A 41010-nucleotide genomic window follows, 5' to 3' on the forward strand; every position below is an offset into this window, starting at 1 on the left:
GGACCGCGGCGCCCCGTCGGTGAAAGTGGGTTTACGGCAGCCCCGCCCCGGCGTCAATCGGAAAATCGAGAAAAGCGCGCCGGGAGCCGCCAGCGCGCCTCGGAATGCGCCGGAAGGGCATTCCGAGGGCGAAGTGCCCTTGGCTCAGCCGCGCGTGCCCCAGCGCGCGCCCATCTGGCTCGGGCGGGCCGCGTCGGGACCGAGGGAGGGACCGCTGGCACGGGCCGGGCGGTGCGTCGACTTGGTGGATTCGCTCTCCGGCGCCAGCATGTCCGGCACGCCGGCCTCGGCCTCCGTGCCGCGTCCCTGCGCGAACTGACCCGCCTTGCGGAAGCGCCAGAGGTACCCGGGCACGACCGCCTCGACGGCGGTGGGCTGAATCCCGAGCGCCTCGATGCTGCGCCCCTCCGCCTTCGCCGCCTCGGAGACGACGTTGTCGCTCTGCAGCAGGGTGACCTGATCGCGGGTGAGCTTGAGATTGGCCGGTAGCAGCCCGAGGGTGAGCATGTCGGCGAACTCGATCACCCGCGCCTGGATGCGGGCGGCGGGCTCGGGCAGATCGAGCACGGCGCGGCGGCGCATGGTCACTTCGAGCATGTAGCGCACGAAGTATTCGAGCGTATTCACCTCCGGCCCGCCGAGTTCGTAGACGCGGCCGCCCGGCACCGCCCCATCCACGGCACGGGCCACGGCCTCGGCGACATCGCCGACGAAAACGGGCTGGAACCGGCTCTGCGCGCCCGCGAGCGGCAAGACGGGCAGGAAGGTGGCCAGCGCGGCGAAGCGGTTGAAGAAGCCGTCCCCGGGACCGAACACGAGCGAGGGCCGGAAGATCACCGCGTCGGGGCAAGCCTTCAGCACCTCCGCCTCGCCCAGCGCCTTGGATCGGGCGTAGATGGAGGGCGATTTGGCGTCGGCGCCGATCGCCGAGACGTGGATCAGCTTCGCGCCCACCGCCGCGGCGGCGCGGGCGATCTCGCCGGCGCCCTCGGTCTGGAGCTTCGAGAAACGCTGTTTGCCCGATTCCTGCAGGATGCCGACGAGGTTGATGACGATGTCGGAATGCTCGACGGCCCGGCGGATCGAGTCGGGGAAGCGGAGATTGGCCTGAACGGCCACGATCTGGCCGACCTTGCCGAGCGGCTGCAGGAACAGCGCGAGGTCGGGCCGGCGCACGGCGACGCGGATCCGGTAGCCGCGCTTGGCGAGCGCCCGCACCACATGGCGCCCGAGAAAGCCCGAGCCGCCGAACACCGTGACGAGCTGGGTTTCCGGACGGGTCGGAGGCGTGGATGCGGTGACGAGGCTGCTCATGGCCGATCGAGGCCCCTTTCTCGGGTGACACGTCGAGACCGGCGGCACGGGGCCGCAGGGCCGACAAGCCACGGAGCGCAGCCGTCGGCAGGACGCTCCTTAGACCAGTTTGAAGTCGAGGGCAGCCGGTCGGGCCAAGGAATTTGCGTGGAGAAAGCGCCGGAGCGGCCCGACGCGTCCTCGGGCCTCTCGTCAGCCACGGCCGAAGCGGCCCTCGCGCAGGAAGTGCAGGGTCTCGTCCTGGAGGCGGCGGCTCCACATCATGATCGGATGGGCGACCGGCAGCACGATGTGATCCGCCATCCCCGCGAGCCGTGTCCGCGCGACCGTGACGCGCCCGTCATTCAGCCCCGGCAGCAGCAGCGAGGCCAGCGGATAGAGGCTGCGGCTGCCGGCGATGATGCCGAGGGGATAATCGATTGGGCCGAAGAGCCGCCGGCCCGCCTCGTCGCGCGCCGTGACGAGTTCCGCGCCGGCCGGGCCGAAGACACGGCGGTAGAGGGCGAGCCGGTGCAGCGCGTCGGCGACCTCGCTGCCCTCGTTCGGCGGCCCCAGCATCACCACCCGCCCGAGATTTTCAGGCCGGTGGCCGGTGAGGAGCACGCGGGCGACGAGGCCGCCCATCGAGTGGGTGACGATGTGGAGGCGCGCCACGCCCGCGCCAAAGGCCGAGACGGCGGGCGCCAGCGCGCAGGCGATCTCGGCGAGCCCCAGGCGCCGGGCGGGATAATCGAGGTTGAGGGTGGCGTATCCGGCCGCGCTCAGCCTTCGCTCCAGCGGCCGCAGCGAAGTGGCCCTGCGGGCGATGCCGTGCAGGAGAAGGACCCCCTCGGTCGCGCTCACGGTCGTCCGGCTCCCGCAACGGTCTCGTGAAAGGTCTGGTGAAAGGCTTCTTGGAACGTCTCATGGAGGAGCGCGGCGAGGCGTTCGACCGCCGGCTCGCCGCGGCCGCTCCGGCGCAGCCGAAGGGAGAGGGCCGGGAGGGGCGGCAGGCCCGTCTCGCCCGGATCGAGGGACCGGAGCGTCCCCGGCAGGCCGTGGGCCGTGCGCAGGGTGAGGCCGAGGCCGGCGGCTACCGCGGCCCACAGGCCGGCGAGCCCCTGGCTGGTGAAGCTGATGCGTCAGGGGATGCCGGCCGCATCGAGAGCGTCGCTCGCGGCGTGGCGGAAGCGGCAGGGCGCTCCGAACAGGGCGAGGGGCAGCGGCCGGCTCGCGGCGAGCGAGAGATCCGACTTTGGACCGACCCAGACCATGGGCAGGTCCGCGACCAGGGTTCCCTCCCCCGCCTCGCCGGCATCGTCCCAGACCAGCACGAGATCGAGGCGTCCGGCATCGACCTCGGCGCGCAGGACCGCGTCGCGCTCCACATGCGCCTCGACGCGCACCGCCGGATGCAGCCGGGCGAAGCGCGCGAGCACCGCCGGGAGCCCGGCTTCGGAAACGTCCTGCGGCAGGCCGAGGCGGACCCATCCCGTGAGTGCCGGCGCGGCGACCGCGCTGACCGCCGCGTCGTTGAGATCGAGCATCCGGCGGGCGTAGCCCAGCAGCATCTCGCCCGGCTCGGTCAGCGCGAGGCCCCGGCCGTTCCGGCGCAGCAGCGGGCAGCCGACCTGATCCTCCAGCTTGCGCAGCTGCAGGCTGATCGCCGAGGGCGAGCGGCCCAGCCGCGCGGCGGCCTTGGCGAAGCTGCCGAGATCGATCCCGGTCACGAAGGTGCGCAGCACGTCCATGTCGAGATTCACCGGGAGCGCGGCCATCGTTGAGTTTTCCAAAACCGTTGCTTCAGAACTACGCGATTTTCGCAACGATGCTGCGCGACTAACCCTGTCGGCGTCAACGGCGGATCGGTCGCCGGACACGGGAGGAGAACCCCCAATGCCCTTCGTCACCCTCAAGGTCGCCGGCCCTGCCCTCGCGCCCGGCCTCGTCGCGGAGCTTCAGCAATCGATCACCGCGCTGATGGCGGAGGTGCTCGGCAAGCGGGCCGATTTCACCGCGTTCCTGATCGAGCCCTCGGCTCCCGGACACTGGGCCGTGGCGGGCGCGGCGGTCGAGGCGGCGGCCCATCTCAAGGCGAAGGTGACGCAGGGCACCAACACGGCGGAGGAGAAGGCGCGGTTCGTGGCCGAGGCGCATGCCTTGCTGGTGCGCCTGCTGCCCGGGCCGCTGCCGCTGGCGACCTACGTCGTCGTGCACGAGGTGGCGGCGGAGGCCTGGGGCTACGGGGGCCTTACCCAGGCGCAGCGGGCGCGGGACGCCGCCGGGGGTAGAACGGCGACGGCGTGAGAGATTCTCGGCATACCCTCCGGCACACGTCCCTGGCATCCTGACACGGCCGGGCGGCGGACAGGCGGGGGCGGAACGGGCGAATGGCGGCGGGTTCCTTGTTCCTGCTCTACGCCGCCCTCTACGGCGGGTACGGTGCGCTCTCGCCGTTCCTGCCGCCCTTCCTCGAAGCCCGCGGGCTCGACGCGAGCGAGATCGGAACCCTGCTCGCCGCGGCGATGCTGGTGCGCCTCGCCGCCGGGCCGATCCTCGGACGGCTCGCCGACCGGCGCGGAGCCGTGCGCGGCTTCCTCGCGGCGGGACTGGCCCTTGCGGCGGGGCTGACCCTGGCCTTTCTCGCCGGGTCCGGCTTTCCCGTTCTGCTGACGATCGCGCTCGGGCAGGCGGTGGCGACGGCCCCGCTGGCGCCGCTCGCCGACGCGGTGGCGCTGGCCGGAGGCCGCGACGGAGCCGCCTATGGCCGCATCCGCGGCGCCGGATCGGCCGCCTTCATCGCCACCACGGTTCTGACCGGCTTCCTGGTCGGACCGTTCGGCCACGGTATCGGGCTTCTGCTTTGCGCCGGCCTGTTCGGCGCGGCAGCGCTGGTGACGCTGCAGCTTCCGGCGGCCTCCGGGCCACGATCTCTGCGCGGCGAGAGCGGGCAGGAGGGGCCGGACGAGGGCGGATTTCGCCTCCTCGTCGCGGATCCCCGCTTCCGGCGCCTCGTGCTCGCCGCTGCCCTGGTGATCGGCGCGCACGCCATGCACGATGCCTTCGCGGTCATCGTCTGGCAGGGCGCGGGGATTGGGCCGCGGGCGGCCGGATTGCTCTGGGCCGAGGCGGTCGCCGCCGAGGTCGTCGTCTTCCTCTGGTTCGGACCGCGTCTCGTAGCACGGATGGGGCCGCCCCGGGCGCTGGCACTCGCCGCCCTGGCGGGCGCCCTGCGTTGGGCCGTTCAGGCGCAGACCGCGTGGCTGCCGGCACTGGCCGTCATCCAGCTTCTGCACGGGATCACCTTCGCGCTTCTGCACCTCGCCTGCCTGCGCCTGATCGTGGAGGCCGTACCGGAAGCGCGCCGCGCCACGGCTTTGACACTCTACGGCACCTTCGGCCTCGGGCTCGCCTCCGCGCTGATGACGCTGATCGCCGGGCCCCTCTATGGCGCCCTCGGCATGAAGGGGTTCTGGGTCATGGCCGCCGTCAGCCTGTCGGCGTTGCCGGTTGCGCGCGCGCTCGCGAGAATCCGATAAGGAGAGCCGCCCGCATTCGCCTTCGCGGCGCGGGACATATATAGAACATTCAAGGCAGCCACGATGATTCCATGCCCGCCGTCGCCGACATCCTGATCCCTCTCGCCCTCGACACCGCCTACAGCTACGCGGTGCCGGCCGGTCTCGTGCTGGCCGAGGGCGACATCGTGCAGGTGCCGCTGGGGCCGCGCGAGACCATCGGCGTGGTTTGGGGCCTGGACGAGCGGGCCTCGGGCGGGAACCTGCGCCCGGTCACGGGCAAGGTCGAGGCGCCCCCGCTCTCGGATGCCCTGCGCAAGCTGGTCGATTGGCTCGCCCGCTACACCCTGGCGCCGAAGGGCTCGGCGCTCGCCATGGCCCTGCGGCTGCCCGACGAGACGGCCCGCAACGAGGCGCCGCGGGTCGGCGTGCGCGCCGCGGGCAAGCCCCCGGCCCGGCCCACGGTCGCCCGCGGCAAGGTGATGGCGGTGGCCGCCGACGGGGCGCTGCGCGGCAAGAGCGCGCTCGCCAAGGAGGCCGGCGTGTCGCTCAGCGTCGTCGATGGGCTGATCGACGACGGCGCGCTGGAGACGGTGGCGCTGATGCCCGAGCCCGTCGCCCTGCCGCCCGACCCGGATCATCCGCGGGTGCCGCTGTCGGAATCGCAGGATGCGGCGGTGCAGGCTCTGATCGCCCCCTCCCCCGCCGGCAGTCCCACCGGTGAGACGGTGCTGCTCGAAGGCGTGACCGGGTCCGGCAAGACGGAGGTCTATTTCGAGGCGGTCGCCGAATGCGTGCGGCAGGGGCGGCAGGCGCTCGTGCTGATGCCGGAGATCGCGCTGACGGCGCAGTTCCTCGACCGCTTCGCCGGACGCTTCGGCGTGCGGCCGGCGACTTGGCATTCCGGCATCGGGGGAAAGCGCCGCGAACGGCTGCGGGCAGGCGTCGCCGCGGGCGAGGTCTCGGTAGTGGTCGGCGCCCGCTCGGCCCTGTTCCTGCCGTTCCGGAATCTGGGCCTGATCGTGGTCGATGAGGAGCACGAATCCGCCTACAAGCAGGAGGACGGGGTGCATTACCACGCCCGCGACATGGCGGTGGTGCGCGGCAAGATCGAGGGCTGCCCAGTCGTGCTCGCCTCGGCCACGCCCTCGATCGAATCGCGGGTCAACGCCCAGAGCGGACGCTACCGCCACGTCTCCCTGCCCGGTCGCTTCGGCGGGCGGCCGCTGCCCGACATCGCCGCGATCGACATGCGCCTCGACAAGCCGGAGCGCGGACGCTTCCTGTCGCCGCCGATGGTGAATGCGGTCAAGAGCACGCTGGCCGCGGGCGAGCAGGCACTGCTGTTCCTCAACCGCCGGGGCTACGCGCCGCTTACCCTGTGCCGGGCCTGCGGCCACCGCTACCAGTGCCGCAACTGCTCGACTTGGCTGGTGGAACATCGCTTCCGCCGGGCGCTCGTCTGCCACCAATGCGGCTATGCCGAGCGCAAGCCCGAGGCTTGCACCGAGTGCGGCGCCTTCGACCATCTCACCCCCTGCGGACCCGGGGTCGAGCGGATCGCCGAGGAGGTCACGGAGCTGTTTCCCGAGCAGCGCGTCGTCGTGCTGTCGAGCGACTTTCCCGGCGGGGCCGAGCGCCTGCGGCAAGAGTTGGAGACCGTCGCGGCGGGCGATTGCGACATCGTCATCGGCACGCAGCTCGTCGCCAAGGGCCACAACTTCCCGCACCTGACCCTCGTCGGCGTGCTCGACGCCGATATCGGCCTCACCTCCGGCGATCCCCGGGCGGCCGAGCGCACCTTCCAGCTGCTCCAGCAGGTGACGGGCCGCGCCGGACGTGGCGAGCGGCCGGGCCGTGCTCTGGTGCAGACCTATCAGCCCGAGCACCCCGTCATCGCCGCCCTGCTCTCGGGGGATGCCGAGCGCTTCTACGAGGAGGAGATCTGGGCCCGCGAGGTGGCGGGACTGCCGCCGTTCGGGCGGCTCGCGGCGCTGATCGTCTCAGGCGAGGAGCGGGAGAAGGCCGAGGCGCACGGTCAGGCGCTGGCGCGGGTCGCCGAGCCGCCGGCCGGCGTCTCCGTGCTGGGGCCGGCCGAGGCGCCGCTCGCCCTGGTGCGCGGGCGCTGGCGCTTCCGGCTCCTGGTGAAGACCGAACGCGGCATCGACGTGCAGAGCTACCTGCGCGACTGGCTGGCGCGGGGGCCGAAGCCGCGGGGGAATCTCAAGGTCGCAATCGACGTGGACCCGCAGAGTTTCCTATAGTCACGCCACCCGCCGTCCGCCGGCGCGGGGCGTGTTCCACGGCCGGCGTCATCCAAAGGAGCGTCGAGCTGTGCTGAGCTACGAGAAGAAGCCCGATTCCGCGATCGCCGAGATCGTGGTCGATGGGAAGATCTCCGACGAGGAGATGAACACGGTCATGACCGCGATGAAGGCCGACCTCGACAAGGGCGGCCGGCTCAAGCTCCTGGAGGACATCCGCAGTTTCGAGGGCATGGAGCCGGCGGCCTTTTTCAAGGACCCCCGCTTCGGGATCTCGATGATGAAGGGCGTGAGCCACGTGGCGCTGGTCACCGACGCGACCTGGCTGCGGGCGGTGGCCGAGACGTTCGGCTTCGTCTCGCCGGTGCAGATCAAGGTGTTCGAGCGCGCGCGCATCGCCGAGGCGCGGGCCTGGCTCGAAGCGGGCGTCTGATCCCGCCGCGATTTGAGCCGACGAAAAAGGGCGGGTCCCGCCGGGCCCGCCCTTTTCTATCCTGGAGCGTGCGACGTCCTATTCGGCGGAGGCCGTGCGGACGGTGCTGCGGCGGGCCGTCCAATGGCCGGTGCAGAGACCGCCCGAAACCCGCCAAGTGCCGGAGCCCGAGCGGGCCTGGAGCCGGCCCGAGGCCGTGCCGCTGGCCGCCGACGTGGCGACATTGAGACCCACGCCGCCGTCGGTTCCGACGCGACCGGTGACAGTGGTGCCGACGGAGGCCGCGTTCGTGATCGGACGGACCTGCCCGTCCCGAACCACCAGGGTATGACTGTACTGCGCGTCGCAGAGCCCGCTCTCGGTCACGAGTTGAACCGACCACGTCCCGTCGAAGTCTCCCGCCACGGCCGGCGAGGCGAGCGCGGCGGCCAGAGCGGCGGCGAGGGCGAGTTTGGGCATGCGTCATCCAGCTCAGCGACGAGGACAAGGTGGAGGAAGCGCCGTCGCCCGCGCTCCGTACCGTCGTTCTGTGAGATGTCCGCACCATACCCGAACAAGAGGCGAGAATATGACGGCCGCCGATGGCAGGGCTTCCGACAAATCACGACTGTTCGAGGAACAATTTACGCGTAGGGCCTGAAGAAGTTCCGCGAGATGTGACTTTTCAGCACGGAACTGTTGCAAGCGCAGCCTTAAGCCAGGCTGAACGGCACAGCTTATCTAACTGGAAGCAGCCGGGGCCACGCGCTGGTCGAGCGTGAGATTGTCTTCAACGGGAAACGAGCGGGCGGCACCGCGACGGCCGGATCGATCACGGCGGCCGGCAGGGCGAGCGTTTCTGCGGAGCCTCGCATCAAGGCCGACGGCTGGTCGGCGGCGTGCGGCGTCTCGACGAGCGATTGCCTCAAGGGAGAAAGAGAGGTCGACCCCGCGTTCAGGCGGAGGGTTCGGCGAGCCGTGCCCGGTGGCGGTCGAGGGCGTCGAGCAGGACCGGCATGAAGGCGGAGGAGCCGTCGAGCCCGGCCACGCCGCGGTCGAGCCGGCCCAGGGCCTGCACTTGCGCGTCGAGCCCCTGGAACGGCGCGAGATAGGCCCAGATCGCCTCGTCGGCCTCACCGACATTGGCCGGCTGCTCCGATGCCAGCAGGGCCGAGAAGATGTCGAGGGTCGTCTCCAGGTTCGCCACGTCGCGTCCTTCCGGGTGCGAGGGATGATGCGGGCGGCGCCGGACGAGCCGGCACCGCCCGTGGAATCAGTGCGTGCGCGGCGCGTCGCTTCTGCCGGCCTCGTCGCGGCGGTGGTGACGATCTTGCTCGCCACCGCCGCCGGAGACCTTGGAATGGGAGCCGTTGGTCGCCGCGTTCGGCGCCGGACCCCGGCCCTCGGTCGGGTCGGGCCGGTCGGGCCGCTGGTGGCTGCTGCCGGGACCGCCATGATGGCGGTCGGCGGCGGGCGTCTTGCTGGAGGTGCTCATCGATCCTGCTGATGTCCCTGATGCGTGGTGTTGACCTTCGAATTGCCGGCCTGCCCGGTCTTGTCGGGATCGTTCGGGGTGGCCTTGGTCGTGTCCTTGGGCGCGGACTCGGCACTGCCGGGTCCCTTGTCGGAGCGATTGGCCGGCGGCACCGGCGGTGGCTTGGTCGACATGGGATCTCTCCTCGGTTCGGGGGATCGGATCAGCGGTGGCGATGACCGCCGATGAGGCTCGCCGCGGCGGCGAGCCCGACGCCGGCGACGACCGCCGCCGTCGTCAGGGGATGGAGCGCGCTGCGGGTGTAGAAGCTGCGGCGCATCACGGTGCCCGGATGGTCCCCGGCGGTGCGGCCGCCCTCGCCGGGGCGGTCGAGCGAGCCGGCGGGATGCCGGGCGGGCTCGTCGCGCATCTGCTGGCCGGTCATGGTCGTGCCGACGCGATCGAAGACGCGGGGCGCCACGGCCTGTGCCGCGCTCATGATGCGCCCGCCGCCGCCGATATAGATGTCGCGGCGGGGATGTTCGGCCGCATGGACGATCGCTTCGGCGACCTCCTCCGTACGGTAGACCGGCGGGGGCAGCTTGGGCTCGCGGTCGGTGTAGTTTCGGGCATGCGCCGGGAAGGGCGTGTCGATCGCCGCCGGCTTGATGAGCGTGACCGCGACCGGGGCGCCCTCTTCCTTCAGCTCGATCCGCAGGGAATCGGTGAAGCCTTTGATGGCGTGCTTGCTCGCGCTGTACATGCCCTGCAGCGGGAAGGGGACGTCCGAGGCGACGCTGCCCAGGTTGATCAGGGTGCCCCCGGATGCCTTCAGGTGCGGAAGCGCGGCGATCGAACCGTAGACCACGCCCCAGAAGTTGACATCGAACAGGCGGCGGTGGTCGGCATCCTCGACCTCTTCCAGCCGGCCGATGATCGAGAGTCCGGCATCGTTGACCCAGGTGTCGATGCGGCCGTGGCGCTCGACCGCCGCGCGCGCGAGCGTCTCGACCTGGGAGCGGTCCGAGACGTCGGTGGCGACGTGGAACGCCTCGCCCCCGTCCCGCTCGATCTCGCGGCAGATCGCAGCCAGGGCTTCCCCGTTGCGGGAGGCGAGCACCACCCGGGCGCCGCGCCGGGCGGCGAGGCGCGCCGTGGCGAGGCCGATCCCGCTCGAGGCTCCGGTGATGACGATGACCTGCCGGTCGAGCGGCTTCTTGCGGGCGCTCGGCATGCTCTTCTCCTCGGATGACGGGCGCAGGAAGGAACCGGCGGACGGTGGGGCGCGGTCCGCCGGCGCGGCTCGGGTCTCACAGGGGGAACCCGGCCGTTCACGGCGAAGTTTCCGCCGCCTCAGGACGGCCAGGCGTCGAGGATCTCGGCGGTCGGGGCCGTCTCGATCTGTTCACCGAAGCGGCTCTGATAGAGGAACATCATCGCGTCGTAGGTCTGGTCGGCGGAGGAGCAGACCGCATCGCAGGCCACGATCACGCGGTAGCCGCGATCGACCGCCCCGAGGATGCTGGCCAGCACGCAGACATCCGTCTCGCCCCCGGTGACGACGAGGGTGTCGATCGCCTCCGCCCTCAGGACCTGCTCCAGTTCGGGCTCCATCCAGGGGGAGTAGACGCGCTTGTCGACGACGCGGGCCGGAGGCACGAACCGGCTCAGGCTCGGCAGCAGGTCCACCATCTCGTGCCCGAGGGCCTTCAGCGTCATGCTGGGCCAGTGCTCGTAGTAGCGCCGCCACGCGCCCACGGCTTCGTCCGGCGAGGCGGGGCAGACGAACCGGGTGAACACGGTCCGCTGCGGGTGCGCCGCCGTGATCCGCTCCAGATTCGGCAGGATCCGGGCGAGCCAGGGCGTGTGCCAGTCGGTCTCCTCGGCAAACATCCGCTGCGCGTCGACGCAGAGATGAGCGGCCTTTGAGCCCAATCCGCCGAACTTCAAACCGTCTCTGCCCGCCATGGCCCGCTCCGATCTCCTCTCCCGCGCGTCCGTTCTCAGTTCGGGTGAAAGACCACCTTCACGCAGCCATCCTTCTTGTCGCGGAACGTCTTGTAGAGATCGGGCCCGTCCGCGAGATCCGCGGAGCGGTGGGTGATCAGCGAGGCGGTGTCGAACCGGCCCTCTTGGATCAGCTTGGTCAGCGGTTCGAGGTAGCGCTTCACATGGGTCTGGCCGCTCTTCAGGGTCAGGCCCTTCTGCACGATCGAGCCCATGTTCACGGGGATCGGACCGCCATAGACGCCGGGCACCGAGACGATGCCGCAGGGCCGCACCGCCTTGATCGCCTCGGTCAGGGCATAGGGCCGCTCGGTCGAGGTCAGCTTCTCTTGGAGCGTCGAGATCACGCTGGAGAAGCCGTGGCCGGCGCTGGCCTCCATGCCGACGCAGTCGATCACCCCATCCGCACCCTCGCCGCGGCTGATCTCCTTGATGCGCTCGAACACGTCCTCCTTGGCGAAGTCGATGATGTCGGTCGCGCCGTACTTGGTCGCCAGGGCAAGACGCTCCGGCACCGTGTCGATGGCGATGATGCGCTCGGCGCCCATGATCTTGGCCGACTGGATCGCGAACAGGCCGACGGGCCCCGCGCCCCAGACGGCGATGATCTCGCCGCCCTGGATCTCGCAATGCTCGGCGCCCTGCCAGCCCGTCGGCAGGATGTCGGTGAGGAACAGGACCTGCTCGTCCTCCATGCCGTCGGGCACCTTCATCGGGGCCACGTCGGCCATCGGCACGCGCACGTACTCGGCTTGCCCCCCGGCGTATCCGCCGGTGATGTGCGAATAGCCGAACAGGCCGGCGGTGGTGTAGCCGAACTGCGCGGCGGCCATCTCGGCATTGCGGTTCGAGCGCTGGCAGACCGACCAGTTGCCGAGCCGGCACTGGCGGCACTCGCCGCAATTGATGTTGAAGGGCACGACGATGCGGTCGCCCTTCTTGAACTTGGTGAAGCCCGGCGCGGTCTCGACCACCTCGCCCATGAACTCGTGGCCGAGCACGTCGCCCGACTGCATGGTCGGCATCTGACCGTCCATGAGGTGGAGATCCGAGCCGCAGATGGCGCAGGACGTCACCTTGATGATGACGTCGCGCGAATCCTCGATCTGCGGATCGGGCACCGTGTCGCAGCGGATGTCGCCCTTGCCGTGCCAGCACAGTGCTTTCATCAGACGTCCTTGGAAGCTCGGAAGGCGGTGCTCATGGCAGCATCGCCGGAGGGCAACCCCGGCTGCGTACGGCCAAGTTCCCGCCTCGCGCCGCGTCCGGGTGCCCGACGCGCAGGCCGGCCTCAGAGCTTGATGCCGATCCTCTGGTTGAGGCGGGTGACGACCCAGACCGTGCCGATCGCCACGCACACGCCCCAGCCGACCTCCACCACCCGCGAGCCCGCCATGAGCTCCACCGACCCGACATGGGGCACGAGCAGGATGATGGTGGCGGTGATGCCGGCCAGCCGGCAGGCGCTGGCGACGTTGAAGAGCCAGCAGGCCAGCGTCGCCAGCACCACGGCGGCGGCGTAGGTCGGCAGCGACGGGCCGAGGCCGAGATAGGCGCCGAGCCCGACGACCCCGCCGATCGTGGCGCCGGTGAACTGATCGCGGGCGGTGGAGCGGGTCGCGCCGAACTCGGTCTGCGCGACGGCGACCGCGGTGATCGCCGCCCAGAATCCCTCGCGCAGGCCGAGCAGCTGCGTCGGCAGGTAGGCGATGATGGCCGCCGCCGCCGACATCACGCCGTGGGCGAGCCCGCCCGAGAAGCGGCGCCGCAGCGGCAGGCGCTTGCGCAGCCGCGTGACCTGATCGCCCAGCCAGCGAATGCGGCTGGTGTCGCGATCGGCCTGGCGCGTCTCCTCGCGCGTCGCTGCGGCGGCCTCGGCCCGCACGGCGTCCTCGACCGCCTCCTCCGCACGCCGCTCGCCCTGCGCCCCCACCGAATCCCGTTCGGCTCGCATTCGCTCTTCCTTCGTCCCTGCCCTCGCCCGCGGACCGATGCTCGGTTGCAGGCGCCCGCATCAACGCGCGTCGCGGCTGCAAATCGCGCGCGGGCCGCAGGAAAATTCGGCCGAACCGCTCCGGCGCACCGGGGTTGTCCGGGCACGCCCCCACAATCCCCGACACGCGAAGCGCCGGAACCCGAGCCGATGGAATCCTTTCCGAAGCCCCCCTTCCTCGACCAGCCCCAGCCGATGCCCGGCCGCACTGCCGCGATGGACCCAAGGCCGGACCACGGCGAGACGAGCTACCGGGGATGCGGGCGTCTGGAGGGCAAGAAGGCCATCGTGACGGGCGGCGATTCCGGATCGGCCGGGCCGTGGCCCTCGCCTTCGCCCGCGAGGGCGCGGACGTGCTGATCTCCTATCTCGACGAGGAGGAGGACGCCGCCGAGACGCGCCGCCTGATCGAGGAGGCCGGCCGCAAGGCGGTGCTGGTGCCGGGCGATATCGGTGACGCCGCCCATTGCCGACAGATCGTCGAGCGGGCGGTCGAGGCGTTCGGGCGCGTCGACGTGCTCGTCAACAACGCCGCGCATCAGGCGACCTTCGGCGCTCCGGAGGAGATCTCGGACGAGGAGTGGGAGACGACGTTTCGCGTGAACATCCACGCGATGTTCTACCTGACCAAGGCCGTGCTCCCGCACATGCGCGAGGGCTCGTCCATCATCAACACGACCTCGGTCAACGCCGACGCGCCGAGCCCGCAGCTGCTGGCCTACGCCACCACCAAGGGCGCCATCCAGAACTACACCGGCGGCCTCGCGCAGATGCTGGCCGAGCGGGGCATCCGCGTGAACTGCGTCGCCCCGGGTCCGATCTGGACGCCGCTGATCCCCTCGACCATGCCGGCCGAGAAGGTGAAGCAGTTCGGCTCCCAGGTGCCGATGAAGCGACCGGGCCAGCCCAAGGAACTCGCGCCGATCTACGTCATGCTCGCCTCCGACGAGTCGAGCTACGTCTCCGGCGCCACCGTGGCGGTGACCGGCGGCAAGCCGATCATCTGATGTTTCGCCGAACCCGAACGGATGCCTCCGCTCTGCGGAGGCCGGACGCTTTGACCGGGAGCCGATCGTGAGAAACCTGCACGGCGCCGTCGTCGTCATCGCCGGCGCCTCGAGCGGCATCGGCCGCGCCGCCGCCCTCGCCTTCGCCCGCGCGGGCGCCCACGTCGTCGCCGCCGCCCGGCGCCGCGAGCCGCTGGAGCGGCTCGCGCAGGAATGCGCGCGGCTCGGCCCCGCGGCCCTGGCCGTTCCGACGGACGTGACCGATCCGCAGGCGGTCGAGGCCCTGGCGCGGGTGGCGGAGGAGCGCTTCGGGCGCATCGACGCCTGGATCAACAATGCCGGCACCGGCGTGTTCGGCCCGTTCCAGGACGCGCCGCTCGATCTGCATCGCCGCACGATCGAGGTGAACCTGCTCGGCACGATCCACGGCGCCTACGCCGTCCTGCCCCGCTTCCTCGAGCGGGAGCGCGGCGTCCTCGTCAACATGGTCTCGCTCGGCGGCTGGGCGCCGGCGCCGTTCGCGGCGGCCTACACGGCGAGCAAGTTCGGCCTGCGCGGCTTCACGGCGAGTCTGCGCCAGGAACTGCGGCGCTTTCCCCATATCCATGTCTGCGCGGTGTTTCCGGCGATGGTCGACACCCCGGGCTTCGTGCACGGCGCCAACGTTTCGGGCCGCACCCTCGACCCCGGCCCGATGCTCTACGCCCCCGAGGAGGTGGCCGAGACCTTGGTCCACGTGGTGCGCCATCCCCGCGACGAGATCGCGGTGGGCTGGCCGGCCCGCGCGGCGCAGGCCGCCTACGCCTTGATGCCGGGTCCGACGGAGCACCTGATGGGCATGGCCCTCCACAGGGCGCTCGACCGGGCGAGTCCCGCTCCCATCACGCACGGGGCGCTGCGCGCACCGGTCGCGGAGGGCACCGCGGCGCGCGGCGGCTGGCTCGCGCGCAAGGGCTTGCCCCCGGCCTCCACCTTGAGCGGGATCGGCCTTGCCGTTGCAGGTGCGGGGGTCGCGCTCGCGCTGAGCCACCGCCTCGGCCGAAGGCATCGGTCGCCGGAACGGTGAACGGAGACGGCGCGAAGAAAACCCCCGGTTAAGCCTAAGCCCCTATCACCGGCCCATCGAGCCTGGTGATGAAAGGAGCGCCGATGACCAGGGACCAACTCGCGACCGAACTGAAGCGCATGGCCTCCTCGCAGGTCAGCGACATCGAGCGCGCGGTCAAGGCGGGCCACAAGACCATCGCCCTGAACGAACTGGCCGACCTCGACCGTCAGCTCAAGGCGCTGGCCGCAGCGCTCAAGGCCAAGCCCGTCATCCGCGCCTGAGCGGGTGACGAAACCGGACGGCGCCGCCGCGCCGCCTGCAACGGCCCCCGCCCCAGGGCGGAGGCCGCCGCAGACCGGACCGACTCAGCGGTCCCGGCTCAAGAGGAGCAGCCAGCCGACCCCAAGCATCGCCACGGTCAGGCCGATGATGACGAAGACCGGCGTGCCGAGATCGATGAGGCGCGGGGCAAGCTGCGTGGCGAAGGCCGCCACCACGAGGCCGACCGCGACCCGCGCGGCACCCCGCTCGATGCCGCGCACCAGCTTGTCCATCCCCTTCAGCTCGATCTCGACGGTGACGCGCCCCTGCTTCAGGCGCACCAGCATGAGATGGATCAGGGTCGGCAGCTCGGAGGCCGCCCCGTAGAGGCCGGTCCCGAGCGACTCGGCCTTGCGCATCAGCCCGCGCAGGGAGAATTGCGAGCGCATGCTCGCCCGCACGGTGGGCCCGGCGGCGGCGAACAGGTCGAAGCCCGGATCGAGTTGGCGCATCACGCCGTCGGCGGTCACCAGCCCCTTGAACAGGATCGCGAGGTCGGTCGGCATCGCGAGGTCGTTCTCGCGGGCCATGGTCATGAAGTCGGTGAGCACGAGCCCGAGATTGAGCGGGATCGAGGAATGGGCCTGGACGAAGTTCTGGGCGGATTGCTCCAGCTTGCTCAGATCTGGGTTCGAGGTGCCGGTCCAGTCCAGCAGCGTGGCCATCAGGCCGTCGACATCCTGCTTGAGCATGGAGCCGATCAGCACGAGGAGCTGCTGGCGCCGCTTCTGCGACAGGCGCCCGACGATGCCGAAATCGATGAAGCCGATCCGGTTGCCGGGCAGGATCAGCAGGTTTCCCGGGTGCGGGTCGGCGTGGAACACGCCCTCGATCAGGGCCATGCGCAGGAAGGCGTCGCAGCCCTTCTGCGCCAGCGCCTTCTTGTCCGCCCCCATCGTGCGCAGGGCGGCGGCGTCGTTGGGCGAGATGCCGTGGATGAATTCCTGAACGAGCACCCGCTCGGAACACCACTCCCAGAAGATCTTCGGGATGACGATGTCGTCGCGGCCCGCGAAGATCTCGGCGATCATCTCGCAGTTGCGGGCCTCGTTGAGCAGGTCGAGCTCGCCGTTGAGGCCGTTGGCGAGGTGGCGCATCTGCTCCTGAGGCTGGTAGCGGGCCATCTCGGGCCACTCCGCCTCGACGATGCGGGCCCCGTGCGCCATCAGCCGAAGGTCAGCCTCGATGACCTTGCGCAGGCCCGGCCGCAGCACCTTGACCACGACCTCCTCGCCGGAATGCAGGCGGGCGCGGTAGACCTGGGCGATCGAGGCGGACGCGATCGGGTTGAGATCGAACTCGGCGAAGACCTCCTCCGGCGGCGCGCCGAGATCGGCCTCGAGCTGCGGCCCGATCAGGGCCCACGGCACCGGCTTCACTTGGCTGTGCAGCTTCTCCAGCTCGTCGGTCCAGACCGGCGAGAGCAGGTCCGGGCGGCTCGCCAGGATCTGGCCGAACTTGATGAAGGTCGGTCCCAGCGTCTCGATGGCGCGGCGCAGGCGCTCGGGCTGGGACAGGCGCGCGACATCGACCCGCGGCGTGCGGCGGGGGATGAGCGGGATGTTGTGCAGGCCGAGCCGGTCGACGACCTTGGTCAGGCCGAACCCGATCAGGACCGAGGCGATCTCCGAGAGGCGCTGACGGTCGCGTGCGGCGACGAAGGCGGTTTTGAGCATGGCGGTCTTGCCTGTCGCGCGAAGCGTCGGCCGCGGCAAGACCGAAGAGGCCCTCGCCCGGGTCTTTCGCAATGATCAGGGCATGGGGCTTTTTTAGGATGCGGTCCGCATCCCGGCCGATCAGGGGACCGCCGCCTCGGCGCGAACGTCGACGACGAGGCCCGTCGGCTCGGAGGTGCTCGCGGGAACCGTGCGTAGGATTCCCGGAACGTCCGCCCCCTCGACACCGAAGCGGGCCCAGGCCGCGTGGCAGCGGCGATGATCCGCATCGGCCAGGAAGTAGCGCTCCTGCTCGTCCAGCAAGGTCTCGTAGACGGCGGCGCGGACGCCGTGCACCTCGCCGACATAGAGCTGGTAGATCCGGCTCCAGAAGGTCTCGTCGAGTTCCCACTCGCACTGGCCCGCCGCCTTCATCATCGCGAGCTTGCGCAGGCTCTGCCGCTCGGCATGCGGCATGACGAGGAAGCCGTAGCGCGCCTTCAAGGCCCGGCCCCCGACGGCGTAGCCCTCCTCGCTGGACAGCGCCCAACCGAGATAGCCGCCCACACCTCCCGCGAGCAGAACGGCCGTCAGAAGAAGCGCGCGAAAGGCCGTCATGGCTTGCCCCCGGGTTGAGGCGCCTATCGTCATGCCAAGATGGGCCGCATCAAGGTCGAGCCGCGCGGGGCAGCCCTGCGGACTCTTCGGAGCCGGGACGCGAGCGGCACCGGATGGCGACGGTGTCCCCGGCTCGGGCCCCTCTCCCGGCCGTCGTCGCAGCGGATGTGTTCCAGGTCCATCGCGCCGACCCGCACCCGAACGACGCCCGGCTGTCGGTTCGTCCCGGGATCATCCGTCGCTCTTCGCAGCTGCAGAGCGATGCCTGCCCTCCCCGCAACGTCATCTGCCGGCCCTGAGCGCGAACGCTCGAAGCCTCCAACCTCGATCGTCACATCACGGGCGGGAACCCAACATCGGCTGAGAACTGTGAGCACACCTGTTTTGGTGGCATGACAAATGCAGAGCATTCAGCAAACAGAGCCGTGCAGGTCATCAGTTCCTTCACCCCGCTGGCATTGATGTCGTGCCGGTCGTCGGCGTCTTGCCTCCCGACTCATCGTTGGTGTTCGAGCGTGCCCAACATCGCCTCAGAATTTCCGTCCATCCCGCGAAGTAGTCCGGCCGGGAGACAAGGTCCGCTCGTCGTGATCGCGGAGGACGAGACGGCCATCCGGACGACGACCTGCGCCGCACTGGCTCGCGAGGGATTTCGTGTCATCGCCGCACCGACCTGCGACGAGGCCCTCACCTGTCTTCGCAGCAGACCTGACGTGCAGGTCTTGATCACGGATGTGATTACGCCGGGCCATGTCGATGGATACGAACTCGCACGCATCGTCAGCATGGAATTTCCGCATGTTGCCATTCTCATCACCTCCGCACAGAGCCAGCCGCGCTACGGGGACATCGTTCTCGGAGCGTGGTTTCTCGCAAAACCCGTTGACCTGAAGGTTCTGGGGCGTGTCGTCAGGGAATGCCTGGAGGCGTCCAGCCGGAAACGGATCGATTTTCACGACCGGCTTTCAGCAACCGGCGGAGAAGAAGGATATCGTGCGCCTGAATGAGCCCTCGCGTGAGCGTTCGACAACGTCTGTCCGTACCATCGATGGGGCGAACAGAGCCCAGGTTTGAAGCGCCGTCCGTCTGCCTTGAGGTCGTATTCCAGCCCGCGTTTCGCCCGAGCCGGGCCTGCCCCCTGAGGGTCCCGGCCGGTGCGGTGCCCCAAACCGAAGGAACCCTGATCACGTGCGCGAATCGTCCTCTCTCATCCGCCCCGTGATCCTCTGTGGTGGCGCGGGCACGCGGCTTTGGCCGGCCTCGCGCGAGAGCATGCCCAAGCAGTTCGCCCGCCTCGTCGATCCGGACCAATCCACCTTCCAGGCCACCGCGCGCCGCGTCGCCGACCCCGGCCTGTTCGCCCGGCCCACCGTGATCGCGGCAGCCGAGTCGCGCTTCATCGTTGCCGAACAGCTCGTGCAGGCGGGGCTCTCCGCCGACATCATCCTCGAACCGCAGGGGCGCGACTCGGCCGCTGCCGTAGCGGTCGCAGCCCTCCACGGTGCCCGCACCGATCCGCAGGCGCTCGTGCTGATCATGGCGGCCGACCACGTCATCGGCGACGCCGACGCCTTCCGCCGGGCGGTCGCAGCCGCCGCCGAGGGCGCGCGCGCCGGCTACACCATGACGCTCGGCATTGAGCCGACCCGGCCCGCCACCGATTACGGCTACATCCGCCGCGGCGCTCCGCTACCCACGGGCGAGGGCGGTGATCGAGCCGGCTGCGCGGTCGAGCGCTTCGTCGAGAAGCCGGACGCGGCCGGGGCCGAGCGGCTGATCGCCGAAGGAGCGCTGTGGAATTCCGGCTACTTCCTGTTTCGCGCCGACGTGATGATCGCCGAACTCGAAGCCTTCGCCCCGGACGTGCTCGCGGGCGCTCGAGCGGCGCTCCAGGCGGCGGCGACCGATCTCGACTTCGTGCGCCTCGACGCCGAGGCCTTCGGGCAAATCCCGAAGATCTCGATCGACTACGCGGTGATGGAGCGCACGACCCGCGCGGGTGTGCTGGCGGTCTCCTTCGCGTGGTCGGATGTCGGCACCTGGGATGCGGTCTGGCAGGTGCTGGAGCGCGATGCGCGGGGCAACGCCGTGCGCGGCCGGGTCGAGCTCGTGGAGACCACGGGCAGCCTCGTCCACAGCGAGGGCGAGGGGCTCACCACCGTGGTCGGGCTCGATGACGTGGTCGTGGTCGCCACCCCCGACGCGGTGCTCGTCGCCTCCAAGTCCCAGTCCGGCAAGGTCAAGGATCTCGTGAGCGTCCTGCGGGCGAAGGCGCATCCAGAGGCGGATGCCCATCGCCGGATGTACCGGCCCTGGGGCTGGTACCAGCGCATCGACATCGGCGAGCGCTTCCAGGTGAAGCGGATCATGGTGACGCCGGGCGGGCGGCTCTCGCTGCAGAAGCACTTCCACCGGGCCGAGCACTGGGTGGTGGTCAAGGGCACGGCCGAGGTGACGGTCGATGCGCGGGTGGTGCTGGTGCACGAGAACGAGGCGGTCTACCTGCCGATCGGCTCGATGCACCGGCTGACGAACCCCGGCAAGATCCCGCTCGAACTGATCGAGGTGCAGGTCGGCTCCTACACGGGCGAGGACGACATCATCCGCGTCGAGGACGTCTACGGACGCTGAGACCCGCCCCGGAGCGCCGATCGACTCCGCATGCCGCCCCCTCCCCGGCCGCGCCTGAAAAGCGGGCGATGACCGGTCGCGAACCGGGCGGCGCCTCCTGCTTTGCCCGCGGCCTCCGAGGCTGGCGCGACCTCGGTCTCTTCCGACCTGAAACCGGGCGTCGCATCACGCCCGCAAGCGGCGCATTTTGCAACGCAACACAGCCGGAAACACCAAGTATCGGTGGCATCCCGATCGACGCCTGAGCTGAAACAGGCAGCACATCGACTCGAATCGCGCCGAGTTCCGCTGCGCCGAAAACGATTCGGCAGGTTTCAGGCACCGCCCCCGGTTTCACCGACCACCGGCTCACCTCCGGAATTCGACGGACTTCGCTTCGGTGAACGCCGACGAACCTCCGAACACAGGATGGCAATCCGATTATTGGCTTGCCGCATGCCTACAAAAAACTCGTCAGGCTGAAAACTTGAGCAGCACTTGCTCGCGACCGGACTTGTCATGCTGCGCCGCAAAAGGCAAGCATAGTCCAGCGTGGTTAACGGTTTCTTTCGGGGATCTCGCCAATAAGGAGGCCTAGGTGTCGGATCAAAACCTGTTCCTGATCGGCCCGCGTTTGAAGAGGGCCTCCCTCCTCCCATCGGCCCTGCGCCCCCTGGGCGCGCGCCGAGCCGTCGATCGTGTGGTCAAGCGCGGGTTCGATCTGAGCACCGCCCTGATCGCGCTCGCCCTCCTGCTGCCCCTGCTCGTCCTCGTCGCCCTGGCGATCTGGGTGGCCGATGGCGGCTCGCCCTTCTACAGCCATCGGCGCCTCGGCCGCGCCCAGAAGACTTTCGGCTGCTTGAAGTTCCGCACGATGCGCATCGACAGCCAGGAGGCGCTGGCCCGCCACCTCGCGGAGAATCCGGCCGCCCTCGCCGAGTGGACGCTGACGCGCAAGCTCAAGGACGACCCGCGCATCACGCCGATCGGTCAGGTTCTGCGCAAGTCCAGCCTCGACGAGCTGCCGCAGCTCATCAATATCGTGCGGGGCGAGATGAGCATCGTCGGGCCGCGGCCGATCGTCGATGCGGAAATCGAAAAGTACGGCGATGCCGCCTCCGACTATTTCGCCGTGCGCCCGGGTCTCACCGGTGCCTGGCAGGTCAGCGGGCGCTCGGACACAACCTACGCGGAGCGCGTGCGTCTCGACCGCCAATACGTCGCGTCGCAGAGCTTTACCGGCGATATCCTGATTATCCTGCGCACGATCCCGGCCGTCTTCATGGTCAAGGGCTCCTACTAGTCTCGGGCGCGGGCGAAATCGGAATCCTGATATCGAGGCCGCCGGCCCCTTGAGCGGCGCCCGCGCGATCGGTCCCGTCAGGTCGCGCGGAGCGGGCCGGGTCACCTGCGGGCGCGACCATCCACGTCCTCGGCCTCTTGCCGAGCGGCCGAACGAGGGAGGCTGGCCCGCCGACGAGGGCTCTACCGCCCGCGAGCATCCCTTCCCGTAAAGCCCGGCCCCGGAGGCGCGTCATGCGTGTTGCGATCATCCATTACTGGCTCGTGGGCATGCGGGGCGGCGAGAAGGTCATCGAAGCGCTCGGGCGGATGTATCCCGAGGCCGACATCTTCACCCATGTGGTCGTGCCGGAGGCCCTGTCGGAGGATTTGCGCCGCCACACGATCCGCACCTCGTTCATCGCCAAGCTTCCGCGGGCGGCGCGGATGTACAAATCCTACCTGCCGCTGATGCCGCTGGCGCTGGAGCAGCTCGATCTCAGCGGATACGACCTGATCATCAGCAGCGAGTCGGGTCCGGCCAAGGGCATCATCCCGCCGGAGGGCGCAGTCCACCTCTGCTACTGCCATTCCCCGATGCGGTACATCTGGAACATGTACCACGAGTACCGGCGCAGTGCCGGACCGGTCGCGCGGGCCGCGATGCCGCTGCTGACCCATTATCTGCGGATCTGGGACGAGAGTTCGGCCGCGCGGGTGGACCGTTTCGTCGCCAATTCGAGCACGGTGGCCGGCCGCATCCGCCGGTACTACCGCCGGGACGCCGAGATCGTGCATCCGCCGGTCGATGTCGCCGCCTTCGCACCGGTCGGGCTGGAGGAGCTGGGCGACTACTATCTGATGGTCGGCGAACTCGTCCGCTACAAGCGGCCGGACATCGCCGTGCGTGCCTTCAACGCCTCGAAGCGGCGCCTCGTGGTAATCGGCGGCGGCGAGATGCTGGACGAGCTGCGTGCGCTCGCCGGTCCCACGGTGCAGATCCTCGGCTCACAACCCTTCGCCGTCCTGCGTCACCACTACGCCCGGGCCCTCGGCCTCATCTTCCCCGGCGAGGAGGATTTCGGGATCGTGCCGGTGGAGGCCATGGCGAGCGGCCGCCCGGTGATCGCCTACGGCCGCGGCGGCGCTACCGAGACGGTGGTGGACGGGCGCACCGGCGTCTTCTTCGACGAGCAGAGCGAGGATGCGCTGATCGACGCCGTCGCGCGTCTGGAGGGCCTCGCCCTCGACCCGGCCGAGATCGCCCTGCACGCGCGCCAGTTCAATCCCGCTCGGTTCGAGCGGCAGATGCGCCAAGCCGTCGCCGAGGCCTGGATGGACGCCTACGGCAAGCAGCCGCCCGATGCGGCGCCGGAGGCCGGCGCGCTCATTCCCCTGAGCCGCCGACGGCCCGCCTATGCGTGAACCTCGCACCCGCGGCGGGACGTGGCGGCGATGAGGAGCCCCCGCCTCCGCAGCGGCGCCGCGCCCCCGGCCCGCACGATCTGGGGCGGCGAGCGCCCCGAGTCCGAGGCCTCGGCCGGCATCGCCGCGACGCTGAGGCTGCTTCGGCGGAAGGCACCGTTCCTCGTGCTGTGGATCGGGGCCTTCGTCGTCCTCGGCGCCGTCTACGTGAAGCTGCTGCGGCCGGACTTCGTCGCCACGACGCAGGTTCTCCTGCAACCGCGCGTCATCATCAACGACGGCCCCGAGGACGTCCGGCACTTCCACCAATTCATGATCGACGGCGAGCAGTGCGAAACCGAGCTGCGCGTGCTGCGCTCGGAGCAATTGCTCTACCGCGTCTTCAAGATGCTGAACCTCGCCGAGGCGCCCGAGATCCGCAGCGGACCGGACGGGCTCTGGGCCTATGTCGGCGCCAAGATCCACCAGTTCGAGCGCCTCATCGGACCCGCCGACGACGGTGTCCCGGACTTCTACGCCTTCGCCGACCGGGTGCGCTCGCGCCGCCTCGGCCTGTCCTACGTGATCGAGATCTCCTACCGGGCCCACAGCGCCGAGCAGGCCGCCCGGGTCGTCAACGCCATCGCCGTGGCCTACGCCGCCCACCGCCTGCGCGGCGTGCTCGCCCGCGAGCAGCGCAGGGGCGTCTACCTCCAGAGCCGCCTGAAGAGCCTGCACACGCAGATCATCGCGGCCGATGCCGGCATCCGCTTCGGCATCATCCCCGACGGCGGCCTGCCCGATGCCGACATGCGCCTGCTCGGGCCCGCCACGCTGCCGCTGCGCAGCGCCTACCCGAAGCCGGGACCGCTGCTCGCCATGATGGCCGGACTCGGCGCGGTGAGCGGCCTGCTGATCGTGCTGCTGCCCCGGACCACGCCGTCGCGCGCCGTCCGAACGGCTCCCACCGCAAACCTGCCCGAACGCGCGAGGACCGCATGAGGACGCACGCCTACTTCCGGCGTCGCGGCGCGGCAGGCCTGGCCCTGGCCTTCCTGCTCACCGCCGGGATGGCCCGGGCCGGGGAGCCCTACCGGCTCGGCCCCCAGGACCAGCTCCAGGTCAAGGTCTCGGACCTGCGCGCCGGGACGGGCGAGGCCTACCAGTGGCAGGCCTTCACCGGTGAGTTCACGGTGGCGCCCTCCGGGCTGGTGGCCCTCCCGGTCGTCGGCGAGATCGAGGCCAGCGGACGCACGACGACGGAGGTCGCCGCCGATCTCGCGGAGCGGCTGCGGGCCAAGGCCGGCCTCGCCGCGAGGCCCGACGCCTCGGTCCAGATCGTGAAGTTCCGCCCGTTCTACGTGATGGGCAGCGTCGAGAAGCCCGGCGAGTACGAGTACCGGCCCCAGCTCAGCGTCCTGCAGGCGGTCAGCATCGCCGGCGGCATGCAGCGGGTACCCACCGACCTGCTGCTGCGCTTCACCCGCGAGGCCGTGCAGGCGCGCGGCGACCTGCAGGAGCTTTCGGCGACCCGCCTCGCCCTGATCGCGCGCCAAGCCCGGCTCGATGCGGAGATCAGGGAGACCCCGGTCACCTTCCCGGCCGAACTCCAGTCCCGCAGCAGCGAACCCGAGATCGCCCGCATCCTGCGCGAGGAGCGCCTGGCCCTCGACACGCGGCGGGCGGCGGTCGAGGCACAGGTCGTCAACCTCAAGCATTACAAGGACTTCCTGACCGAGCAGATCGGCTCCCTGACGGCCAAGGATGCCAAGACCGTCGATCAGCTCGAGATGATGAAGAGCGAACTCTCCCGCATCTCCGGCCTCGTGGCGAAGGGCCTCTCGGCGATGCCGCGGCAGATCGAGGCCTCGCAGACCATCGCGACCCTCGAATCAAACCGGCTCGACGTTCAGATCGCCGTGATCCGGGCACGGCAGGACATCTCCAAGGCCGATCGCGACATCCTCGACCTGAAGGATCAGCGCCGCAACGTCGCCCTGCAGGAATCGGCCGAGACGCGGATCAAGCTCAACGAGACCGAGGCGAAGCTCGAAGCGGCCCGCCACCTCCTGCGCCAAGCGGAGATCACCTCGCCCGCCGTCCTGGTCGCCAATTCCGACGCCTACGCCAAGCCGGACTATCTCATCCTGCGCCGCCGGGGGAACCGGGCCGAGACGCTGCCGGCCGACGAGGACGACCTGCTTCAGCCCGGCGACGTCGTGCGCGTGCAACCGCGGCTGGCCGCCCCGGACCCGTCCGCCGCGGTGCGCACGGGCGGCCCCCGCGTGCTGGCCGGGCAGGCGAGCGATGAGTGAGGCGCGCCCGTGAGCTGGCCTGCCGCCCTCCTGTGGATTCTGATCCTCGCGGCCGCGTTCTCGAACGGGCCGGGCCTGCTCTACCTGCTGATGATCTGCGGCGCCTTCGGCTCCCTGCAGATGCTGCCGGGAAGCGGCGGCGCGAATCTGCTGCCTCAATCGGCCTGCGCCGCGGTGTTCATCGGCAAGGTGATGATCCAGCCCGGCAACATCCGGCGCGGCATCGAGGCCGCCCTCGATCCGCAGCGCCTCGTCCTGTTCTCGGCCTTCCTCGTCTACGCGCTGTTCGGCGCCCTGGTGCTGCCGCGCCTGTTCTCCGGAATGATCGAGGTGGTGCCGGTCTCCGCCTTCCGCTTCGGCACGGACATCCTGAAGCCGGGCGCGGGCAACATCACCCAGTCCGGCTACATGGCGCTGTCCTACGCCGCGACGCTGGCCTTCACGATCATCGGTCAAACGGAGGCGGTTCGCGCGCATTATCGGCGCGCGCTGCTCTGCGCGGCCTGCGCACTCATCGCCACCGGCCTCGTCGACCTGATCACCTTCAGCCTCAACCTCGGTGCCGTCCTCGAACCCTTCCGCACCGCGACCTACGCGCTCCTGACGGATGTCGAGGCCGAGGGCGCCAAACGCGTGGTCGGCCTGATGCCGGAAGCCTCCAGCTACGGCACGGCCTGCGTCGGCGTGGCGGCGGCGCTCGTCTTCGCCCGGCCCCTCTACCGCGCCGGCAACGAGCAGCTTCTGGTGATGGCCGCGATCGGCGGCCTCGTGCTGATGACCATGCTCTCGACCTCGTCGACGGCCTATGTCGGGCTCGCGGTGTTCGGGCTGGTCTACGGCCTCGATCTTCTGGTGCGCATGCTCGACGCGGGCAATCCGCGCCGCGACCAGATCGGCATCGAAGTCGGCCTCATCGTGTTCGTCGCCTTCGCGGTCTTCGCGACCTTCGTGATCCAGCCGGCGCTGTTCGATCCGATCGTGGCGATGGTCGACAAGATGGTCTTCCAGAAGTCCAGTTCGGCCTCCTACGTCGAGCGCAGCCTGTGGAACCGGGTCGGCTGGCACGCCTTCTTGGATTCCGGGGGCCTCGGAGTTGGGCTCGGCTCGATCCGCGTCTCGAACTGGGCGATCTCGATCCTCGGCAGCACCGGCCTGTTCGGCGCGCTGCTGATGTTCGGCTTCATCGCGCAGCAACTCTTGGCCGCCCCGCGGGACGCTTCGCGCGAAGCGGTCCTCTTCGCCACGGTCACGAAGCTCGCGCTCGTGCCGGTTCTGGTGATGTACCAGCTCGCCGGCACCATTCCCGATATCGGGATCGCCGCTTCCGCGGCGCTCGGCATGATCGCCGCCGCCCACACGCCGCCGGGCGGGCGGCGGGTCGTCTCCCCGCGGCCGGCGGGCCGAACCATGCCGGTCGGCGCGGCCTCGGAGTTCCGGCCGTGAGCCGGCTCGCAGCCCGCGGCGGGGCGACCGCCCCCGCCTTCGCCCCAATGGGCCGGTCACGCGAAATGATCGGTGTCGGCGAAAGAGGCGGACCGGGGCGGCACGAGACCGGCTGTCTGCGAGACCGGTCGGAGCGATTCGGCCAGCGGCATTCCCCCGACGCCCACCCGCGTGCCGGAAGCTCCGGTTCCTTGTTCACTCGGCGAGGGGCCGATGTATCATGGCGACGTGCGTCTCCTCACCTGCGAGCCGCTCCTGACGCATCCGGGGGCGGCGACCTTCGCGATCAACGGCCGATTCTACGCCCAGCCGGTGACCGGCGTGCAGCGCTATGCCCGGGAGATCGTCTCCGAGATCGACCACCTCTTGAGCCATCAGCGCGCGCAGGCGCGGATGATCCTGCCGCCGACGGTCGCGCCGCCGATCTTCGCGGCGATCCAGCCGTCTCGCGCGGGCGGCGCTTCGGGTCATCTCTGGGAGCAGGCGATCCTGCCCATCCGGTCCGAGGGGCCGCTGCTCAACCTGTGCAACACCGGTCCGCTCGCGGCGCGCCGGCAGATCGTGTGCATGCACGATACGAACGTGTTCGACGAGCCGGGCAGCTACAGCCCCGCCTTCCGCGCCCTCTACCGGGTGCTGCTGCCGGGTCTCGTCAGGCGCGGGGCGGTCGTCACCTCCGTCTCGCGCTTCTCTGCCCGCCAGTTGGCCCGGCGCCTCGGGATCGCGCCGCAGGCGATCACGGTCATGTACAACGGGCGCGAGCACGTCTTCCGCTGGAACGCCGCGGCCTCCGGGCTGCCGGCGCGCCTGAGCGGGCTCCGGCCCTTCGCGCTCCTGCTCGGAAGCCGCGCCCGGCACAAGAACGCGGCCTTCATCCTGCGGCAGGCGGAAGCACTCGACGCCCTGGGCATCGACCTCGTCGTGGCGGGCGGCGCGGCGGCGATCTTCTCGCCGACGGAGACCGTCAGCGCCCGCAACATCCACGGCCTCGGCTTCGTCACGGACGACGACCTCGCCTGGCTCTATGCGCACGCCCTCTGCCTCGCCTTTCCCTCGCGCTCCGAGGGATTCGGGCTGCCCCTGCTCGAAGCGATGACGCTCGGCTGCCCGGTCGTCGCCTCGGATCAGTCGTGCCTGCCGGAGATTTGCGGGGAGGCCGCCCTCCTGGCGAATCCGGACGACGCGCCGGCCTGGCAGGCCCATTTCCGCAACCTCGTCGCCTCGCCGGAGCTGCGCGCCGACCTGCGCGGACGCGGCCTGGAGCGTGCGAAGGCCTTCTCCTGGCGCGAGGCGGCGCAGGGCTATCTCGACCTGCTGCGTCGACTCTAGGGCGCCCCCCACCTCCGACCGCAACGCGATCCGACCCTGCGGCCGGCGCGGCCGCGCCGCGCACGCGGATTGCTTGGCCGGAAGGCCGCCCCCGATTTTCCCCGATCAGCGAGAGAGGCCAGCGGTGACGAGCATCGGTCCCTTCGACACCGCCGATTCCGAGCCGGCGCGCGTCTGCGTCGGGATCGCGACCCGGGGCCGCCCGGACCAGCTCGCGGCGATGCTCGACAACCTCGCCCGTCAGACCCTGAAGCCGCAGACGATCATCGTCTGCTGCTCGGGGCCCGAAGATGTCGGCACGGTCGCCGCGCGCGAAGACGTGACGGTCGTCTACGAGACACCGGGCCTCGCCCGTCAGCGCAACGGCATCCTGCGGGCGCTCCCGGACGGCACCGACTGGGTCGTCTTCTTCGACGACGACTTCTATCCCGATCCGCGCTGGATCGAGACCGTGTCGCGGGCGTTTCGGGCCGAGCCGGGGCTCGCCTGCATCACCGGCCACGTGCTGGCCGACGGCATTCTCGGGCCCGGCCTCACCCGGGACGAGGCGCTGGCGCGCATCGCCGCCCACGATCCGGCCAGGAGCGCGTGGGTGATCGAGGGCTACAGCCCCTATGGCTGCAACATGGCCTTCCGCTGCGCGGCCATCGAGGGGCTGCGGTTCGACGAGCGGCTCGTGCTCTACGGATGGCTGGAGGATCGCGACTTCGGAACCCGCGTCGCGCAGCGCGGCGGCCGGCTGATCAAGCTCGGCACGGCCACCGGCGTCCATCTCGGGGTCAAGGGCGGCCGGGTGTCGGGGCGCAAGCTCGGCTACTCCCAGGTGATGAACCCGGTCTACATGCGCCGGAAGAGCACGATGACCACCGCGCAGCTGATCCGCCAGATCAGCCGCAACGTCAGCTCCAACCTCGTGAAATCGGCCCGGCCCGAGCCCTACGTCGACCGTCGCGGGCGCCTCGTCGGAAACCTCATCGCCGCGCTCGACCTGCTGCGCCTGCGCCTGACTCCGGAACGGGCCGCCTCCCTATGAACTACACCTCGAAGATCCTCCGCCCGGACGATCCGCACGAGAGCCCGCTTCCCGGATTCGACCGCATCGACTTCGGCGAGCCCGGGCACGAATCCGAGACGACGCTGATCGGCGACCTGATCGCCGCGATCCGGCGGCATGCCCTGGCTCTCGCACTGTGGGTTCTGCTCTGCACGACCGCCGGCATCGCCTACGTGGTGATCGCCCAGCCCGAATTCGTGGCCGCGGCTCAGATCGCGCTGGAGCCGCGGGTGCGGCTGCCGCCGGGCGCCGACGCCGCGGCAGCCGCCGCCGCCACGGCCCCGACGCTCGACAGCGCCCAGGCGGAGAGCCAGGTGCAGGTCATCCGCTCGGCACGCAACCTGCGCTACGTGTTCGACACCCTCGGCCTCGACACGGATCCGGCCTACGCGGCCAAGGGACCGGGTCTCCTCGGCCGCACCGTCGCGTGGTTCTCCGCCCTTTTCCCCTTCCTGTCCGCACCGCCGCCCTCGCCCGAGGAGACGGCGATGCGCGCCCGCGAGATCGCCTTCCAGAACTTTTCCGACCGGGTTCAGGTCAAGCGGCTCGGGCAGTCCTACGTCCTCGAACTGTCCTTCCGGGGCCTGACGCCGAGGGACGCCGCCCGCCTGACGAACACGATCGCGGCCGCCTATATCCGCGACCAAGTGCTCGTCCGCGCCGCCTCGGACCAGCGCGGCACCGAGTTCCTGCAGGGCCGGATCGCCCTGATCCAGGCGCAGAAGAAGGCTGCCGACGAGGCGGTCGCCACGGGCGTGATCACCGACTTCCAATTCCCGGATTCGGATGCGCGCATCGTCGGCGCGGCCCTGCGGCCCCTCGCGGCCGCCTATCCGCAGACCAAGCTGATCCTCCTGCTCGGCGCCGTCTTCGGCTTCGTCAGCGGCGTCGGCTGCATCGCCGTCCTGCACAGCTTCGACCGCACCGTGCGCTCGCCGGCCCAGATCCGCCGCATGCTCGGCGTCGATTGCTTCCCCGTCCCGCGCTTTCGGGACGGACGCCTGACGGAGACCAGCGCCCTCGGCCGGCCGGATTCCGATTTCGCGCTCGCGCTGCGCCGGCTGCGCACCGTCCTCTTCGCTGTGGGGGGCGAGGACCGCTACATCACGATCGGCCTTCTCGCCTGCCACGAGGAGGCGGGCTGCAGCGCGCTCAGCGCCAACCTCGCCTGCCTGCTCTCCGCATCGAGCGACCGGGTGCTGCTCGTGGATGCGGACCTGCGGGAGCCCGAGCTCACCCGCCGCTTCGCGCCGAGGGCGGCGGACGGGCTCGAAAGTCTCGTCCTCTCGCCCGCCAACGGCGCCGAGCTACCCGAGGTCGCGCTCGCAGCCTCGCTCAGCTTCGTGCCCGCCGTGGCGGCCGGTCGGAAGGCCAACCCCAACGCCTTCCTCGGGGCGCACGCGATGCGCGCGGCGCTGGCCCGGGTCAACGGCAAGCGGGACATCATCCTCGACCTGCCACCGCTCGACACCTCCTCCGACGCGCAGGCGATCGGGCACATGCTCACCGGCATCGTCCTCGTCGCCAGCCTCGACCGGACGAAGCTCGACCAGCTCTCGGACGCGATCCGCGCCCTTCGGTCGGCCCGTTGCCGCGTTCTGGGCATCGCCCTCAACGATCCGGTGCAGTCCCGCAGAGCCAGGAGGCAAGCCCGTGCATCAGCATCGTGAGGAGCGGCGAAAGGGGAGCGGGCGGGCCGGCGGGCTGCGCGTCGGGCTCTTCAACGTCAAGTACAGCCCGAACCTTGGCGATGGTCTGCTCTCGGAGTGCATCGAGGCCGAGCTGATGCAGATCGTGCCCGGCCTCACCGTCGAGTCCTTCGATCTGGCGGGCCGCACGGACTACGCCGCGGGCGGGCGCCTGCGCGGGGCGACGCTGAGCCTGCTCCAGAGCAGCCCCACCCCCGTGCGTCACGGCCTCGTCCGCACCCTGCTCGGTCGCTCCCTGAGCCGTCAGCGCCCGGTCTGGCGCGCGCGGCTCGCGGGCATCGACGCGGCGGTGACCGGCGGCGGCAACCTGTTCAGCGATGCCGACCTCAATTTCCCCCTGAAGATCGACGCGGCCTGGGCCGAGCTGCGCGCGGCCGGCATCCCCACCGCGGTCTTCGCCGTCGGCGTGGCCGACAACTGGTCCGAGACCGGGGCCGCCCTGTTCCGGCGCGCGATGGCGGGTACGCGTCTCCTCGACGCTTCGGTGCGCGACGCGCGCTCGGCCGAAATCTGGAACAGGCGGCTCGGGGCCTCGGGCGCCCCCCGCGCGCGGGTGGTGCACGATCCCGGCCTCCTGGTCGCGCGGCACGTGTTGCAGCGACGCGGCCCGCGCACGACGCCGCGGATCGGCCTCGGACTCACCCATCCGACCACGCTGCGCTACCATTCCGACGAGGCGGCGGTGAGCGAGCGCGACCTGACCGAATGGTACGCCGCCCTGGTCCGCGGCTGCTTCGCGCGGGGCTGGTCGGTCGACGTCTTCACGAACGGCAGCCCGGAGGACGAGGCCTATCTGGGTCGCCTCCGCGCGGTCCTGGCCGAGGCCGCCTCGGCGCCGGCCGGCGGGCCGGACATCAGCTTCGCACCGCGCTTTCGCAACCCGACCGAGCTGGCGACCTTCCTCTCGGGGCTCGACCTGCTGATGGCCCACCGCCTGCACGCCAACATCGCGGCCTATTCCTACGGCGTCCCGCAGATCGGCTTCACCTGGGACCTCAAGCTCAAGAGCTTCTTCGATCTCGTCGGGCGCGGTGAGTACGTGAGCACCGCGGGCCGCGACAGGCCCGAGGCCGTGCTGGCGCTGACCGAGCGCGGCCTGCGCGAAGGCCTCGACCGCCGCCGCCACAGCGCGATCCTCGACGAGGCGGCGGCGGACGTGGCCGTCCTCGCCGAGACCTTGAAGGCGGGTGCCGGGGCCGGGGCCGCACTGCCTTGCGAGGCGCACCCATGACGGGCGCTTCGGCCGCCGCGCGCGCGGGAGGAGCCGAGCCGGGTCCCGCGCCGAGCCGCGTCGTCGTGATCAACGACCGCTCCCTCGCCTTCGGGGGCGCCACCGGGCTCGCGTTGCTGAGCGCGTGCCTCCTGCACGCGCGCGGCATCCCGGTGACCTATCTGGCGGGGGATGCGGGCGAAAATCCCGCCCTCGCGGAGGCCGGTATCCCGGTCCACGCGCTTGGAGGCCGGCGGCTCCTCGAAGCGGGCGCGCTGGCGAGCCTGCGTCGCGGTCTCTACAACCCGTCCACCCTCGATCTCGTCGGCGACCTGATCCGCCGCCACGACGACCCCGGCACGGTCTATCACCTCCACACCTGGAGCCAGATCCTGTCGCCGGCGGTGTTCCGCGCGCTCGAGCCGGTGCGCGCGCGGCTGTTCGTGAGCGCGCACGACTTCTTCCTCACCTGCCCGAACGGGGCCTACGCGCTCTTCCGGCAGGGGGAGACCTGCCCGCACGTGCCGCTCGGTCTCGCTTGCCTCACGGCGCGATGCGACCGCCGCAGCTACGCGCACAAGCTCTGGCGGGTGGCGCGCCAAGCGGTGCAGACCCGCACCCTGCGCTACCGGGACGCCGCGCCGCGCATCCTCGCGATCCACGCGGCGATGCGACCGCTTCTGATCCGCGGCGGGGTGCCGGACGCGGCGATCACCACGCTCCCGAATCCGATCAACCCCTGGAGCACGACCCGCATCGCGGCCGAGCGCAACCGCGCCTTCGTGTTCGTCGGACGGCTGAACGAGGAGAAGGGCCCCGATCTCGCCGCGCGGGCGGCGCGGGCGGCGGGCGTGCCGCTGCTGGTGATCGGCGATGGGCCGCTCCTGGAGACGCTGCGGCGCGAGCATCCCGAGGTCCACTTCGCCGGCCGTCAGCCGGCCGAAGCGGTGGCGCGCCTCGTTCGCGACGCCCGCGCCCTGGTCATGCCCTCGCGCTACCCGGAGCCCTACGGCCTCGTGGCCGGCGAGGCTCTGTGGAGCGGTCTGCCGGTGATCCTAACGGATCAGGCGCTGCTCGCCGCCGACATCGTGATCCGCGAGGCCGGCCTCGCCTGCGACCCGCGCGACGAGGCGGCGCTGGCCGGAACCATGGCGCGGCTGGCGGGCGACGACGCGCTGACCGAGCGGATGAGCCGCAACGCCTTCACCCGTACGGCCGATCTCGGCCACACCAGTGAGGGCTGGACCGACGCCCTGCTCGACGCCTACGCCGCCGTCCTGCCGAAGGCGCTCCCGGCACGCGCCGCGCTGCAGGCCTGACCGGAACCGCGCCCCAACGCGCGGCCTCTCCCTGCCCTTCGGGATGATCGAATCCCGGTCCCGCGCGATCCTGTCGCTGTGCCCGCCCGAGCCGCGCGGGGAGAGGGTCCGAGGCCGTCGCGCTCGCCAGCCCTCAGCGGCTCGGGCAGCGTGCCGCCCGGCCCTCGGGGTCCGGGGCGTAGACGTGCACGTAGTCGACGAGGAGCACCGAGGGATTGGGCGTCCTGTCGATCGGGAAGCCCGAGCCGAGCGCGAGGTTGACGAGGGGGAACAGCGGCTTGTCGAGTTCCGGCGGGGTCGGCCGCTGCCAGACCGGCTTGCGGTCGAGATAGTAGGTGATGGTCTCGGGCGTCACGCGCACGCCGTAGGTGTGGAAGGCGTCGAGGAGTGCGCCGGCCGGCACGGGGATCTTCTGCACCGTGTTCGTGGTGCGCTTCTTGTCCTCGCCCTTGTACCAGACGTGCAGGGCCGCCGAGTAGGCCGCATCCGAATGGCCGTAATACTCGATCACGTCGATCTCGATGCTCGGGGTCTTGTCGGCGTTCGGGCGCTGCGTGCCGAGCCAGAAAGCCGGCCACGTGCCCGGCCCCGGCGGCAGGCGCATGCGCGCTTCGAAGTAGCCGTAGCGCAGGCCGAAGCCCGCACCCGTGCCGTCCGAGGTGGCGAGCAGGCCGGAGCGCCACTTGCCCGCCTCGTCCCGCCGGGCTGTGATGTGGAGGATGCCCTCCCTGATCGAGAAGGGGCCGGCGGGCGCGTCATCGACGAAGCGGGCATCGCCGAAATCGCCGTTCCAGGGCGTGTGCGCGATCCAGCGCGCGGAATTCAGCACCCGCGGAGCGACGCTGAGGCTGTCGAACTCCTCCATGAAGGCCGGCTTGTAGGCGCAGAGATCGAGCGCCTCGTCCGCCGCCGCGGCCCGCCGGGGGCCGAGCGCGCTGGCGGCTAGGACGGACAGGAGGAGCGCGGGGCGCAGGGCCGGCTTCAGGGTCGGAGCCTTCATCGGTTGAGCATCTCCCGGCTGATGTCGACGTGGCGGCGGATGTAGGCTTCGGCCCCGATCCCGGCCTCGATCATGTGCGCCTGGGCCCGCTCGGCACGGAGGCGGGCCGCCTCGGGATCGGCCGCAACCCCAATGAGCGCCGCCCGCAGCGCGGCCGGATCGCCCGGCGGCACGTAGCGGACGGCGTCGGCGCCGAAATAGCCTTCGAGCCCCCCGGTGGCGGTCGCCACCACGGGCAGACCGGCGAGCACTGCCTCCTGGATCACCGTGATGCCGCTAGCATGGCGGTTGGGCTTCAGCGGCACGCAGACCACGCTCGCCGCGGCGAGCTGCGCGGCGAGTTCGGCCTGGCTGCGGGCCTGTCCGATCCGCAGGTTCGGACGCGAGCGGGCGAGCCGGCGCGGCGCCGTGCCCGACAGGATGACCGCCGAGGCTTGCGGCAGGCGGTCGAGCGCGGCGACGAGGCAGGCCCAGTCGCGGTGCCGGTCGCTGCCGATCGCCAGGATGCGCAGCGGACGGCACGGACGCCGGACGGGCGCGGTGACGCGCTCCGAGGGTATGCCGAAGGGCACGTGCAGAACCCGCTTGCCGGGAAACAGAGCCCGAGCGACGGCGAGGTTCTCGGTGGAATGGACCGTGAGCACGTCCACGTCCCGGATCAGGCGGCGGTACAGCATCCGGTGGAGCGGGCCGAGGCGGTGCCAGCGGTCGAACAACCAGACGCTCTGCCCGATCAGTTTCGGCCGCCGCCTCCGGAAGACGTGCGCCGCGGCCACCGCGAGGAATTGCGATTCGGTGTGCGTCCAGACCACGTCCGCCTCGGCGAGCGTCCGGCCCTGGCGTAGGGCGTGCAGCAGGTCGAAGCCCAGGAGGACGCGCAGCCCCAGACGCAGGAACCGGGCCGCCGAACTCTCGGGATAGGCCCGCGCGAAGGCGAGGGTGCAGCCCATCCGCTCGGCACGACCGTAGCCGTAGGGGGTCTCCTCGTTGACGCCGACCAGGGTGCCCGCCTCCCAGGCCCGGCGCCACGCCGCCGGGTCCTTGTCGGTCGCGAGGTGGACGAAGACGCGCAGCAGGCCGGCGCCGTCGGCTCGGGCCCGATCCGCTCCGGCAACGAGAGGCTCCTGCGCATCCGCTTGCAACAGCGCACCTGCCTGAACGCGCACGGTCCTCGCGGGTCGACCGCGCCCGGCACGGGGCGCGCCCACCTGCAAAATCGCCCGCGGACCACCCACGGCCGGAATCGTGCATGGATTTTGCAACGCATCATCACCACGAAATTGCGAGGATGCAAGACATGCCCGAATAGATGTCGCCGCGATGAGCGATCATTGATCTAAGCACGACGTATCCGGCTATCAGTGAAGCCGGTTGCTCCGTCGTTCCTAGCTTTGACGCGACGCACAGAACTGAGTTGCTTCTCTTATCCGCCGTATCGTGCGGATTCGAGCAGTCTTGCGTGCCGGCCAAACCAGCTCGGCGAGGGAGGACGTCTTTTCGGAAGCTGGGCGGGCGCCGCGCGGAAGGGTCGCCAGGGAGATCGCTTCAGGATGAAGGAAGAGAACCAGCGTCTCCCGGACCATGGCGCCGCGTCCGATCCGGAAGGGGATCCGGCGCCGGAAACGGTCGTCGTGCTGCCGGAGCCTACCGCCGGGCCGGGGCCGGCCCCGGCCTTGATGACGCCGGAGGCCGGACCGCCGGGCGGCGGTTCCCGCCGGCTGGCGGTGAACGTGCTCGCCGGGGGCGGCGTGAACCTGGTGAAGATCGGCCTGCAACTGGTGATGCTGCCGCTGATGGCGCACCTGCTCGGCCCCGCCGAGTTCGGCGTCTACGCTCTGGCGCTGCCCACGGTCGCCTTCTTCATGACCCTGGCCGATGGCGGCCTCGGCGCCTCCCTCGCCCGCGAACCGACGCAGTCGCGCGAGATCTGGTCGACCGCCTTCTGGCTGGTGCTGATGGTCGGAGCGGGGCTCACGCTCATCGTGGCGGGCTGGGGCGTGGTCCTGGCGCAGCTGTCGCGCGAGCCGCGGGTCGCAGAGGTGATGGCGCTGCTCTCGGTGAGCTTCCTCTTCGTCACCCTCTCGGTGCTGCCCTACGCCCGGCTGACGCGGGAGCGCCGGCTCGCGGCAATCTCGGGGGCCGATCTCGCCGGCAACCTGCTCGGCGCGGCGGTCGCGGTCATCCTCGCCCTGGGAGGCGCGGGCGCGATGAGCCTCGCTGCGCAATACGTCATCCTCTACTTCGTGCGGGGGAGCGTGCTGAACCTCCTGGCCTTCGTGCGCCCGAGCCTCGTCTTCCGGCCCTCGATGCTGAAGTCGCACGTCTCCACCGGCAGCGCGCTGGTCAGCAGCCGGCTCGTCGACTTCGCCGGCCGGCTCGTGGAAAACCTCGTCTTCGGCCGCTTCTTCGGTCCGGCAGCGCTCGGCACCTTCACCTTCGCCAACCAAGTGCCGCGCTTCGTCTGCGAGGCGGCGTCCGGTCCGCTCTGGGGCGCCCTCTACGCCCACGCCCTGCGCGAGGACGACGCGCGTCTTGCGCTGCTGCACGCCAAGCTCGTGCACATCCTCAGCCTCCTCCTGGCACCCGTGGCCTTCCTCACGGCCGCCGTCGTGCCGGGGCTGATCCTGCGAATCCTCGGCCCCGACTGGAGCGACGCCGCGACCATCCTGAGCATCCTGATCCCGTTCTACGCGCTGAACGCGGTGGCGCATCAGAGCGGCGCCCTCCTGCTCGCCAGGGGTTCGGGCTGGACGGTGTTCCGCCTCTCCCTCGTCCTCGTCGTCGCGCGGGTGGCCGCGGTGCTGCCCGGTCCCTGGCTCGGCCCCCTCGGCGTCGCCTGGGGCATCGGCGTCGCGCAGGTGCTCTTTGCCGGGCTGATGCTGCGGGCGCCCGGCCGGGTCGGCCTGGCGCCGGTGGGGCCGCTGCTGCGCGCGATGCGGGCGCCCACGCTCGCCGGGCTCGCCGCCGGCCTCGCCTGCCACTCCATCGTGCAGGGCGCCCCCACCGAGATTGTGCGCATCGGCCTCGGGCTGCTCGCCGGCCTCGCCACCTACCTCGTGGTCCTGTTTCTGCTTGAAGGCTCACGCCTGCGGGAGGATCTCGGCGGCGTCCGGCGCCTGATCCGGCGATGAGGGGACCGCGAGACCGGGCTCCGCGCGCGGCCCGCACCATCGCAGGGAGTGTTCTGGAATGATCACCGCCGCCCTTCTCGACGCCATCTGGCAGAGGCCCGCTCTCTGGGAGAGACTGCGCGGATTGCTGCGCAGAACGGGCTACGACACCACCGACTGGGTCCGCTCGGCGATGTACCGCGACTGCTTCGCCTTCATCCAGGAACTCGGGCCGGACACGCTCGACGTCCTGGAAATCTCGGGCGGCAATCAGTGGACGCGCGACTTCGGCTTCAAGAGCTACGAGAACACCGAATATCCGGGCTTCGACATCTGCGCCGAGACGCTGCCGCGCCAGTTCGACCTGATCATCGCCGATCAGGTGTTCGAGCACCTGCCCTGGCCCTACCGGGCCGGCCGCAACGTCTGGTCCATGCTCAAGCCCGGCGGGCACCTCGTCATCGCGACCCCCTTCCTCGTGCGCATCCACCGCGTGCCGATCGACTGCTCGCGCTGGACGCCGGATGGGCTGAGCTACCTCCTGCAGGAATGCGGCTTCGCCGCGCAGGACATCCGTGCCCAGGCCTGGGGGAATCGTGCCTGCCTCGTGGGCAATCTCCGCACATGGCGCAAGCGCGGCTTCTTCGGCTCGCTCGCCAACGAGCCGGATTACCCCGTCATGGTCTGGGCTTTCGCCCGGAAGGCGCCGGACGCCGTGTGAGTGCGGGCGCAGGCTGGGGCGCAGCCCTCAATCGTGCTTGATGTGGAGGTCGCCCTTCTCCACCCTTCGCAGATCCTTCTTGAACAGGAGGCGCGCAGCGTGGCGGATCAGAACGATCGCGACGAGGCCGGCGAAATAGCCCACCTGCAGCGCCACGAAGGCGCCGGCGAGCATCCCCGCGCCGAAGCCGCTGCCGGTCAGCGCGTTCAGCAGCGCGAGGAAGGCGACGATCCCCAGTGCGGTCAGGACGAAGCCGATCACGGAGACGTAGCGGGCGCATACGCCTCCGAAGAGGGCAAAGAGTGCCCAGATCGTGATCGTTCCCATCACACTCCTCCGTATCCCGGCATAACACGGTCGCGGACGGTTCGACGACTGTACCCGATGGCGCCGTGATGATGCCGGCGACCGATGAATAAACCATTCGCGCACCGAAGCGACAGCTCTTGGCGGGGATGCGATTCCGGGATCTGTCGCGCGGCGACGCTGTGCTGAGAACCGAGAGGCTCAGCCTCTCACGCAACGCCCGCCGTGATCGGCGGGCGGGATCGGGCGTCGGCAATGTCGGGAGCATGCGCCGTTGATCGGAGCCGTGAGCTGGAAGGCTGCCGGTCCGCGTCCCTTAGGGACGGGGATCGGGCCGGAAGACCCGGCGGACGACCCGGTCCCCGACTATCCGGCAGAGGCGGTCGGGCAGGCCGTAGAGCTCCGACGCGCCGACGAACAGGATCGCCACCGTCCTCAGCAGAAAGCCCGGCTCTTCCTCAGGCTCGGCGCGGTCGTACCAGAGCGGGTCGCGATCCTGCATGGAAGGATTCCTCGTCCGACGCCGGCCTTCCGAGCGTCGTAAAGGTTTCCTTTACCATGAACCGTGCCAACCGGGGCCGCACCCGGCGGTCACAGAATCAGCGTGTCGGCCGTGAGCAGCTTCACGTCGAGGACATTGATCGCGAAGTCGGGCGACAGGTTTCCGTCGACATTGCCCGAGAGGACGCCCTTCTCGAAGCGGAGTTGGCCCGCCGCGCTGAAGGCGCCGGAGCCCATGAAGGTGAAGGATTGGTCGCCGGGCAGGAGCATGTTGGCGTCGATCTGCGACAGGTCGAGGCGATCACCCTGCGCGGCCGAAAAGCCGACGATGGTGTCGCGCGCACCGACCGGACTGTCGGTGACGTTCTGGAAAACGAACCGGTCGGCCCCCGCATCGCCGTAGAGGCGGTCGGCTCCGGCGCCACCGATCAGCACGTCGTCACCATCCTGGCCGGCCAGTCGGTCGTCACCGGCACCGCCGATCAGCACGTCGTTGCCGGCCCCGCCGAAGATGCGGTCGTCCCCGCCCAGGCCCGACAGCACGTTGGCACCGTCATTCCCGTAGATCTCGTTGGCGAGCCCGTTCCCGGTCGCGCTGAGATCGGCCCTGCCCAGCAGGGCGATCTTCTCGATATGGTCGGGCAGAGCGTAGGACACGGTGCTGCGCACGGTGTCGTAGCCGCCGTCCGCGCTCTCGACGATCCGGGTGTGCGAGTCGGTGACGAGATGGGTGTCGTCGCGGCTCGTCCCCTGCAGCGTCGGTCCCACCGGCTGCGGGCTCATGGGCCGGGCCTCGTAGGCACGGAAGTAATCGACGTAGAGGGAAGCGTCGTTGAGACCGGGGTCAATCGGCCAGCCGCCGCCCGCCGCGAGGTTGATCATCCAGATCGGGTTGGTGTCGAGGGCCTCGGGCGTCGCCCGCGACCAGTAGGCCTGATCATCGAAGTAGAACGTCATCCGCTCAGGCGTGATCTCGACGCCGTAGGTGTGCCAACCCGAGGACACGACGCCGAGGCCCGGATTGGCGCGGGCGTAGTCGCTCGTATGCCCTTCCAGGGTCGTGCCCGCCCAGTCCCAGTCGTGCACCACGCTCGAATACTGCGTCGGCATCGCGGTGCCGTAATTCTCCATCACGTCCACTTCGACCACGTGATCGCGCGCGGCGGACAGCCGTTCCGACTCGATCGACCAGAGGGCCGACCAGACGCCCTTCCCGGTCGGGAGCCAGAGCCGGGCCTCGTAATAGCCGTAGGGATCTCCGTCGCGCACGGTGCGGCTGCTGCCGTCCGGGAAGGTGTCGGAGATCAGCCCACTCTGGAGCTGCCCGCTTGCGTCGCGGGTCATGTGGATGCGCAGAGCCGTCTCGCCGCCCTGCTCGACGATGGAGAAGGGCGCATTGACGGCGTTGGCCGGCACGAAGCGCGCGCTGCCGAAGGACCCGCCCCAGGCCTGCCCGCTGTACCAGTTCGCATCCGCCGTACGGCTGGCCGAGATGCTCAGACTGTTGAACTCGTCCGCGTAAACCAGCGCGTAGCCCGTCGGAGCCGGCATGATCTCGTCCTCAAAGACCGCATCTCGCTTGCAAGATGTTTGCCGAAGCCTAAGCGTCGCATTTCTAAGAAAATCTGAATCCACCCGGATCCGGGCGCGGAAGCGGCCGCTATCGACGGCGGCCTCATCCAATGGATTCTTCGCAATTACCCCAGATTCAAGAATTCGCTCGATTGGCCGTGGGATCTGGCCAAGGCGCGCCTCATCCTGAAAGGCGGTTTCCCGCTTCGTCTTCGCGAGGCAAAGCCGAAGCGATCCATGGCGCGGCGCTTCCGGCATGGGCGTAGGCGTACTCGCGCAAGCTTGAGCAGGGGTGAGCCCCCTCCCCTCACGCGGGGCATGTCGGCTGGGCCGGCTCGGCGGCCTGTGCGTGCGGGGGGTTGGCTCCGCACGGGCCTGGGTTGGCTTGGCGTGGCCGTGTGCGGTTCGGCGGCGTGGCCCGGACGCAGGAAAGCCCGCGCGGCGGGTGCCGTGCGGGCGGGTGTGTGCGGTCTGGTCCGCGTCGGGTTGTGTGCGTGTGGGTGTGAGTTTGGTTGC

The 41010-nt window shown here is 70.4% G+C and carries 37 protein-coding genes and 2 pseudogenes; 21 read left to right on the forward strand and 18 right to left on the reverse strand.

Translation table 11 applies throughout. From position 1 onward, the window contains the following. Nucleotides 1-144: 144 nt before the first annotated feature. The 3 genes and pseudogenes from ACPCJR_RS25130 to ACPCJR_RS25140 form a co-directional block, all read right to left on the reverse strand. Nucleotides 145-1314, reverse strand: coding sequence for a complex I NDUFA9 subunit family protein (locus ACPCJR_RS25130; protein ID WP_391516178.1), 1170 nt, complete (start codon nt 1312-1314; stop codon nt 145-147). 192 nt (nt 1315-1506) lie between these two features. After that, complete coding sequence (locus ACPCJR_RS25135; protein WP_391516177.1) at nt 1507-2157, reverse strand: esterase/lipase family protein; 651 nt, start codon at nt 2155-2157, stop codon at nt 1507-1509. Next, nucleotides 2154-3071 (reverse strand): annotated as a pseudogene (locus ACPCJR_RS25140) (LysR substrate-binding domain-containing protein). The gene ACPCJR_RS25135 and the pseudogene ACPCJR_RS25140 overlap by 4 nt, the downstream one beginning before the upstream one ends. A 118-nt stretch (nt 3072-3189) precedes the next feature. On the opposite strand from ACPCJR_RS25140, the gene ACPCJR_RS25145 reads away from it, so the two are divergent. The 4 genes from ACPCJR_RS25145 to ACPCJR_RS25160 all read left to right on the forward strand — a co-directional run bounded on the left by ACPCJR_RS25145 (nt 3190) and on the right by ACPCJR_RS25160 (nt 7508). Further along, a complete protein-coding gene (locus ACPCJR_RS25145; RefSeq protein ID WP_391516176.1) occupies nt 3190-3600 on the forward strand; it encodes a tautomerase family protein in 411 nt (136 codons plus the stop codon). An 83-nt stretch (nt 3601-3683) separates the two neighbouring features. Then, on the forward strand, nt 3684-4832 hold the full coding sequence (locus tag ACPCJR_RS25150) for an MFS transporter (RefSeq protein ID WP_391516174.1): 1149 nt from the start codon (nt 3684-3686) through the stop codon (nt 4830-4832). Nucleotides 4833-4903: 71 nt separating this feature from the next. Next, the gene (locus ACPCJR_RS25155) at nt 4904-7075 is read left to right on the forward strand and encodes a primosomal protein N' (RefSeq protein WP_391516172.1); all 2172 of its coding nucleotides are present in this window, start codon (nt 4904-4906) and stop codon (nt 7073-7075) included. 70 nt (nt 7076-7145) lie between these two features. Then, a complete protein-coding gene (locus tag ACPCJR_RS25160; RefSeq protein WP_391516170.1) occupies nt 7146-7508 on the forward strand; it encodes an STAS/SEC14 domain-containing protein in 363 nt (120 codons plus the stop codon). Nucleotides 7509-7586: 78 nt separating this feature from the next. On the opposite strand, the gene ACPCJR_RS25165 is transcribed toward ACPCJR_RS25160, so the two are convergent. The 8 genes from ACPCJR_RS25165 to ACPCJR_RS25200 form a co-directional block, all read right to left on the reverse strand. Next, on the reverse strand, nt 7587-7967 hold the full coding sequence (locus ACPCJR_RS25165; RefSeq protein WP_391516169.1) for a hypothetical protein: 381 nt from the start codon (nt 7965-7967) through the stop codon (nt 7587-7589). A 475-nt stretch (nt 7968-8442) separates the two neighbouring features. Beyond that, nucleotides 8443-8694, reverse strand: a complete 252-nt coding sequence (locus ACPCJR_RS25170) for a hypothetical protein (RefSeq protein WP_391516167.1) — start codon at nt 8692-8694, stop codon at nt 8443-8445. A gap of 66 nt (nt 8695-8760) precedes the next feature. Continuing rightward, on the reverse strand, nt 8761-8982 hold the full coding sequence (locus ACPCJR_RS25175; protein WP_391516165.1) for a hypothetical protein: 222 nt from the start codon (nt 8980-8982) through the stop codon (nt 8761-8763). Beyond that, nucleotides 8979-9155: a hypothetical protein gene (locus ACPCJR_RS25180; RefSeq protein ID WP_181425603.1), complete on the reverse strand. Its 177-nt coding sequence runs from the start codon at nt 9153-9155 to the stop codon at nt 8979-8981. Before ACPCJR_RS25180 ends, ACPCJR_RS25175 begins: the two co-directional genes overlap by 4 nt. A 29-nt stretch (nt 9156-9184) precedes the next feature. Further along, nucleotides 9185-10195, reverse strand: a complete 1011-nt coding sequence (locus tag ACPCJR_RS25185; protein WP_391516163.1) for an SDR family oxidoreductase — start codon at nt 10193-10195, stop codon at nt 9185-9187. Between the two features lie 119 nt (nt 10196-10314). Next, nucleotides 10315-10929: a cysteine hydrolase family protein gene (locus tag ACPCJR_RS25190; RefSeq protein WP_391516162.1), complete on the reverse strand. Its 615-nt coding sequence runs from the start codon at nt 10927-10929 to the stop codon at nt 10315-10317. 35 nt (nt 10930-10964) lie between these two features. Beyond that, nucleotides 10965-12137: a zinc-dependent alcohol dehydrogenase gene (locus ACPCJR_RS25195; protein WP_391516160.1), complete on the reverse strand. Its 1173-nt coding sequence runs from the start codon at nt 12135-12137 to the stop codon at nt 10965-10967. A gap of 122 nt (nt 12138-12259) precedes the next feature. Further along, entirely contained in the window at nt 12260-12922 is a 663-nt protein-coding gene (locus ACPCJR_RS25200) for an FUSC family protein (RefSeq protein ID WP_391516158.1), read from the reverse strand. Nucleotides 12923-13111: 189 nt separating this feature from the next. Between ACPCJR_RS25200 and ACPCJR_RS25205 the strand changes: the two are divergent. The 3 genes and pseudogenes from ACPCJR_RS25205 to ACPCJR_RS25215 all read left to right on the forward strand — a co-directional run bounded on the left by ACPCJR_RS25205 (nt 13112) and on the right by ACPCJR_RS25215 (nt 15297). Beyond that, nucleotides 13112-13968 (forward strand): annotated as a pseudogene (locus ACPCJR_RS25205) (SDR family oxidoreductase). Between the two features lie 67 nt (nt 13969-14035). Next, complete coding sequence (locus tag ACPCJR_RS25210) at nt 14036-15034, forward strand: SDR family oxidoreductase (RefSeq protein ID WP_391516156.1); 999 nt, start codon at nt 14036-14038, stop codon at nt 15032-15034. Between the two features lie 83 nt (nt 15035-15117). Continuing rightward, nucleotides 15118-15297 (forward strand): hypothetical protein, encoded by a 180-nt coding sequence (locus ACPCJR_RS25215; RefSeq protein WP_391516154.1) that lies wholly within the window; start codon nt 15118-15120, stop codon nt 15295-15297. A gap of 84 nt (nt 15298-15381) precedes the next feature. Here the strand turns inward: ACPCJR_RS25215 and ACPCJR_RS25220 are convergent, their stop codons facing one another. Then, a complete protein-coding gene (locus ACPCJR_RS25220) occupies nt 15382-17013 on the reverse strand; it encodes an ABC1 kinase family protein (RefSeq protein WP_110354058.1) in 1632 nt (543 codons plus the stop codon). Nucleotides 17014-17133: 120 nt separating this feature from the next. Beyond that, complete coding sequence (locus tag ACPCJR_RS25225; RefSeq protein ID WP_391516152.1) at nt 17134-17610, reverse strand: hypothetical protein; 477 nt, start codon at nt 17608-17610, stop codon at nt 17134-17136. 587 nt (nt 17611-18197) lie between these two features. Here ACPCJR_RS25225 and ACPCJR_RS25230 point away from each other — a divergent pair. The 12 genes from ACPCJR_RS25230 to ACPCJR_RS25285 all read left to right on the forward strand — a co-directional run bounded on the left by ACPCJR_RS25230 (nt 18198) and on the right by ACPCJR_RS25285 (nt 33284). After that, complete coding sequence (locus ACPCJR_RS25230; protein ID WP_391516150.1) at nt 18198-18617, forward strand: response regulator; 420 nt, start codon at nt 18198-18200, stop codon at nt 18615-18617. Nucleotides 18618-18798: 181 nt separating this feature from the next. Beyond that, nucleotides 18799-20241, forward strand: coding sequence for a mannose-1-phosphate guanylyltransferase/mannose-6-phosphate isomerase (locus ACPCJR_RS25235; protein ID WP_391516148.1), 1443 nt, complete (start codon nt 18799-18801; stop codon nt 20239-20241). A 577-nt stretch (nt 20242-20818) separates the two neighbouring features. Beyond that, entirely contained in the window at nt 20819-21523 is a 705-nt protein-coding gene (locus ACPCJR_RS25240; RefSeq protein WP_391516146.1) for a sugar transferase, read from the forward strand. Nucleotides 21524-21756: 233 nt separating this feature from the next. Then, nucleotides 21757-22926, forward strand: coding sequence for a glycosyltransferase (locus ACPCJR_RS25245; RefSeq protein ID WP_391516144.1), 1170 nt, complete (start codon nt 21757-21759; stop codon nt 22924-22926). A 30-nt stretch (nt 22927-22956) separates the two neighbouring features. Then, entirely contained in the window at nt 22957-23907 is a 951-nt protein-coding gene (locus ACPCJR_RS25250) for a hypothetical protein (protein ID WP_391516142.1), read from the forward strand. After that, a complete protein-coding gene (locus ACPCJR_RS25255; RefSeq protein WP_391516141.1) occupies nt 23904-25220 on the forward strand; it encodes a polysaccharide biosynthesis/export family protein in 1317 nt (438 codons plus the stop codon). The genes ACPCJR_RS25250 and ACPCJR_RS25255 overlap by 4 nt, the downstream gene beginning before the upstream one ends. 9 nt (nt 25221-25229) lie before the next feature. Beyond that, nucleotides 25230-26663, forward strand: coding sequence for a hypothetical protein (locus tag ACPCJR_RS25260; RefSeq protein ID WP_391516139.1), 1434 nt, complete (start codon nt 25230-25232; stop codon nt 26661-26663). A gap of 213 nt (nt 26664-26876) precedes the next feature. Next, nucleotides 26877-27992 (forward strand): glycosyltransferase family 4 protein, encoded by a 1116-nt coding sequence (locus ACPCJR_RS25265; RefSeq protein ID WP_391516137.1) that lies wholly within the window; start codon nt 26877-26879, stop codon nt 27990-27992. 124 nt (nt 27993-28116) lie between these two features. Then, on the forward strand, nt 28117-29025 hold the full coding sequence (locus ACPCJR_RS25270; RefSeq protein WP_391516135.1) for a glycosyltransferase family 2 protein: 909 nt from the start codon (nt 28117-28119) through the stop codon (nt 29023-29025). Next, nucleotides 29022-30716 (forward strand): tyrosine-protein kinase domain-containing protein, encoded by a 1695-nt coding sequence (locus ACPCJR_RS25275; protein WP_391516133.1) that lies wholly within the window; start codon nt 29022-29024, stop codon nt 30714-30716. The genes ACPCJR_RS25270 and ACPCJR_RS25275 overlap by 4 nt, the downstream gene beginning before the upstream one ends. Beyond that, a complete protein-coding gene (locus ACPCJR_RS25280) occupies nt 30700-31986 on the forward strand; it encodes a polysaccharide pyruvyl transferase family protein (RefSeq protein WP_391516131.1) in 1287 nt (428 codons plus the stop codon). The genes ACPCJR_RS25275 and ACPCJR_RS25280 overlap by 17 nt, the downstream gene beginning before the upstream one ends. Then, nucleotides 31983-33284, forward strand: coding sequence for a glycosyltransferase family 4 protein (locus tag ACPCJR_RS25285; protein WP_391516129.1), 1302 nt, complete (start codon nt 31983-31985; stop codon nt 33282-33284). The genes ACPCJR_RS25280 and ACPCJR_RS25285 overlap by 4 nt, the downstream gene beginning before the upstream one ends. A 133-nt stretch (nt 33285-33417) precedes the next feature. Here the strand turns inward: ACPCJR_RS25285 and ACPCJR_RS25290 are convergent, their stop codons facing one another. Both ACPCJR_RS25290 and ACPCJR_RS25295 read right to left on the reverse strand, forming a co-directional pair. After that, nucleotides 33418-34284 carry a glycoside hydrolase family 16 protein gene (locus tag ACPCJR_RS25290; protein WP_391516127.1) on the reverse strand — a complete coding sequence of 289 codons (867 nt, stop codon included), beginning with the start codon at nt 34282-34284 and terminating at the stop codon, nt 33418-33420. Further along, entirely contained in the window at nt 34281-35450 is a 1170-nt protein-coding gene (locus ACPCJR_RS25295; protein WP_391516125.1) for a glycosyltransferase, read from the reverse strand. The genes ACPCJR_RS25290 and ACPCJR_RS25295 overlap by 4 nt, the downstream gene beginning before the upstream one ends. 384 nt (nt 35451-35834) lie before the next feature. Between ACPCJR_RS25295 and ACPCJR_RS25300 the strand changes: the two genes are divergently transcribed. Both ACPCJR_RS25300 and ACPCJR_RS25305 read left to right on the forward strand, forming a co-directional pair. Continuing rightward, nucleotides 35835-37415, forward strand: coding sequence for an oligosaccharide flippase family protein (locus tag ACPCJR_RS25300; protein WP_391516123.1), 1581 nt, complete (start codon nt 35835-35837; stop codon nt 37413-37415). A gap of 58 nt (nt 37416-37473) precedes the next feature. Then, nucleotides 37474-38115: a methyltransferase domain-containing protein gene (locus tag ACPCJR_RS25305; RefSeq protein ID WP_391516121.1), complete on the forward strand. Its 642-nt coding sequence runs from the start codon at nt 37474-37476 to the stop codon at nt 38113-38115. A 27-nt stretch (nt 38116-38142) separates the two neighbouring features. Here the strand turns inward: ACPCJR_RS25305 and ACPCJR_RS25310 are convergent, their stop codons facing one another. The 3 genes from ACPCJR_RS25310 to ACPCJR_RS25320 all read right to left on the reverse strand — a co-directional run bounded on the left by ACPCJR_RS25310 (nt 38143) and on the right by ACPCJR_RS25320 (nt 40473). Then, nucleotides 38143-38442, reverse strand: a complete 300-nt coding sequence (locus tag ACPCJR_RS25310) for a hypothetical protein (protein ID WP_391516118.1) — start codon at nt 38440-38442, stop codon at nt 38143-38145. Nucleotides 38443-38737: 295 nt separating this feature from the next. Next, nucleotides 38738-38923 carry a hypothetical protein gene (locus tag ACPCJR_RS25315; RefSeq protein WP_391516117.1) on the reverse strand — a complete coding sequence of 62 codons (186 nt, stop codon included), beginning with the start codon at nt 38921-38923 and terminating at the stop codon, nt 38738-38740. 89 nt (nt 38924-39012) lie between these two features. After that, nucleotides 39013-40473 carry a M10 family metallopeptidase C-terminal domain-containing protein gene (locus tag ACPCJR_RS25320; RefSeq protein WP_391516115.1) on the reverse strand — a complete coding sequence of 487 codons (1461 nt, stop codon included), beginning with the start codon at nt 40471-40473 and terminating at the stop codon, nt 39013-39015. Nucleotides 40474-41010 lie beyond the last annotated feature (537 nt).

The sequence above is a fragment of the Methylobacterium sp. NPDC097929 genome (assembly GCF_049543375.1).
GTDB lineage: Bacteria > Pseudomonadota > Alphaproteobacteria > Rhizobiales > Beijerinckiaceae > Methylobacterium.

Bases quoted from the DNA above. Each gene is read 5' to 3' on its own strand.
- ACPCJR_RS25245 (WP_391516144.1), top strand. From the start codon at position 21,757: ATGCGTGTTGCGATCATCCATTACTGGCTCGTGGGCATGCGGGGCGGC.
- ACPCJR_RS25320 (WP_391516115.1), bottom strand. From the start codon at position 40,473: ATGCCGGCTCCGACGGGCTACGCGCTGGTTTACGCGGACGAGTTCAAC.
- ACPCJR_RS25285 (WP_391516129.1), top strand. From the start codon at position 31,983: ATGACGGGCGCTTCGGCCGCCGCGCGCGCGGGAGGAGCCGAGCCGGGT.
- ACPCJR_RS25130 (WP_391516178.1), bottom strand. From the start codon at position 1,314: ATGAGCAGCCTCGTCACCGCATCCACGCCTCCGACCCGTCCGGAAACC.
- ACPCJR_RS25310 (WP_391516118.1), bottom strand. From the start codon at position 38,442: ATGGGAACGATCACGATCTGGGCACTCTTTGCCCTCTTCGGAGGCGTA.
- ACPCJR_RS25315 (WP_391516117.1), bottom strand. From the start codon at position 38,923: ATGCAGGATCGCGACCCGCTCTGGTACGACCGCGCCGAGCCTGAGGAA.
- ACPCJR_RS25305 (WP_391516121.1), top strand. From the start codon at position 37,474: ATGATCACCGCCGCCCTTCTCGACGCCATCTGGCAGAGGCCCGCTCTC.
- ACPCJR_RS25275 (WP_391516133.1), top strand. From the start codon at position 29,022: ATGAACTACACCTCGAAGATCCTCCGCCCGGACGATCCGCACGAGAGC.
- ACPCJR_RS25180 (WP_181425603.1), bottom strand. From the start codon at position 9,155: ATGTCGACCAAGCCACCGCCGGTGCCGCCGGCCAATCGCTCCGACAAG.
- ACPCJR_RS25165 (WP_391516169.1), bottom strand. From the start codon at position 7,967: ATGCCCAAACTCGCCCTCGCCGCCGCTCTGGCCGCCGCGCTCGCCTCG.
- ACPCJR_RS25290 (WP_391516127.1), bottom strand. From the start codon at position 34,284: ATGAAGGCTCCGACCCTGAAGCCGGCCCTGCGCCCCGCGCTCCTCCTG.
- ACPCJR_RS25255 (WP_391516141.1), top strand. From the start codon at position 23,904: ATGAGGACGCACGCCTACTTCCGGCGTCGCGGCGCGGCAGGCCTGGCC.
- ACPCJR_RS25150 (WP_391516174.1), top strand. From the start codon at position 3,684: ATGGCGGCGGGTTCCTTGTTCCTGCTCTACGCCGCCCTCTACGGCGGG.
- ACPCJR_RS25155 (WP_391516172.1), top strand. From the start codon at position 4,904: ATGCCCGCCGTCGCCGACATCCTGATCCCTCTCGCCCTCGACACCGCC.
- ACPCJR_RS25250 (WP_391516142.1), top strand. From the start codon at position 22,957: ATGAGGAGCCCCCGCCTCCGCAGCGGCGCCGCGCCCCCGGCCCGCACG.
- ACPCJR_RS25175 (WP_391516165.1), bottom strand. From the start codon at position 8,982: ATGAGCACCTCCAGCAAGACGCCCGCCGCCGACCGCCATCATGGCGGT.
- ACPCJR_RS25220 (WP_110354058.1), bottom strand. From the start codon at position 17,013: ATGCTCAAAACCGCCTTCGTCGCCGCACGCGACCGTCAGCGCCTCTCG.
- ACPCJR_RS25265 (WP_391516137.1), top strand. From the start codon at position 26,877: ATGTATCATGGCGACGTGCGTCTCCTCACCTGCGAGCCGCTCCTGACG.
- ACPCJR_RS25185 (WP_391516163.1), bottom strand. From the start codon at position 10,195: ATGCCGAGCGCCCGCAAGAAGCCGCTCGACCGGCAGGTCATCGTCATC.
- ACPCJR_RS25195 (WP_391516160.1), bottom strand. From the start codon at position 12,137: ATGAAAGCACTGTGCTGGCACGGCAAGGGCGACATCCGCTGCGACACG.
- ACPCJR_RS25225 (WP_391516152.1), bottom strand. From the start codon at position 17,610: ATGACGGCCTTTCGCGCGCTTCTTCTGACGGCCGTTCTGCTCGCGGGA.
- ACPCJR_RS25215 (WP_391516154.1), top strand. From the start codon at position 15,118: ATGACCAGGGACCAACTCGCGACCGAACTGAAGCGCATGGCCTCCTCG.
- ACPCJR_RS25145 (WP_391516176.1), top strand. From the start codon at position 3,190: ATGCCCTTCGTCACCCTCAAGGTCGCCGGCCCTGCCCTCGCGCCCGGC.
- ACPCJR_RS25200 (WP_391516158.1), bottom strand. From the start codon at position 12,922: ATGCGAGCCGAACGGGATTCGGTGGGGGCGCAGGGCGAGCGGCGTGCG.
- ACPCJR_RS25190 (WP_391516162.1), bottom strand. From the start codon at position 10,929: ATGGCGGGCAGAGACGGTTTGAAGTTCGGCGGATTGGGCTCAAAGGCC.
- ACPCJR_RS25300 (WP_391516123.1), top strand. From the start codon at position 35,835: ATGAAGGAAGAGAACCAGCGTCTCCCGGACCATGGCGCCGCGTCCGAT.